46 protein-coding genes, 6 tRNA genes, 3 rRNA genes, 2 pseudogenes and 1 riboswitch (2 of these 58 only partly in view) are annotated in these 57,431 nt (G+C 58.5%); of the genes and pseudogenes, 19 read left to right on the forward strand and 38 right to left on the reverse strand.

The genetic code is table 11. The features are described from left to right. From flgE to C4J89_RS20030, 6 genes are all read right to left on the reverse strand, one after another. Positions 1-22, reverse strand: partial view of a flagellar hook protein FlgE gene (gene flgE, locus C4J89_RS20005; RefSeq protein WP_124364032.1) — the 5' end (the start) only. Its footprint begins 1,289 nt before the window's first position; only the first 22 of its 1,311 coding nucleotides appear in the window; it begins with the start codon at positions 20-22; its stop codon lies beyond the left edge, outside the window. A 31-nt stretch (positions 23-53) separates the two neighbouring features. Then, positions 54-773, reverse strand: a complete 720-nt coding sequence (gene flgD / locus C4J89_RS20010; protein WP_124368045.1) for a flagellar hook assembly protein FlgD — start codon at positions 771-773, stop codon at positions 54-56. A 16-nt stretch (positions 774-789) separates the two neighbouring features. Next, entirely contained in the window at positions 790-1,233 is a 444-nt protein-coding gene (flgC, locus tag C4J89_RS20015) for a flagellar basal body rod protein FlgC (RefSeq protein WP_024076985.1), read from the reverse strand. Positions 1,234-1,236: 3 nt separating this feature from the next. Continuing rightward, positions 1,237-1,644: a flagellar basal body rod protein FlgB gene (gene flgB, locus C4J89_RS20020; protein ID WP_057726450.1), complete on the reverse strand. Its 408-nt coding sequence runs from the start codon at positions 1,642-1,644 to the stop codon at positions 1,237-1,239. Between the two features lie 307 nt (positions 1,645-1,951). Continuing rightward, entirely contained in the window at positions 1,952-2,779 is an 828-nt protein-coding gene (gene cheR, locus C4J89_RS20025) for a protein-glutamate O-methyltransferase CheR (RefSeq protein ID WP_124364034.1), read from the reverse strand. Between the two features lie 43 nt (positions 2,780-2,822). After that, positions 2,823-3,755, reverse strand: coding sequence for a chemotaxis protein CheV (locus tag C4J89_RS20030; RefSeq protein WP_124364035.1), 933 nt, complete (start codon positions 3,753-3,755; stop codon positions 2,823-2,825). A 97-nt stretch (positions 3,756-3,852) separates the two neighbouring features. On the opposite strand from C4J89_RS20030, the gene flgA reads away from it, so the two are divergent. The 4 genes from flgA (at position 3,853) to C4J89_RS20050 (ending at position 6,434) form a co-directional block, all read left to right on the forward strand. Beyond that, complete coding sequence (flgA, locus tag C4J89_RS20035) at positions 3,853-4,605, forward strand: flagellar basal body P-ring formation chaperone FlgA (RefSeq protein WP_177412834.1); 753 nt, start codon at positions 3,853-3,855, stop codon at positions 4,603-4,605. Positions 4,606-4,746: 141 nt separating this feature from the next. Next, the gene (gene flgM / locus C4J89_RS20040; protein ID WP_124364037.1) at positions 4,747-5,070 is read left to right on the forward strand and encodes a flagellar biosynthesis anti-sigma factor FlgM; all 324 of its coding nucleotides are present in this window, start codon (positions 4,747-4,749) and stop codon (positions 5,068-5,070) included. 47 nt (positions 5,071-5,117) lie between these two features. Continuing rightward, positions 5,118-5,588 carry a flagella synthesis protein FlgN gene (locus tag C4J89_RS20045; protein ID WP_124368049.1) on the forward strand — a complete coding sequence of 157 codons (471 nt, stop codon included), beginning with the start codon at positions 5,118-5,120 and terminating at the stop codon, positions 5,586-5,588. Positions 5,589-5,684: 96 nt separating this feature from the next. Continuing rightward, positions 5,685-6,434 carry a flagellar brake protein gene (locus C4J89_RS20050; RefSeq protein WP_124415405.1) on the forward strand — a complete coding sequence of 250 codons (750 nt, stop codon included), beginning with the start codon at positions 5,685-5,687 and terminating at the stop codon, positions 6,432-6,434. Between the two features lie 60 nt (positions 6,435-6,494). Here C4J89_RS20050 and C4J89_RS20055 read toward each other — a convergent pair whose 3' ends face one another. The 7 genes from C4J89_RS20055 to C4J89_RS20090 form a co-directional block, all read right to left on the reverse strand. Beyond that, on the reverse strand, positions 6,495-7,868 hold the full coding sequence (locus C4J89_RS20055) for an MFS transporter (RefSeq protein WP_124415406.1): 1,374 nt from the start codon (positions 7,866-7,868) through the stop codon (positions 6,495-6,497). Between the two features lie 391 nt (positions 7,869-8,259). Continuing rightward, positions 8,260-8,375: ribosomal RNA gene (rrf, locus tag C4J89_RS20060) — 5S ribosomal RNA — on the reverse strand. A 171-nt stretch (positions 8,376-8,546) separates the two neighbouring features. Beyond that, a 23S ribosomal RNA gene (locus tag C4J89_RS20065) occupies positions 8,547-11,438 on the reverse strand. 239 nt (positions 11,439-11,677) lie between these two features. After that, positions 11,678-11,753, reverse strand: a tRNA-Ala gene (locus C4J89_RS20070). Between the two features lie 10 nt (positions 11,754-11,763). After that, positions 11,764-11,840 (reverse strand) — tRNA-Ile (locus C4J89_RS20075). A gap of 122 nt (positions 11,841-11,962) precedes the next feature. Next, positions 11,963-13,499, reverse strand: a 16S ribosomal RNA gene (locus C4J89_RS20080). Together the 16S, 23S and 5S rRNA genes with 2 tRNA genes alongside form the textbook arrangement of a ribosomal RNA operon. A 541-nt stretch (positions 13,500-14,040) precedes the next feature. Beyond that, a tRNA-Arg gene (locus C4J89_RS20090) sits at positions 14,041-14,117 on the reverse strand. A 322-nt stretch (positions 14,118-14,439) separates the two neighbouring features. On the opposite strand from C4J89_RS20090, the gene C4J89_RS20095 reads away from it, so the two are divergent. From C4J89_RS20095 to C4J89_RS20105, 3 genes are all read left to right on the forward strand, one after another. After that, entirely contained in the window at positions 14,440-14,667 is a 228-nt protein-coding gene (locus tag C4J89_RS20095; RefSeq protein ID WP_124415407.1) for a hypothetical protein, read from the forward strand. Between the two features lie 11 nt (positions 14,668-14,678). Beyond that, positions 14,679-14,858, forward strand: a complete 180-nt coding sequence (locus C4J89_RS27230) for a PA3371 family protein (RefSeq protein WP_124415408.1) — start codon at positions 14,679-14,681, stop codon at positions 14,856-14,858. Positions 14,859-15,240: 382 nt separating this feature from the next. Beyond that, positions 15,241-15,567 (forward strand): Arc family DNA-binding protein, encoded by a 327-nt coding sequence (locus C4J89_RS20105; protein WP_003193592.1) that lies wholly within the window; start codon positions 15,241-15,243, stop codon positions 15,565-15,567. A 100-nt stretch (positions 15,568-15,667) separates the two neighbouring features. Here the strand turns inward: C4J89_RS20105 and mgtE are convergent, their stop codons facing one another. The 8 genes from mgtE to ltaE form a co-directional block, all read right to left on the reverse strand. After that, a complete protein-coding gene (gene mgtE, locus C4J89_RS20110) occupies positions 15,668-17,110 on the reverse strand; it encodes a magnesium transporter (protein ID WP_065892684.1) in 1,443 nt (480 codons plus the stop codon). A gap of 350 nt (positions 17,111-17,460) precedes the next feature. Further along, positions 17,461-17,537 (reverse strand) — tRNA-Arg (locus tag C4J89_RS20115). 73 nt (positions 17,538-17,610) lie between these two features. After that, positions 17,611-17,687 (reverse strand) — tRNA-Arg (locus tag C4J89_RS20120). A gap of 108 nt (positions 17,688-17,795) precedes the next feature. Beyond that, positions 17,796-17,886, reverse strand: a tRNA-Ser gene (locus C4J89_RS20125). Positions 17,887-17,948: 62 nt separating this feature from the next. Beyond that, entirely contained in the window at positions 17,949-18,137 is a 189-nt protein-coding gene (gene csrA, locus C4J89_RS20130; protein ID WP_003175645.1) for a carbon storage regulator CsrA, read from the reverse strand. Between the two features lie 174 nt (positions 18,138-18,311). Then, positions 18,312-19,553 (reverse strand): aspartate kinase, encoded by a 1,242-nt coding sequence (locus C4J89_RS20135; RefSeq protein ID WP_124368054.1) that lies wholly within the window; start codon positions 19,551-19,553, stop codon positions 18,312-18,314. A gap of 97 nt (positions 19,554-19,650) precedes the next feature. Next, positions 19,651-22,269 carry an alanine--tRNA ligase gene (gene alaS / locus C4J89_RS20140; RefSeq protein WP_124364043.1) on the reverse strand — a complete coding sequence of 873 codons (2,619 nt, stop codon included), beginning with the start codon at positions 22,267-22,269 and terminating at the stop codon, positions 19,651-19,653. 146 nt (positions 22,270-22,415) lie between these two features. Then, positions 22,416-23,420: a low-specificity L-threonine aldolase gene (ltaE, locus tag C4J89_RS20145; protein WP_124415409.1), complete on the reverse strand. Its 1,005-nt coding sequence runs from the start codon at positions 23,418-23,420 to the stop codon at positions 22,416-22,418. Positions 23,421-23,609: 189 nt separating this feature from the next. Continuing rightward, positions 23,610-23,779: riboswitch (FMN riboswitch) on the forward strand. Positions 23,780-23,893: 114 nt separating this feature from the next. On the opposite strand from ltaE, the gene C4J89_RS20150 reads away from it, so the two are divergent. Then, positions 23,894-24,403 (forward strand): 6,7-dimethyl-8-ribityllumazine synthase, encoded by a 510-nt coding sequence (locus C4J89_RS20150; RefSeq protein ID WP_057723717.1) that lies wholly within the window; start codon positions 23,894-23,896, stop codon positions 24,401-24,403. Between the two features lie 132 nt (positions 24,404-24,535). Here C4J89_RS20150 and astE read toward each other — a convergent pair whose 3' ends face one another. From astE to C4J89_RS20185, 7 genes are all read right to left on the reverse strand, one after another. Continuing rightward, positions 24,536-25,540: a succinylglutamate desuccinylase gene (gene astE / locus C4J89_RS20155; RefSeq protein WP_124415410.1), complete on the reverse strand. Its 1,005-nt coding sequence runs from the start codon at positions 25,538-25,540 to the stop codon at positions 24,536-24,538. Positions 25,541-25,551: 11 nt separating this feature from the next. Continuing rightward, a complete protein-coding gene (locus tag C4J89_RS20160) occupies positions 25,552-25,836 on the reverse strand; it encodes a topoisomerase II (protein ID WP_124364046.1) in 285 nt (94 codons plus the stop codon). Between the two features lie 26 nt (positions 25,837-25,862). Beyond that, complete coding sequence (astB, locus tag C4J89_RS20165; RefSeq protein ID WP_124415411.1) at positions 25,863-27,209, reverse strand: N-succinylarginine dihydrolase; 1,347 nt, start codon at positions 27,207-27,209, stop codon at positions 25,863-25,865. Between the two features lie 150 nt (positions 27,210-27,359). After that, the gene (gene astD, locus C4J89_RS20170; protein ID WP_164487617.1) at positions 27,360-28,829 is read right to left on the reverse strand and encodes a succinylglutamate-semialdehyde dehydrogenase; all 1,470 of its coding nucleotides are present in this window, start codon (positions 28,827-28,829) and stop codon (positions 27,360-27,362) included. Continuing rightward, positions 28,826-29,851, reverse strand: coding sequence for an arginine N-succinyltransferase (gene astA, locus C4J89_RS20175; protein ID WP_124364049.1), 1,026 nt, complete (start codon positions 29,849-29,851; stop codon positions 28,826-28,828). Before astA ends, astD begins: the two co-directional genes overlap by 4 nt. Before the next feature lie 60 nt (positions 29,852-29,911). Beyond that, positions 29,912-30,931, reverse strand: a complete 1,020-nt coding sequence (gene aruF / locus C4J89_RS20180; protein WP_124364050.1) for an arginine/ornithine succinyltransferase subunit alpha — start codon at positions 30,929-30,931, stop codon at positions 29,912-29,914. Between the two features lie 195 nt (positions 30,932-31,126). Beyond that, positions 31,127-32,347 (reverse strand): aspartate aminotransferase family protein, encoded by a 1,221-nt coding sequence (locus C4J89_RS20185; protein WP_124415413.1) that lies wholly within the window; start codon positions 32,345-32,347, stop codon positions 31,127-31,129. Positions 32,348-32,650: 303 nt separating this feature from the next. Between C4J89_RS20185 and C4J89_RS20190 the strand changes: the two genes are divergently transcribed. After that, positions 32,651-38,554 (forward strand): dermonecrotic toxin domain-containing protein, encoded by a 5,904-nt coding sequence (locus C4J89_RS20190; RefSeq protein ID WP_124415414.1) that lies wholly within the window; start codon positions 32,651-32,653, stop codon positions 38,552-38,554. A gap of 10 nt (positions 38,555-38,564) precedes the next feature. Here C4J89_RS20190 and C4J89_RS20195 read toward each other — a convergent pair whose 3' ends face one another. The 6 genes from C4J89_RS20195 to C4J89_RS20220 all read right to left on the reverse strand — a co-directional run bounded on the left by C4J89_RS20195 (position 38,565) and on the right by C4J89_RS20220 (position 43,920). Next, positions 38,565-39,545: a GlxA family transcriptional regulator gene (locus C4J89_RS20195; protein ID WP_124364053.1), complete on the reverse strand. Its 981-nt coding sequence runs from the start codon at positions 39,543-39,545 to the stop codon at positions 38,565-38,567. A gap of 207 nt (positions 39,546-39,752) precedes the next feature. Further along, a complete protein-coding gene (locus C4J89_RS20200) occupies positions 39,753-40,517 on the reverse strand; it encodes an ABC transporter ATP-binding protein (protein ID WP_046069190.1) in 765 nt (254 codons plus the stop codon). 27 nt (positions 40,518-40,544) lie between these two features. Then, positions 40,545-41,657 carry a succinylglutamate desuccinylase/aspartoacylase family protein gene (locus C4J89_RS20205; RefSeq protein ID WP_124415415.1) on the reverse strand — a complete coding sequence of 371 codons (1,113 nt, stop codon included), beginning with the start codon at positions 41,655-41,657 and terminating at the stop codon, positions 40,545-40,547. A gap of 1 nt (position 41,658) precedes the next feature. After that, entirely contained in the window at positions 41,659-42,357 is a 699-nt protein-coding gene (locus C4J89_RS20210; protein WP_124371614.1) for an ABC transporter permease, read from the reverse strand. Beyond that, positions 42,354-43,043: an ABC transporter permease gene (locus C4J89_RS20215; RefSeq protein ID WP_078738713.1), complete on the reverse strand. Its 690-nt coding sequence runs from the start codon at positions 43,041-43,043 to the stop codon at positions 42,354-42,356. Before C4J89_RS20215 ends, C4J89_RS20210 begins: the two co-directional genes overlap by 4 nt. 91 nt (positions 43,044-43,134) lie before the next feature. Continuing rightward, entirely contained in the window at positions 43,135-43,920 is a 786-nt protein-coding gene (locus C4J89_RS20220; RefSeq protein ID WP_124405049.1) for an ABC transporter substrate-binding protein, read from the reverse strand. 42 nt (positions 43,921-43,962) lie between these two features. On the opposite strand from C4J89_RS20220, the gene C4J89_RS20225 reads away from it, so the two are divergent. After that, a complete protein-coding gene (locus tag C4J89_RS20225) occupies positions 43,963-44,220 on the forward strand; it encodes a hypothetical protein (RefSeq protein ID WP_124415416.1) in 258 nt (85 codons plus the stop codon). 351 nt (positions 44,221-44,571) lie between these two features. Here the strand turns inward: C4J89_RS20225 and acs are convergent, their stop codons facing one another. Then, positions 44,572-46,527 (reverse strand): acetate--CoA ligase, encoded by a 1,956-nt coding sequence (gene acs / locus C4J89_RS20230; RefSeq protein WP_124415417.1) that lies wholly within the window; start codon positions 46,525-46,527, stop codon positions 44,572-44,574. Between the two features lie 398 nt (positions 46,528-46,925). On the opposite strand from acs, the gene C4J89_RS20235 reads away from it, so the two are divergent. The 7 genes and pseudogenes from C4J89_RS20235 (at position 46,926) to C4J89_RS20265 (ending at position 51,598) form a co-directional block, all read left to right on the forward strand. Further along, positions 46,926-47,195: a DUF2790 domain-containing protein gene (locus tag C4J89_RS20235; RefSeq protein WP_124415418.1), complete on the forward strand. Its 270-nt coding sequence runs from the start codon at positions 46,926-46,928 to the stop codon at positions 47,193-47,195. Positions 47,196-47,678: 483 nt separating this feature from the next. Beyond that, complete coding sequence (locus C4J89_RS20240; RefSeq protein ID WP_124415419.1) at positions 47,679-48,932, forward strand: ribonucleotide-diphosphate reductase subunit beta; 1,254 nt, start codon at positions 47,679-47,681, stop codon at positions 48,930-48,932. Between the two features lie 65 nt (positions 48,933-48,997). Continuing rightward, positions 48,998-49,168 (forward strand): annotated as a pseudogene (locus tag C4J89_RS20245) (HNH endonuclease); the annotation flags it as partial. Between the two features lie 73 nt (positions 49,169-49,241). Next, entirely contained in the window at positions 49,242-49,889 is a 648-nt protein-coding gene (locus tag C4J89_RS20250) for an HAD-IB family hydrolase (RefSeq protein ID WP_124365199.1), read from the forward strand. An 82-nt stretch (positions 49,890-49,971) separates the two neighbouring features. Beyond that, a pseudogene (locus C4J89_RS27315) lies at positions 49,972-50,106 on the forward strand (MFS transporter); the annotation flags it as partial. Between the two features lie 54 nt (positions 50,107-50,160). Continuing rightward, positions 50,161-51,108, forward strand: a complete 948-nt coding sequence (locus C4J89_RS20260; RefSeq protein ID WP_124415420.1) for a hypothetical protein — start codon at positions 50,161-50,163, stop codon at positions 51,106-51,108. Between the two features lie 109 nt (positions 51,109-51,217). Then, positions 51,218-51,598, forward strand: a complete 381-nt coding sequence (locus C4J89_RS20265; RefSeq protein ID WP_124415421.1) for a helix-turn-helix transcriptional regulator — start codon at positions 51,218-51,220, stop codon at positions 51,596-51,598. A 75-nt stretch (positions 51,599-51,673) separates the two neighbouring features. On the opposite strand, the gene C4J89_RS20270 is transcribed toward C4J89_RS20265, so the two are convergent. The 3 genes from C4J89_RS20270 to C4J89_RS20280 all read right to left on the reverse strand — a co-directional run bounded on the left by C4J89_RS20270 (position 51,674) and on the right by C4J89_RS20280 (position 55,227). Then, complete coding sequence (locus C4J89_RS20270; RefSeq protein ID WP_124416052.1) at positions 51,674-53,125, reverse strand: amidase family protein; 1,452 nt, start codon at positions 53,123-53,125, stop codon at positions 51,674-51,676. 198 nt (positions 53,126-53,323) lie between these two features. Beyond that, the gene (locus C4J89_RS20275) at positions 53,324-54,061 is read right to left on the reverse strand and encodes a hypothetical protein (RefSeq protein ID WP_177413015.1); all 738 of its coding nucleotides are present in this window, start codon (positions 54,059-54,061) and stop codon (positions 53,324-53,326) included. A gap of 107 nt (positions 54,062-54,168) precedes the next feature. Continuing rightward, positions 54,169-55,227: an MBL fold metallo-hydrolase gene (locus tag C4J89_RS20280; RefSeq protein ID WP_124415422.1), complete on the reverse strand. Its 1,059-nt coding sequence runs from the start codon at positions 55,225-55,227 to the stop codon at positions 54,169-54,171. Positions 55,228-55,347: 120 nt separating this feature from the next. Here C4J89_RS20280 and C4J89_RS20285 point away from each other — a divergent pair, with 120 nt between their 5' ends. Beyond that, positions 55,348-55,968 carry a TetR/AcrR family transcriptional regulator gene (locus C4J89_RS20285; RefSeq protein WP_124364072.1) on the forward strand — a complete coding sequence of 207 codons (621 nt, stop codon included), beginning with the start codon at positions 55,348-55,350 and terminating at the stop codon, positions 55,966-55,968. A gap of 211 nt (positions 55,969-56,179) precedes the next feature. Next, positions 56,180-57,431, forward strand: partial view of a PAS domain-containing methyl-accepting chemotaxis protein gene (locus C4J89_RS20290; protein WP_124416054.1) — the 5' portion only. The gene runs 68 nt beyond the window's last position; only the first 1,252 of its 1,320 coding nucleotides appear in the window; its start codon is at positions 56,180-56,182; its stop codon lies off the right edge, out of view.

The following is a 57,431-nucleotide window of genomic DNA, read 5'->3' on the forward strand; positions in this document are numbered from 1 at the left end:
TAAGGCCGATATTAAAAGACATGTTTCTCTCCCTCTGCCGTATTTAGCCGGCTCTATGTACCGATAGTCTGAATTTGTGACAGCTTGACGCTGCCCATGCCGCCTGCCAGGTTCAGCAGCATCTCGCCGCCGGTCTTGCTCAGCGTCACGCTGGTGACGGTTGCCGGCAGCGAAGTGGCCAGGGCAACCGCGTCGCCCTTGTCATTCTTGGTGGAGGCCGCGAAGGTGTAAGTACCGGCCGGGGCCACCTCACCCGCTTCGTTCTTGCCATCCCAGATAAAGTCCGAAGTCCCTGCGCTCTGGGCGCCCAGATCGAGGGTGCGCACCACGTTGCCGTCTTTATCGGTGATCTTGACCGAGACGTTGCCCGTCGCCGCTGTCACCGCCACCGAACCGGTCATGCTCTTGCTGGTATCGACCAGCGCCTTGTCGGTCTGGGTGATGATCGAGCGTCCGACCAGCGACGAAGCCTGCAGCGCCTGGGAAGAACTGAAGTTGCTCGAGATGTTATTCACCGAGTCATTCAGGGTGTTGATGCCTTCCAGGCTGCTGAACTGCGCCAGCTGGGCCACGAACGCACCGTTATCCTGTGGCGACAAGGGGTTCTGGTTTTTCAGCTGGGTCACCAGCAGTTGCAGGAATGCATCCTTGCCGAGGGCCTGGTCGCCGGTGGCGGCCTTGGAAACATTCGCTACATTGTTTGAAGCGTCCTTGACCTTGGAGTTGAAGAGGTCCTGGACTGCCGTATTGTTCGACGTATCAACGATGGCCATTATTTGGCGCCCCTTATCACTGACCCAGGGTCAGGACCTTCTGCATCATGGTTTTGGCGGTGTTCATCATTTCCGCGTTGGTCTGGAACGAGCGACTGGCGGAAATCATGTCGGCCATTTCCTCGACCACATTGACGTTGGGGTAATAGACGTAACCCTTTTCGTTCGCCGCCGGATGGTTGGGCTCGTAACGCGCTTCGAGGTTGCTCTGGTCTTCGACCACACCCAGCACCTGTACGCCTTGACCGGCGGCATCCTGGTTCTGGAACAACGAATCACTGCCACCGCTCTGGCCGCCTTGGAACATGGTGGCGAATACTGGATGCCGGGCGCGGTAAGTCTGGTCAATGCTTGAAGACACAGTCTCGGCGTTGGCGATGTTACTGGCGACGGTGTTCAAACGCGTGGTCTGCGCGCTCATGCCACTGCCGGCAATATTGAAAACACTGGACAGGGACATGGCTTATTCTCCACGCAGGGCTGACATCAGCCCTTTGAATTTGCTGTTGAGCAGGGTAAAGCTGGCCTGGAAATTCACCGAATTTTCGGCGTAGTTCGATTGTTCCAGCTGGGCATCGACGGTGTTCTGGTCGATCGATGGCTGCATTGGCGTGCGATACAGCAGCGACTCGTCACCACTGCTAAGGCCTTGCGCTTCGATATGACGGCTGTTGGTCATGTTCAAGGCGAAGGTGCCGTTCTTGGTCTTGTCCTGCTGCGCGGCGAGCACGGCGGAGAAGTCCAGATCCCGAGCCTTGTAGTTCGGGGTATCGGCGTTGGCAATGTTGTTGGCCAGGACTTCGGCACGCTGGGCGCGGAAGCCCAGGGCTTGTTCGTGGATACCGAGCGCTTTATCGAAGCTGATGCTCATGGCGGAAACCTTTAGGCTGACCTGCTATTCGTTAACAGGGCTATAGCAAGGTGCATGCCAATCTGCGAGGGTCCCGTATATCAAGGGCTGGCGGGGAGGTTGCCGGCGGCAATGCCAGAAAAGCGGCAAGTACTTTCCGCGTGGCGCCAGTAAAGCGGCAATACAATTTGCCGCTTCCGGTGGGATGGTGGCAAACAAATGTGGGAGGGGGCTTGCCCCCGATAGCGATGTGTCATGTCATGAATAGCTGACTGACCCACGCGATCGGGAGCAAGCCCCCTCCCACATTTTTACCGCGTAAACTGTGTTATTTGGCCTGGTAGATGATTCCCGGGCTGCACTGCACCATCTGGTAGTGATCCGGCAATCCGTTCAAGGCTTCCGAAGCGCCGAGGAACAGATACCCCCCACGCTTGAGCGTGCCATGGATGCGCAACAGGATGTCCTTCTTCACTTCGGCCGAGAAATAAATCAGCACGTTGCGGCAGAACACCATGTCGAACTTGCCCAGGCTGGCGTAGCTGTCGAGCAGGTTGAACGAGCGAAACTCCACGCGATTCTTGATCGGCGCCTTGATCGCCCAGCGCCCTGCCCCTTTCGGATCAAAGTAGCGCTGCAGACGCTCCGGAGACAAACCCCGGCCCAGGGCCAGGCTGTCGTATTCACCCGTCTTGCAGTTGGTGAGCATGGTGCCGGACAAGTCGGTCGCGACGATTTGCGCGCCGGCCTTCAACTGTCCCATGTTGGTCCGTTCGAACTCGTCGATGGACATCGAGATCGAATACGGTTCCTGTCCGGAAGAGCACGCCGCCGACCAGATACGCAGGCGCTGGCCCGGGCTGGCCTTGATGGCCGCCGGCAGCACTTTGTTCTTGAGCACCTCAAACGGGTAGGTATCGCGAAACCACAGGGTTTCGTTAGTGGTCATGGCATCGACCACCATCTCCTTGAGCCCGCTGCGCGGCTGCCCCTGGATCCGCTGGACCAACTCACCCAGGGACTTGATGCCCTGCTGTTCCATCAGTTTGTTGAGACGGCTGGATACCAGGTATTGCTTGTTTTCACCGAGCAATATGCCACAGGCTTTTTCCAGGAAGACCCGGAACTGTTCGAAATCCAAATTACCCGTAGACAATGATACCGCCTCTTAAATCGTGTGACCGCCAGGGGAAATCCCCCTAGCCGTGATCTGCTGCCTTGATCCGGTCGACTACCCGGGATGCGAGGTCATCAGGCCGGAATTTAGCCAGGAAGTCATCTGCGCCGACCTTCTTGACCATTGCCTGATTGAATACCCCCGACAACGAAGTATGCAGGATGATATGTAATTTTTGCATGCGTGGATCGTTGCGTATTTCAGCTGTAAGGGTATAGCCGTCCATTTCCGGCATTTCAATGTCGGAGATCATCATCAGAAATTCTTCTTCCGGCTTCTTGCCCTCATCGACCAACTTGCGCAGGTAATCCAAGGCTTGGCGCCCGTCATTGAGGGCCACCACATCGACGCCGATGGTTTGCAGGCAACGCGTGACCTGCTTGCGGGCGACAGAGGAGTCGTCCACGGTCAACACGCGCAGGGACACCGCCTTGTGCGCTGTCTCGGCATCCACCACACCGACCGAAATGGTCTCCGACGTGGGCGCGACTTCGGCGAGAATTTTCTCTACGTCGATGATTTCCACCAACTGGTTATCAACCCGCGTCACGGCCGTCAGGTAATGATCGCGCCCGGTGCCCTTGGGCGGCGGATGGATCTCTTCCCAGTTCATATTGACGATACGTTCCACCGAGCGCACCAGGAACCCCTGGGTCTTGGTGTTGTATTCGGTAATGATAACGAACGGGTTCTGACGGTCCTGCAAACCAGCGGAGCCGGTGGCCATTGCCAAATCAAGAATCGGAATGGTCGCGCCACGGATATTGGCTACGCCGCACACCACCGGGCTGGATTTAGGCATGATCGTCAGCTTGGGGCACTGCAACACTTCCCGCACCTTGAACACGTTAATGCCGTACAGCTGCTTGCCGTCCAGGCGAAATAGCAACAACTCCAGGCGATTCTGCCCTACCAGCTGTGTGCGCTGGTTTACTGAATCCATTACTCCTGCCATGCCCAGACTCCTAAATCCCAGAGGTACGATGCGTACCCAACACTAAACGGCACGAGCTTTGCTAAGTTTTGCTATTCGGTTGGCTTTGGATATTAAAATGACAGTTTCCCGACATCCCTGCCGCCCAAAGTACCGCAGACTGCTCTGCGCCGCGATGGCGCTGCTTGTCTGGGGCGTGGGCGTCGCGGCTCGTGCCGACAACGTCACCCTGCCTGATCTACTTATCGGCGTCACCCAGGGCTTTCTTGAATTCACTGTAGAAGATTATCTGGCAACCACCCAGACACCGGGCCGCTATGAAATTCAGGTCAACCCATTGGACCCGCGCCTGCGCCTGCCAATGTGCGACAAGGAATTGACAGCCACCCTGGAAAGTCCCGCCCAGCCCATCGGTCGGGTAACCGTTAAAGTCCGCTGTGAGAGCGCCTCCCCCTGGACGGTGTTTGTGCCGGCCCAGGTCAAATTGTTCCGCGACGTGGTCGTGGTAGCGCGCCCTTTGAAGCGCACCGGCATTATTGGCTATGACGATGTTGTGCTGCGTGAGCGGGATATCAGCCTGATCAATCAGGGTTACCTGACCTCCCTGGACCAGGCTATCGGGCAGCGACTCACCCGACCAATGGTCACCGATCAGGTGATCACGCTGGTGCATCTGGAGCAGGCGGAAGTGATTCGCAAGGGTGACCAAGTGGTGATTTCCGCCAGCAGCGGCGGGTTGAACGTAAGAATGCCGGGGGAAGCGCTCTCCAATGGTGGCATGAGCGAACAGATCCGGGTCAAGAACCTCAACTCCAACCGTGTGATCAAGGCGCGGGTGACGGCCCCCGGCCAAGTCGAGGTGGCGCTATAGATGACTGGAATCAATTGCCCGCTTTTCCTACACTGTGGGTTGGATGCCGCGCCGTACAGGTTTATTGTCACTAAAGCCTAAAGTTTGTTTGGGTATGGCCGAAAACATGGCAAGCGTCCACTACCCAGAGGTTTTTTTATCATGGTCATTGATTTCAATCGTTTGAACAGCACTCAGCCCTTACCAGGCAACACGCGCACCAACGGTACCAAGGACAGCGTAGAAGCCAAGTCTCAGCCCCTGCCCGCCAAGGCAGAGCAAGCGGGCGCGAGCCAAAGTGGGGAATCGGTACACCTGAGCAATGAGGCTCAACAGTTGCAGAAGGTCACTGACTCGCTGCGCGATCAACCGATTGTCAATAAAGCCCGTGTGGCCGAGTTGAAACAGGCAATCGCCGATGGCACTTATACGGTCGACAGCAACCGTGTAGCCAGCAAGCTGCTTAACTTCGAAGCCGAGCGCTAGGCAAAGGCCTGCGCTGGGCTTCTGGACGCTTAAAACCAAGGCCAGCCATGCACCACGACGAACATTTGCTTCAACTGATCATTGATGATCTGGCGCCGACGCAGCAATTGCTCGAGCTGCTCAAAGAGGAATCCCTGGCCCTGTATGGCCGGGATATGCCTTTGCTCGAAGAAATACTGGCGCGCAAACAGTCGCTGATTGTGCTGCTCGAACAGCACGGCAAGAAGCGCAGCGAAATCCTCACCAGCCTGGGCCTGCCCGCCGATCACGACGGCCTGGCACAGCTGGCGAGTCATTCTTCGGTCGGCGATCAATTGCTGGCGCAAAGCAAAGAACTCAATCAGTTGCTCGCCCAGTGCCAGGAAGCCAATCTGCTCAACGGCCAGTCGATCCAGCTTCAGCAAGCCACTACCGCCAACCAGTTACGCATCCTTCACGGCGGCGAGCCACCGGCCCTGTATAACGCCCAAGGTTCCACTTCACGCCTGGTCAAGCCAAGCACCCGCAGCCAAGCCTGACGCCGGTTTACAGCGCGAGCTATCCAAGCTGCGCTACATACTGGCAAAATGCCGGTTCTTGCGTGTAGTCGTATTTTGCCTGGAGATGGAACAACTGTGTTCAACGCCCTTAATGCGGAAGATGCACCGCAGCCACCGAAGGTCCTCACCACGCCTCTGGAAATCGCCAGCACTTTGCGAATGCTCCAGGAAAGCCAAGATCCATTGATCATCACTTTCCACGAACGCAGCCAACGCTTCCAAAGCTATCTGGTGGATATCGATCGGGATAAGAAAACGCTGGCACTGGACGAAATGATCCCGCGCGATGGTGAACGTTACCTGGAAAATGGCGAGCCCTTCCGCATCGAGGGTTTCCATGATGGCGTGCGGGTCGCCTGGGAAAGTAACGGCACGCTGAGCGTCAGCGAAAAAGACGGCCACCGCATTTACACTGGCGGCATGCCCGGCGAGGTGGTTTACCATCAACGTCGTAACGCATTTCGCGCTGCATTGAAGCTGGCGCAATTGGTGAACATCGAACTGGGTGGCGAGAAGCTCAAGGCACCGTTCAATGGCAAGCTGCTGGATATCTCGGCCACCGGATGCAAATTGCGCTTTGAAGGCGACATTTCCGACCGCTTGCAGCTGGGCCAAGTCTATGACCGCTTTGTCGCCGCGCTGCCGTTCGGCAACATGACCACCGCTGTCGAGCTGCGTTACCTGCATTTCGAAGACAAGATCAACACCACCTTCGCGGGTGTGCGTTTCCATAACATGAGCGGCCTGGTGCAGCGCCAGGTGGAGCGTTTTGTGTATCAACTGCAGCGCGAAGCTCGACGCTTCGACAAGGATGACGATTTTTAAGCCTTGGACGCAGCTGTAAAAAAACGGGCAGATCCTGATAGGATCTGCCCGTTTTTTCGTTCAGGGGCGTGCCCTGCTCAAATCATGGGGATGATCGTCCGGGTCAGTTGACTCCGGTGGCGTCTGCGCAGCCGGCTCGTCCACCGTGGGTTCGGGCTCTGGCTCAGGAACAGTGGCCTGCATCTGCTCCTGTACCACCTGCTCATCTACCCGTGGGTCAAGGGCGGCCACCAACGGCGAACTGGACATGCTGTCAGGCATCGCCACGTGATGCAGCGGCGCATCGTCTACCTGGTGCAGGTTAGTCACCGCCTTCGGCCGAATACGCCATACCAGGATCAACGCACACAAACTGAAGAAGGCGTACAGCATCTGGCTGCCGAACAGCTTCATCAGCACGCCCGCCAGAAGCGGCCCGATACTGGCCCCAATGCCGTAAGTCACCAGCAACATAGCGGTCAGCGACACCCTGCGATCACCTTCCACATGATCGTTGGAAAACGCCACTGCCAACGGGTAAAGACAAAACTGCACGAGTGAACATAGGAAGCCCGCCACGAACAGCATTTCCAGAGGGACCTGGGTCATGATCGCCAAGGGCAGCGCGGCTACGGCCAAGCACAAGGCAAAGCAGCGAATCAGCAGTGCGCGGTCATAGCGGTCCGACAACCAGCCCAGCGGCCACTGCACGAGCAGTCCCGCGAAAATACAGGAGCCCATGAACAAACCGACCTGTTCGGTCGTCAACCCCTGCTGGGAGGCATAGAGCGGTGCCAAGCCGTAGAACGAGCCGACGATCAGCCCTGCCCCCAGCACTGTGCTGAGCGACTGGGGCACACGCTTGATAAAGAAACGCGGCTCCATCGGCGCCGGATGCAACGGCGCCGGGTGAATGCGGCGGGTCATGGCTACCGGCACCAGGCAGAGGGCGAAGCACAGCGCCACCAGCATCAGCAGTTCAAGACCCAGGTGGGGATGCATGACCAGGATCAGCTGGCCCAGCACCAGACCGAGGTAAGAGGCGATCATGTAGCCGCTGAACACTACGCCGCGCTGCTTGGCATCGGCCTGCTCGTTGAGCCAGCTTTCGATGACCATGTACTGGCACATCATGCCCAGGCCCACGATCACCCGCAATACGATCCACGCCGGTAGCCAGTCGATCAAGCCATGACCCAGCACGGCCGCGCCGACGATACCGGCGCAGGTCGCGTAGGCGCGTATATGGCCGACACGCGCAATCAAACGGTGCCCGATCTTGCCACCCAGCACCAGGCCAAAGTAGTTGGCCGCCATCAGCGCACCGACCCACAGGCTATCGACGTTATCCGCCGCCAAACGCAAGGCCAGATAAGTACTGAGCAGGCCGGAGCCGATCAGCATCATCAGGGAGGCGAAATAGAGGGCTCGAAAAGATTTCCAGATTTGGCGCATCGGCGTTCCGAGCGGCTCCTTGCAGTGAGGGGACAGGGCTATCGGCATGATAGTCCGCAGTGGTCGGGTCCGGACAGGCGGCATGAGCCGTTTCCGGGATTATTTTGCTTACCCGTTCAGACGCTGTATGCGCGTCTGCGAGATACATGAAGTGGAGATAAATATACAACGCACCACCTGTGAACCCTGATCATAGGCAAGGTTCGACTGGTCTTTGGGTAAATGCCATAAAAGGCCCGAATAGAGCGTTCTATAGGATATAGAGCCTTCCTGGTACGTTCGCGTCGGGGTTGGAGTTATCGCGAGCAGGCTTGTGTCTGCAAGAGATGTGGGTTTCGACCGCGCAAAACAAAACCCCATCTGCTTTCGCAAATGGGGTTTCGGAATTTAATCTTGACGATGACCTACTCTCACATGGGGAAACCCCACACTACCATCGGCGATGCATCGTTTCACTACTGAGTTCGGGATGGGATCAGGTGGTTCCAATGCTCTATGGTCGTCAAGAAATTCGGGTACTGAGTCGTGGCCAGATGGCCTCGCTTCAGCAAATTGGGTATGCGATAGAAGTCGGTGTTTTGTGAGCCTCGAACTTTCGGTTCATTGCGTCTTCACACACCGCAATCTGATGCTTCTGCTTTTTTAAAGTCAGGAGTAGTCAAATTGCTTGGGTGTTATATGGTCAAGCCTCACGGGCAATTAGTATTGGTTAGCTCAACGCCTCACAGCGCTTACACACCCAACCTATCAACGTCGTAGTCTTCGACGGCCCTTCAGGGGACTCAAGGTCCCAGTGAGATCTCATCTTGAGGCTAGTTTCCCGCTTAGATGCTTTCAGCGGTTATCTATTCCGAACATAGCTACCCGGCAATGCCACTGGCGTGACAACCGGAACACCAGAGGTTCGTCCACTCCGGTCCTCTCGTACTAGGAGCAGCCCCTCTCAAATCTCAAACGTCCACGGCAGATAGGGACCGAACTGTCTCACGACGTTCTAAACCCAGCTCGCGTACCACTTTAAATGGCGAACAGCCATACCCTTGGGACCGGCTTCAGCCCCAGGATGTGATGAGCCGACATCGAGGTGCCAAACACCGCCGTCGATATGAACTCTTGGGCGGTATCAGCCTGTTATCCCCGGAGTACCTTTTATCCGTTGAGCGATGGCCCTTCCATACAGAACCACCGGATCACTAAGACCTACTTTCGTACCTGCTCGACGTGTCTGTCTCGCAGTCAAGCGCGCTTTTGCCTTTATACTCTACGACCGATTTCCGACCGGTCTGAGCGCACCTTCGTACTCCTCCGTTACTCTTTAGGAGGAGACCGCCCCAGTCAAACTACCCACCATACACTGTCCTCGATCCGGATAACGGACCTGAGTTAGAACCTCAAAGTTGCCAGGGTGGTATTTCAAGGTTGGCTCCACGCGAACTGGCGTCCACGCTTCAAAGCCTCCCACCTATCCTACACAAGCAAATTCAAAGTCCAGTGCAAAGCTATAGTAAAGGTTCACGGGGTCTTTCCGTCTAGCCGCGGATACACTGCATCTTCACAGCGATTTCAATTTCACTGAGTCTCGGGTGGAGACAGCGCCGCCATCGTTACGCCATTCGTGCAGGTCGGAACTTACCCGACAAGGAATTTCGCTACCTTAGGACCGTTATAGTTACGGCCGCCGTTTACCGGGGCTTCGATCAAGAGCTTCGCGTTAGCTAACCCCATCAATTAACCTTCCGGCACCGGGCAGGCGTCACACCCTATACGTCCACTTTCGTGTTTGCAGAGTGCTGTGTTTTTAATAAACAGTCGCAGCGGCCTGGTATCTTCGACCGGCATGAGCTTACGGAGCAAGTCCTTCACCCTCACCGGCGCACCTTCTCCCGAAGTTACGGTGCCATTTTGCCTAGTTCCTTCACCCGAGTTCTCTCAAGCGCCTTGGTATTCTCTACCCAACCACCTGTGTCGGTTTGGGGTACGGTTCCTGGTTACCTGAAGCTTAGAAGCTTTTCTTGGAAGCATGGCATCAACCACTTCGTCGTCTAAAAGACAACTCGTCATCAGCTCTCGGCCTTAGAATCCCGGATTTACCTAAGATTCCAGCCTACCACCTTAAACTTGGACAACCAACGCCAAGCTGGCCTAGCCTTCTCCGTCCCTCCATCGCAATAACCAGAAGTACAGGAATATTAACCTGTTTTCCATCGACTACGCTTTTCAGCCTCGCCTTAGGGACCGACTAACCCTGCGTCGATTAACGTTGCGCAGGAAACCTTGGTCTTTCGGCGTGGGTGTTTTTCACACCCATTGTCGTTACTCATGTCAGCATTCGCACTTCTGATACCTCCAGCAAGCTTCTCAACTCACCTTCACAGGCTTACAGAACGCTCCTCTACCGCATCACTTACGTGATACCCGTAGCTTCGGTGTATGGTTTGAGCCCCGTTACATCTTCCGCGCAGGCCGACTCGACTAGTGAGCTATTACGCTTTCTTTAAAGGGTGGCTGCTTCTAAGCCAACCTCCTAGCTGTCTAAGCCTTCCCACATCGTTTCCCACTTAACCATAACTTTGGGACCTTAGCTGACGGTCTGGGTTGTTTCCCTTTTCACGACGGACGTTAGCACCCGCCGTGTGTCTCCCATGCTCGGCACTTGTAGGTATTCGGAGTTTGCATCGGTTTGGTAAGTCGGGATGACCCCCTAGCCGAAACAGTGCTCTACCCCCTACAGTGATACATGAGGCGCTACCTAAATAGCTTTCGAGGAGAACCAGCTATCTCCGAGCTTGATTAGCCTTTCACTCCGATCCACAGGTCATCCGCTAACTTTTCAACGGTAGTCGGTTCGGTCCTCCAGTTAGTGTTACCCAACCTTCAACCTGCCCATGGATAGATCGCCCGGTTTCGGGTCTATTCCCAGCGACTAGACGCCCTATTAAGACTCGCTTTCGCTACGCCTCCCCTATTCGGTTAAGCTCGCCACTGAAAATAAGTCGCTGACCCATTATACAAAAGGTACGCAGTCACCTAACAAAGTAGGCTCCCACTGCTTGTACGCATACGGTTTCAGGATCTATTTCACTCCCCTCTCCGGGGTTCTTTTCGCCTTTCCCTCACGGTACTAGTTCACTATCGGTCAGTCAGTAGTATTTAGCCTTGGAGGATGGTCCCCCCATATTCAGACAAAGTTTCTCGTGCTCCGTCCTACTCGATTTCATGACTAAGAGATTTTCGCGTACAGGGCTATCACCCACTATGGCCGCACTTTCCAGAGCGTTCCGCTAATCTCAAAGCCACTTAAGGGCTAGTCCCCGTTCGCTCGCCACTACTAAGGGAATCTCGGTTGATTTCTTTTCCTCAGGGTACTTAGATGTTTCAGTTCCCCTGGTTCGCTCCATACACCTATGTATTCAGTGTAAGGTAACCATCTTATGATGGCTGGGTTCCCCCATTCAGACATCTCCGGATCAAAGTCTGTTTGCCGACTCCCCGAAGCTTTTCGCAGGCTACCACGTCTTTCATCGCCTCTGACTGCCAAGGCATCCACCGTATGCGCTTCTTCACTTGACCATATAACCCCAAGCAATCTGGTTATACTGTGAAGACAACATTCGCCGAAAATTCGATCATACTCAATTAAGAGCGACTCACAAATTTTACCTTAGCCTGAGCCGTTACCAGTGAAAGTAACGTTCAGTCTATCTTTCTATCACATACCCAAATTTTTAAAGAACGATCTAATCAAAGACTAGAAATCAATATTCACAGCGAAATACTCATTTCTAAACTCTAACAGCAGAAACAGTTAATGGTGGAGCCAAACGGGATCGAACCGTTGACCTCCTGCGTGCAAGGCAGGCGCTCTCCCAGCTGAGCTATGGCCCCATAACAAAATTGGTGGGTCTGGGCAGATTCGAACTGCCGACCTCACCCTTATCAGGGGTGCGCTCTAACCAACTGAGCTACAGACCCAATTTCGAGCGCAACTGATTAGCTAAGAGCTATCAGCCTGGAGCTTAAAGCTGCTTCTATCGTCTTCTTCAATGAATCAAGCAATTCGTGTGGGAGCTCATGGAGCAGCTGATGTCGTCGATTAAGGAGGTGATCCAGCCGCAGGTTCCCCTACGGCTACCTTGTTACGACTTCACCCCAGTCATGAATCACACCGTGGTAACCGTCCTCCCGAAGGTTAGACTAGCTACTTCTGGTGCAACCCACTCCCATGGTGTGACGGGCGGTGTGTACAAGGCCCGGGAACGTATTCACCGCGACATTCTGATTCGCGATTACTAGCGATTCCGACTTCACGCAGTCGAGTTGCAGACTGCGATCCGGACTACGATCGGTTTTCTGGGATTAGCTCCACCTCGCGGCTTGGCAACCCTCTGTACCGACCATTGTAGCACGTGTGTAGCCCAGGCCGTAAGGGCCATGATGACTTGACGTCATCCCCACCTTCCTCCGGTTTGTCACCGGCAGTCTCCTTAGAGTGCCCACCATAACGTGCTGGTAACTAAGGACAAGGGTTGCGCTCGTTACGGGACTTAACCCAACATCTCACGACACGAGCTGACGACAGCCATGCAGCACCTGTCTCAATGTTCCCGAAGGCACCAATCTATCTCTAGAAAGTTCATTGGATGTCAAGGCCTGGTAAGGTTCTTCGCGTTGCTTCGAATTAAACCACATGCTCCACCGCTTGTGCGGGCCCCCGTCAATTCATTTGAGTTTTAACCTTGCGGCCGTACTCCCCAGGCGGTCAACTTAATGCGTTAGCTGCGCCACTAAGAGCTCAAGGCTCCCAACGGCTAGTTGACATCGTTTACGGCGTGGACTACCAGGGTATCTAATCCTGTTTGCTCCCCACGCTTTCGCACCTCAGTGTCAGTGTTGGTCCAGGTGGTCGCCTTCGCCACTGGTGTTCCTTCCTATATCTACGCATTTCACCGCTACACAGGAAATTCCACCACCCTCTACCACACTCTAGTCAGTCAGTTTTGAATGCAGTTCCCAGGTTGAGCCCGGGGATTTCACATCCAACTTAACAAACCACCTACGCGCGCTTTACGCCCAGTAATTCCGATTAACGCTTGCACCCTCTGTATTACCGCGGCTGCTGGCACAGAGTTAGCCGGTGCTTATTCTGTCGGTAACGTCAAAACAATCACGTATTAGGTAACTGCCCTTCCTCCCAACTTAAAGTGCTTTACAATCCGAAGACCTTCTTCACACACGCGGCATGGCTGGATCAGGCTTTCGCCCATTGTCCAATATTCCCCACTGCTGCCTCCCGTAGGAGTCTGGACCGTGTCTCAGTTCCAGTGTGACTGATCATCCTCTCAGACCAGTTACGGATCGTCGCCTTGGTGAGCCATTACCTCACCAACTAGCTAATCCGACCTAGGCTCATCTGATAGCGCAAGGCCCGAAGGTCCCCTGCTTTCTCCCGTAGGACGTATGCGGTATTAGCGTCCGTTTCCGAACGTTATCCCCCACTACCAGGCAGATTCCTAGGCATTACTCACCCGTCCGCCGCTCTCAAGAGAAGCAAGCTTCTCTCTACCGCTCGACTTGCATGTGTTAGGCCTGCCGCCAGCGTTCAATCTGAGCCATGATCAAACTCTTCAGTTCAAACATCTTTGGGTTTTTAAGAAACCCTAAACTTGGCTCAGCAATCGTTGGTTACATCTTTGATTTCTCGCGGAGTAACTTGTGATGCTGATAATCTTGTTGACTATCAGTCTGACTCCACAAGCACCCACACGAATTGCTTGATTCAGTTGTTAAAGAGCGGTTGGTTAAGAGCTATTCGTCTCAACCGAGGCGCGCATTCTACAGCAGCCTCATTTGCTGTCAAGTGGTTATTTTCAGAAGTTTTCGAAGATTTCTTCAACAACTTCAACCACTTGCGCTTGCGATCTCTCGTAAGCGGGAGGCGAATTCTACAGTTTTAAGCAGCAGCGTCAAGCAGTTAAATCAAAAACCTGGGAATTCTTTTCCATCCCTCCGCCCTTCTATATAGAGCAAACAAAAGCTCGACCCAGGGACCATCGCGATTCGATTGCCCACCGAACAGCAACTGAATACCGCCGCACTTCTCACGGCTACAGTCAGGAAGCTAAGGAAGCGATGGTTTTGATATGACGAACGCAACAAGACAACAACTGAGGGATGGTGTCCCAGGGCCGGTTCGAACGGCCAACCTTCCCCTTAGGAGGGGGATGCTCTATCCAATTGAGCTACTGGGACAAATCGCAATCAACAAGCCAAAGGCTCAACGACGGACGGCGTGCATGTTAACGGGCAAGGTAGTTTTTGTCATGTCATCCCTTGGCTTTTTGATCGTAAGCCAACGCTTGCAAGCATGCGGTAGCGCAGCCCAATACAATCCGGGCGACCTATGCTGTCGTGCAAAATGCACTCTCCCAAAGTGCCATCATTGCAAATTGCACTACACGACACGCCATAAAACAAGATAACTAATTGATTATATTGAATAAATCAGTTGGCACGCGACCTGCAACACTTCTCCCACAACCCCATTTGGCCAAGGCATACGGAGAAGAAGACCATGAACAGCGCCCTACTACTCGCCCTCAACACAATGGCACTGGCTGCGCTGGTAACTTTTCATTTCTTCCCAGCCAAATTGCAAGACCCAGCTCAAATCACCCAGGCCGTACCGCACCACCTGCAGCAAAGACCACAGCTGGCGGTGATGACAGCCGACCCTCAATCCCCTATTCGTTTGACCCAAGGCACCCAAGCCACCCCAACATCCGAACACTGGGTTTTCTGAGAGCGCTACTCATGTCCAAACCTGCATGGCTTTTTCTGTGCCTGACGCTCGCGACCGCCCTACTGGGCTTTAGTAATGCTATGCAAGACACTCGCACCCTGACGTTCATCGCCAGTGCTGTTTTTGGATGCCTCTTGGTCCTGACGCTCGCCCTCGGGCGGCGGATAAAATTCGACCCCATACTGCGTTAACCCCCCTCCAGCCGACCTTATGTCGCTTTGCGCTAGCAAATCAGCAAACTGCCACTACCCTTACAGATGAGGGCAAAAGGCCATGTTGCTTAAGGCGTGCGCTCTTCAACCCGATTTCGGATAAGGCTTGCGTGAAGATCAGGAATACCCGATCCAACGCGAAAACTTTTCCAACCAGTCCGCAAAAATGCAAATCAGTGCTGGCATAAAGCCTTTAGGCGGTTCAATATTTGTCACAGAATTGACGCCAAGGAAATGTCAAATCTGAGGCATGATGCGGCCTCTTTGCAATTCGGGTTGAACTTTGGTCGTGAGCCTTGTCTTAACACTCATCTTGCGGCCAATTCCAAAAACCGCTCCCCTGAACTAACCGGTTAAATATATGCGCCCATTGAAACAGGCAATTTATTCCAGCCGTACGGCTGACAAGTTCGTCGTACGTCTGCCAGACGGAATGCGGGAACGCATTGCCGAGGTGGCTCGCAATCATCATCGCAGCATGAACTCCGAAATCATCGCTCGCCTGGAACAGAGCCTTATTCAGGAAGGTGCCTTGGGTGAAGAGTTGAGCATGCGCCTGGACAGCCCAGAGCTGTCACTGCACGAACGCGAACTGCTGCAGCGTTTTCGTCAGCTTTCCCACCGCCAGCAAAATGCTCTCGTCTCGCTGATCGCGCACGACGTAGAGGCGGCCGCAGAAGCCAATTGATTTGCAGCTGAAAGCCGAAGCCAGCCATGTGCTGGCTTTTTTTTGCGTGGGATTTGAGCAAGAAAGCAATGCGAGGGCAGATTTGCCCCCGCAGGAAAGGTCAGAGCAGGAAGATCGTAGCCAAGCCCAGGAAGATGAAAAAGCCACCACTGTCAGTCATTGCCGTGATCATCACGCTCGCCCCCATGGCAGGATCGCGCCCCAGACGCGCCAGGGTCATAGGGATCAAAACCCCCATCAAGGCAGCCAAAAGCAAATTGAGGGTCATGGCAGCGGTCATCACCACACCCAGCGACCAACTGCCATATAGCAAGTAAGCCACCACGCCGATTACGCCTCCCCACACCAGGCCGTTGATGAGGCCCACAGCCAGCTCCTTGCGCAGCAGGCGCGAAGAGTTGGCGGTACTGACCTGATCCAGCGCCATGGCGCGTACGATCATGGTGATGGTCTGATTACCGGAGTTACCGCCGATGCCGGCCACAATCGGCATCAACGCCGCCAGGGCCACCAACTTTTCGATGGAGCCTTCAAACAGCCCGATCACGCGGGACGCGATAAATGCAGTAATCAGGTTGACGGCCAGCCAAGCCCAACGGTTGTGCAGCGAACGCCAGACTGACGCAAAAATATCTTCCTCTTCACGCAAGCCCGCCATGTTGAGGACTTCGGTTTCACTCTCTTCGCGAATAAGGTCAACGATTTCGTCAATCGTCAGACGGCCGATCAACTTGCCGTTCTTGTCCACCACCGGGGCAGAGATCAAGTCGTAACGCTCAAAAGCTTGGGCTGCGTCGTAGGCATCTTCATCCGGATGAAAGCTCACGGTATCGCTGGCCATCAGGTCAGCAACTCTCTTCTCCGGATCATTTACCAGCAGGCGCTTGATGGGCAATACGCCCTTGAGAATGCCTTCGTAGTCGACCACAAACAGCTTGTCGGTATGCCCCGGCAGCTCTTTGAGACGGCGCAGGTAGCGCAGTACCACTTCCAGGCTGACGTCTTCGCGGATGGTGACCATCTCGAAGTCCATCAATGCGCCGACCTGGTCTTCATCATAAGACAGTGCGGAACGCACACGCTCACGCTGCTGAGTATCCAACGCCTCCATCAGCTCATGAACAACATCGCGCGGCAATTCAGGCGCCAGGTCGGCCAGCTCGTCCGCATCCATCTCCTTGGCCGCAGCCAGGAGCTCATGATCGTCCATGTCGGCGATCAGGGTTTCACGGACCGAATCGGATACTTCGAGGAGAATGTCGCCGTCGCGATCAGCCTTGACCAACTGCCAGAGCGTCAGGCGATCATCCAGCGGCAAGGCTTCGAGAATATAAGCAACGTCGGCGGAGTGCAGGTCATCGAGTTTGCGTTGCAGCTCGACGAGATTTTGCCGGTGAACCAGGTTTTCGACGCGGTCGTGGTGCGGTCCTTCCTGGCGGTGCGTGAGGTCTTCGACCACGCGCTGGCGCTGCAGCAGCTCGATAACTTGAGCCAGGCGATCCTGCAGGCTTTCTTGTGTTTTCTTTACTTCTACTTCGGTCATAGGCGAACTCCACTCCCAGCAGCGGAGCGCGCCGGAAGAATCAATCAGTCAATTCATGATTGGTAAAGCGGGATACTGAGTAACTACTGGGTAAGTCCATGGAGGCATTCCACAAGCCCCGGCGGGGCTGACCGGCGCATGATACACCGCTCGGCCGCTTTTAACGTCAAAAAAAACTGGAAAGAACAAGCGCTTGCAAGCCAAAGCTGAGTGTTGGCTACATCTATGAACTGCGACGACGCAGCGGGAAGGGAAAACACAAGGGAAACAGAAAAAGACGTACGCCAGGATAAAACCTACACAAACCCCAGACGGCAAAAAGCCCGCACTAGGCGGGCTTTTTGTTTGTATGGTGCACTCGACAGGATTCGAACCTGTGACCGCTCGGTTCGTAGCCGAGTACTCTATCCAGCTGAGCTACGAGTGCAGAGTGTGTTTTTTATACCAGATCACAACTGGTTGAAACCAAGCCATCTGCATCGCTGCAACTGACTCTTAAATGGTGCACTCGACAGGATTCGAACCTGTGACCGCTCGGTTCGTAGCCGAGTACTCTATCCAGCTGAGCTACGAGTGCATTTGTTGCCGCGCATTATAGGCCGTTCAATCTCTATGTAAAGCTATTTTTTCGATCAATTTCAACAACTTACCGAAAAAACCAGATTGCAACGAACTAAGCAAATAATGGCGGAGAACGGGGGATTCGAACCCCCGACACCCTTTTGAGGTGTACTCCCTTAGCAGGGGAGCGCCTTCGGCCACTCGGCCAGCTCTCCGCAACACGGGGCGTATATTAACCACGTTCCTCCCCGTTTGCAAACATAAAAAACGATAAAAATTAAAGGCTTGGTTCTTCGTCCTTCTCTTTCTTGATCCGCAGGTAGATTTCCTCGCGATGGACCGCTACCTCTTTCGGAGCGTTAACCCCGATACGCACTTGATTGCCTTTGACGCCGAGCACGGTCACGGTGATTTCGCCATCACCGATAATCAGGCTTTCTGCGCAACGACGAGTCAGAATCAACATACCTTTCACCTCACGCAATTCATTTCAGGAACAACAGTCTGCAAAAAAAAGGCATTCGACCTACAACCAAAAGGCCGTAGCCCTACCGCCTAAGTATTGTCGAGCCCACGCAAAAGAACATGCGCCCTACAAAAAAATGAAAGGCGCGGTAAGCCGCGCCTTCCTGGCATCGCATCACTCGCCCTGTCGGGCCGGAGCGTCCAGCTCAAAAGCGGTATGCAGCGCGCGCACGGCCAGTTCCAGGTACTTTTCTTCAATCACTACCGAGACTTTGATTTCCGACGTGGAGATCATCTGGATGTTGATGCTTTCCTTGGCCAGCGCCTCGAACATGCGGCTGGCAACACCGGCATGGGAGCGCATGCCCACACCCACGATCGACACCTTGGCAATTTTGGTATCGCCGATCACTTCACGGGCGCCGATCTCGCTTGCAGTGTTCTGCAGGATACGCTCGGCCGCATCGTACTCGTTGCGGTGCACGGTGAAGGTGAAATCGGTGGTGTTATCGTGCGAAACGTTCTGCACGATCATGTCGACTTCGATATTCGCGCCGCTGATAGGACCGAGGATCTTGAAGGCCACACCCGGAGTGTCTGGCACGCCACGGATCGTCAGCTTGGCTTCATCGCGGTTGAAAGCGATGCCGGAAATGATCGGCTGTTCCATGGATTCCTCTTCATCAATAGTAATGAGGGTGCCCGGACCCTCTTTGAAGCTGTGCAATACGCGCAGCGGAACGTTGTACTTGCCGGCGAATTCCACCGCACGAATCTGCAGCACCTTGGAACCGAGGCTGGCCATTTCCAGCATCTCCTCAAAGGTGATCTTGTCCAGGCGCTGGGCCACGGACACGACGCGCGGGTCGGTGGTGTAGACGCCATCCACATCAGTATAGATCTGGCATTCGTCAGCCTTGAGAGCCGCTGCCAGCGCCACGCCCGTGGTGTCCGAACCGCCACGCCCAAGCGTGGTGATATTGCCCTGCTCGTCAACACCCTGGAAACCCGCTACCACGACCACGCGCCCAGCTTTCAGATCAGCACGAATCTTCTGATCGTCGATCTGCAGGATGCGCGCCTTGGTATGTGCGCTGTCGGTAAGAATGCGCACCTGACTGCCAGTGTAGGACACCGCTGGCACACCACGCTTGTTCAGAGCCATGGCCAGCAGCGCAATGGTTACCTGCTCACCGGTGGACACAATCACATCCAGCTCACGCGGGAGCGGTTGTTGATCACCGCTGATGGCCTTGGCCAGGTCGATCAGGCGATTGGTCTCGCCGCTCATGGCCGACAACACCACCACCAGGTCGTCGCCAGCATCACGGAACTTCTTAACCTTGTCGGCCACCTGCTCGATTCTTTCGACAGAACCGACCGAGGTGCCTCCGAATTTCTGTACGATCAAAGCCATTTCTAAGCCGCCTCAGCCCGTAAAGGGGCGCCCAATAAACGAATCTTCCAGCAACCGAGCGAGCCCACGACTAGACCATGGGCTCATTAACAGCGCCTTAAATACCTGCCTCGACAAACGGCACGGTCAAGGCCAGCGCCGCGTCCAGGGCGCCGGCATCTACACCACCGCCTTGCGCCATGTCCGGACGACCACCGCCCTTGCCGCCCACTGCCGCAGCGGCTTGCTTCATCAAATCACCGGCTTTGAGTTGGCCAGTCAGGTCCTTGGTTACACCGGCAACCAGCACGACCTTATCCTCATGGACACTGCCGAGCAGGATCACTGCGCGGCCGAGCTTGTTCTTCAACTGATCGACCAACGCCAGTAACGCCTTGCCGTCCTGCCCGTCCAGGCGCGCCGCCAGGACTTTTACGTCCTTGACGTCAACCGCCGAGGCCGACAGATCGTCGCCCGCAGCACTGGCCGCCTTGGCTTGCAACTGCTCCAGCTGTTTCTCCAGCGCACGGTTGCGCTCAAGCACGGCGGACAGCTTGTCGATCAGATTGTCGCGGCTACCCTTGACCAGGCCGGCCGCTTCCTTGAGTTGTTCTTCGGCTGCATTGAGGTACGCCAGCGCCGCGGCACCGGTGACTGCCTCGATACGACGCACACCGGAGGCCACACCGCCTTCGCTGATGATTTTCAACAGGCCGATGTCACCGGTGCGGTTGGCGTGGATACCGCCACACAGCTCCACCGAGAAACTGCCGCCCATGCTCAGTACGCGTACTTCATCGCCATACTTCTCGCCAAACAGCGCCATGGCGCCCTTGTTCCTGGCGGTTTCGATATCCGTTTCCTCGGTTTCAACCGGGGTGTTCTTACGGATTTCGGCGTTGACGATATCTTCCAGCGCCTTGATCTGATCAGGCTTGATCGCTTCGAAGTGGCTGAAGTCGAAACGCAGGCGCTGGCTGTCGACCAACGAGCCCTTCTGCTGCACATGCTCGCCCAGCACCTGACGCAATGCAGCGTGCAGCAAGTGAGTGGCCGAGTGGTTCAACGCGGTCGCATGCCGTACATCGGCATCGACCTGAGTCTCGACTGGCGCGCCGACGACCAGGTTGCCCAGCACCAACACACCATGGTGCAGGAACGCGCCACCGGTCTTGGTGGTGTCGCGCACGTCGAAACGACCGGACGTCGAACTGAGGAAACCACAGTCACCGATTTGCCCGCCCGACTCCGCGTAGAACGGCGTCTGGTCCAGGACCACCACCGCTTCATCGCCCTCGTTCAGCACATCGACTGACTTGCCGTCTTTATAAATGGCAACGATTTTGGCCGCGCCGGCGGTAGCCTTGTAGCCGATGAACTCGGTAGGCACATCAACCTTGACCAGGGTGTTGTAGTCCAGGCCAAACGAGCTGGCGGAACGCGCACGCACACGCTGGGCTTCCATCTCACGCTCGAAACCGGCCTCATCGACGGTCAGCTCACGCTCACGGGCGATGTCGGCGGTCAGGTCCATCGGGAAACCATAGGTGTCGTAGAGCTTGAACACCACATCGCCCGGCACCACGGTGCCTTTGAGTTCAGCCAGGTCCTGCTCGAGAATTTTCAGGCCGTGCTCCAGGGTCTTGGAGAACTGCTCTTCCTCAGCCTTGAGCACCCGCTCGATGTTGGCTTGTTGCTGCTTCAATTCCGGGAAGGCATCGCCCATCTCGGCTACCAGCGCAGCCACGATCTTGTAGAAGAAGCTGCCGGTAGCGCCCAGTTTGTTACCGTGACGGCAGGCGCGACGGATAATGCGGCGCAGCACATAGCCACGGCCTTCGTTGGACGGCAGCACCCCATCGGCAATCAGGAAACCGCAGGAGCGGATGTGGTCCGATACGACCTTGAGCGAAGACTGGCCTTCATTGGCGCAGCCAATGGCCGCAGCCGATGCACTCAACAGGTTGGTGAACAGGTCGATTTCATAGTTGGAATGAACGTGCTGCATGACCGCACTGATCCGTTCCAGCCCCATGCCGGTGTCCACCGACGGTGCCGGCAACGGATGCAACACGCCATCAGCGGTGCGGTTGAACTGCATGAACACGTTGTTCCAGATTTCGATGTAGCGGTCGCCGTCTTCATCCGGCGAACCCGGTGGGCCACCCCAGATGTCGGCACCGTGATCGTAGAAAATCTCGGTGCAGGGGCCGCAAGGGCCGGTGTCGCCCATGGTCCAGAAGTTATCGGAGGCATACGGCGCACCTTTGTTGTCGCCGATGCGGATCATGCGCTCGGCGGGCACGCCGATTTGCTGGGTCCAGATGTCATACGCTTCGTCATCCGTGGCATAGACGGTTACCCAGAGCTTTTCCTTGGGCAGCTTCAGCACGCCGGTCAGGAAGGTCCAGGCGAAGGTGATCGCGTCTTTCTTGAAATAATCGCCGAAGCTGAAGTTACCCAGCATTTCGAAGAAGGTATGGTGGCGCGCGGTGTAACCCACGTTTTCCAGGTCACTGTTCTTGCCGCCGGCGCGTACGCACTTCTGACTGCTGGTGGCGCGGGTGTAGGCGCGTTTTTCCTGGCCCAGGAAACAGTCCTTGAACTGGTTCATCCCCGCGTTAGTGAACAGCAGGGTGGGGTCATTGCCTGGGATCAAGGAGCTTGAGGCTACACGGGTGTGGCCTTGCTCTTCGAAGAAGCGAAGGAAGGCTTCACGGATTTCTGCGCTTTTCATTAGGTTCTTCCACGGAGGCTGCGGCCAAAGGCCAGTGCGCAACATCATCAGACGAAGCGACGGCAAAGGGCCGCATTATATCGGCCCTTTGCCGGTGGTACAGCGTGTTTATGTGATAGAAGCAGTCAATTAGACGGCCTGCACTGTCATTTCTGCGAAAATGCGACGAATGTCTGCACGACTTGCTCAATCTGCGCCCGGCTGACGTCCAGGTGCGTCACCATGCGCAGGCGCGGAGCGGCGCTCAACTTGATCCCGCGCTCGGCGGCAAACGCCTTTAACGCCTGGGCCCGGTCACCGATCTGCACATAGACCATGTTGGTTTGTACCGGCTCCACGCTGTAACCGGCCTTTTGTAACTCATCCCCCAGCCATTGCGCGTTAGCGTGATCTTCAGCCAGGCGCTGCACCTGATGATCCAGGGCATACAGGCCTGCCGCCGCCAGTGAGCCGGCCTGGCGCATGCCGCCGCCGACCATCTTGCGCAGACGCCGCGCCTTGGCGATCAATGCCGTGGAACCGCACAGTACCGAGCCGACCGGCGCGCCGAGCCCCTTGGACAGGCACACCGACACCGAGTCGAAATGCCCGGCAATTTCACGCGCGTCCACGCCCAGCTTGACCGCTGCGTTGTAGAGCCGCGCGCCATCCAGATGCAACGCCAGGCCATGTTCACGGGTAAACGCCCGCGCCTTTGTCAGGTATGCCAATGGCAGCACCTTGCCTTGCATGGTGTTTTCCAGCGCCAGCAAGCGCGTGCGGGCGAAGTGGAAATCATCGGGTTTGATCGCCGCCAGCACCTGGTCGAGGTCCAGGGACCCGTCTGGCTGCACCTCCAGCGGCTGCGGCTGGATCGAACCCAGCACGGCCGCCCCGCCCCCTTCGTATTTGTAGGTGTGGGCTTGTTGCCCGACGATGTATTCCTCACCGCGCTCACAGTGAGCCATCAACGCCAGCAGGTTACTCATGGTGCCAGTAGGCACGAACAAAGCGGCCGGAAAGCCCAGGCGCCTGGCCAACTCAGCCTCCAGTCGGTTGACGCTGGGGTCTTCGCCGTAGACGTCATCACCGCTGACGGCGCTGGCCATCGCATCGAGCATACCGGGGGTAGGTTGGGTCACGGTGTCGCTGCGCAGGTCGATCACGGTCATGAAGGGGGCCTCTAACGGAATGGATAAGTCCTTTTGTGAGTGATTACTGCGGGCAAAGCCACGCAATATCAAGTCCCACCGCATTCAATCGCATACCCACCAAACAAACCGATATAGCTTATCGATACGGCAACCGTGCAGTTTTTGAAAAAGCATGTTAAAAACTCTCCGCCGCCAGGGTTCTGGCGGCAACGTTCTCAGGGCGGGGTGCAATTCCCCACCGGCGGTAATTGCGCGCAATGTGCATAGCCCGCGAGCGCTTGGCGCCTCGAACTGCTCAGGCAGGACGGCGACAAGGTCAGCAGACCCGGTGTGATCCCGGGGCCGACGGTCATAGTCCGGATGAAGAGAGAACGGGATTGGCACCTAAGGGCCGCACGTTGAATTCATGCCTGCATGAAAACAGCGGTGCGTACCCTTAAATCCCATTCGATTCATAACGCCCTGTTTTTTTCTTAAACAGGAGTCAGAACATGCAACCCACCGCAATCGACAGCAAAAGCAAAAACCACCACGGCGAGCGCGTCGCATTTATCCAGGCCTGCTGGCACAAGGATATTGTCGATCAGTCGCGCAAAGGTTTCCTCGCCGAAATGATCGCCCAGGGCTACCAGGAATCGGATATCGACTTCTTCGAAGTCGGCGGCGCCTTTGAAATGCCCCTGCACGCCAAGCTGCTGGCCAAGACCGGACGTTACGCCGGTATCGTCGCCGCCGCGCTGGTGGTGGATGGCGGCATCTACCGTCACGAATTCGTCGCCCAATCGGTGGTCAGCGGCCTGATGCAGGTGCAGCTCGAAACCGAAGTGCCAGTATTTTCGGTATCGCTGACCCCACACCACTTCCACGGCGGCAGCGAACACACCACGTTCTTCTACGAGCACTTCGTGCACAAGGGCCAGGAAGCTGCGCGTACGTGTGCCGACACGCTGCACAAGGTCCGTGCGATCCGCCGCAGCGAGCCACGCGCTGTAGCGGTGTAAGCCACCCTGAAAAACCAATGTGGGAGGGGGCTTGCTCCCGATTACAGTGTGTCAGTCAGCTCATCTGTAACTGATACACCGCTATCGGGAGCAAGCCCCCTCCCACATTTGCATAGGGTCAGGCCTTGAAAACTACACTAGGTCGGCGTCCGTGGTCGGCACGATCAATATCCCCGCGCGCAAACCATTCTTCACCTTCGGGTTGGGGAAGATGATGCGTGCGCCCTCTTCCTCGATCACCCAGCGGGTCTTGGCTACGTCTTCGGCCAGCAGGTAGCCTTTTTCCAACTCCGAAAAGTTTTCCACATCCGCCGGCAGGTGCAGCAGGAAGGCGTCACTGTGCTTGATCACTTCACGCGCAACGGCGAACAGCTGCATACCGTCGAGGCTGTCCGTAGCAGGCTCGGTGCCCTCGATGATCTGCTTGAGGCGCAGCTCCAGGCGGGAAACATCCACGCCCTCGTTATGCCCGAACGGCCGCGCCTTGCCCAATTCCAGGGTGAAGGCTTCGGCGTCCAGTTGCTCGTAGGTAAACGCAGTGAAGGTGATCGAGGTTTTGTTTTGGAGCAGCACGGCCTGCATGCCGGCAGCGCAAAGGCGGGCCAGTTCGTGGCGTGAATGCTGGCGCCCTTCCTTCCATGGGTACAACGCAAACTGCTCGATCTTCGAGCCACGAATCGCGGTGTGCAGGTCGTAATGCAGGCGCGAACGGCCAGGCTGGCTGAAAAAGCTGCGGGCCAGCTGTTCCAGTTCGGCGGCGCGCATGGCTTCGGGGCCGATGTTGCTTTCATGCCGGCCGTTGAACAGCCGGTTGACGTCCAGTTCAAGGTAACGCTCGCCGCGACGCATGGCCTCGGGGTTGCCGAACAGGAACAGAATACGGGTGCGGGGTTTGATTTCCCCACGGGCGATGCCATGCAACAGACGGTCGAGCAACTCGATCGGCGCGGTTTCGTTGCCATGGATGCCGGACGACAACAGCAGGTCGCTGCCATTGTCCCGTGCTTCAGGAGGACGCACTTCAAGCGCGCCCTCACTGAGCCAGCGCATCTGCACGCCGTCGACAGTCAGTTGAATTTTTTGCGCCGGTTCACGACCGGCGAGGGTCAGTTCAAGCAGTTTGCCGAGGGCGAGCATAAGCAGCTTCCTTAGTGGTTGCAGCCAGGGCCATGGACGTGATCGTCGTCGCCTTCAACCTCGGCCGGTTCCATTTCCAGTTGCAGGCTCATCAGGTTGGTCGCCAATGGGCGCATCAGCAGGTTGGCGTACTCGGCATCACCCTCCTCCACATCCACGCCAATCAGCAGTTGGCCACGGCCGTCGTGCTGGATCCAGATCTCCTTGCCCTGCCAGACCACGGCAACGCGGGTGCAGGAGGTTTCCAGCTGGGTGCCGTCGGTGTCTTCAAGGATCAGCTTAAGGGTGTCGGTCATAAATAAAATATCTCAGCCGTAGGGCGTTAATGGGTCTGGAAAGGATAAACCGAGCCCAGTTTAAGGATTTGCGTCAGTTCATCCAGTGCCGTCCGGCACTCAAGCAGCAGTTGCGGGTCAGCCAGGTCGGTTTCGCGCAGGCTGTCGCGGTAGTGCTTGTTGACCCACTGGGTCAGGGTGTCGTACAGCGGCGCGGTCATGATAACGCCTGGATTCACCGCCGCCAGTTCGGTTTCGTTCAGCGCCACACGCAAACGCAGGCATGCCGGGCCGCCGCCGTTCTGCATGCTTTGCTTGAGGTCGAATACGTTCACTTCGCGGATCAAGCCGCCAGAGGCCGTGAGCTGTTGCAGGTACTGCCAGACGCGCTCGTTGGCGCGGCATTCTTCCGGCACGATCAGCAGCATCGAGCCGTCAGGACGGGTCAGCAACTGGCTGTTGAACAGGTAGGAGCGCACCGCGTCCTCCACACTGACCTGGGCACGCGGCACGCAGACCGACTGGAAGTTTGCGCCCAACTTGCCCAGTTTGCCCTGCAACTCAGCGAGCATCTGTTCGGTATGGAGGAACGCGTCCTCGTGGTAGAACAGCACTTCGCCGTTACCTACCGCGATCACGTCGTTGTGGAACACACCGGCATCAATCACCGCCGGGTTTTGCTGGGCGTAGACCACGCCTTCATCCTTCAGGCCGTGCAAACGCGCAACCGCCTGGGACGCCTCGAGCGTCTGGCGTGCCGGGTATTTCTGCGGCGCCGGGTAACGAGCGTCGAACGCACTGCGGCCGAAGACAAAAAACTCTACGCCCGCCTCGCCATAGTCACGGCAAAAACGCGTGTGGTTCGCCGCGCCTTCATCACCGAACTGCGCCACTGCCGGTAACGCGGCGTGGTGCGCGAAGTGCTGCTGATCGGCAAACATCGCCCCCAGCACGCGGCTGGTGGTCGGGTGTTCGATGCTGCGGTGGTATTTGCAGTTGAGGTTGGCCGCGGTGAAGTGCACGCGGCCGTCCGCCGTATCGGCGCTGGGGCTGACCGTGGCCGCGTTGGCCACCCACATGCTCGACGCCGAGCAGCTCGCCACCAGCAATGGCATGGCCTGCTTGGCCGCCTGCTGAATGACCTGCGCGTCGGTGCCGCTGAAACCGAGGCTGCGCAAGGCGGCCACGTCCGGGCGTTCCTGGGGGGCAAGCACGCCTTGCACAAAGCCCATGTCCATCAGCGCTTTCATTTTCTGCAGCCCCTGCAACGCCGCTTCCTTGGGGTTGGAGTGTTGCTGGCTGTTGCTCTGGGACGCGACGTTGCCGAAGGACAAACCACCGTAGTTATGGGTCGGCCCCACTAGACCGTCAAAATTGACTTCATAGGATTTCATCGGCGAGGCTCCACGAACATCTGTTTTTATAAGCAATCTTCAACACATCACAGATTCAGTGTGGGAGGGGGCTTGCTCCCAATAGCTGTCTGTCTGTTGATAAATCAGGTGACTGGTCCACCGCTATCGGGGGCAAGCCCCCTCCCACATTTAGACCAGTGTTATGCCCGGGGTCAGAGTGGCTGGAACCACCAGGCTCGGGGTTTCCAGCGACGCCACCGGATACGCGCAATAATCCGCCGCGTAATACGCACTGGCGCGGTGGTTGCCCGAAGCCCCTACCCCGCCGAACGGTGCGGTGCTGGCGGCGCCGGTCAGCTGTTTGTTCCAGTTGACGATGCCGGCACGGCTTTCCAGCCAGAACTGCTGGTAACGCTCCTCGGAATCCGAGAGCAAACCAGCGGCCAGGCCGTACTGGGTGTTATTGGCCTCAGTGATTGCCGCAGCAAAATCTGCGTAGCGAATCACCTGCAACAGCGGGCCGAACAGTTCTTCGTCTTCGCGCTCGGCCACCGCCGTCACGTCGATGATGCCTGGGGTCAACAAGGCGGCCTGATCTCGCGGCCGGGTCATTTCCAGCAGTGCCACGGCGCCATTGGCCAACATCAGCTCCTGGGCTTCCATCAAGGCTTTGGCGGCCGCCAGGGAAATCACCGAGCCCATGAACGGCGCGGGTTGCTGGTCGAACGCGCCCACTTCAATGGCCGCGCTGACCGCCACCAGACGCGCCAGCAACGCATCACCCCAGGCGCCTTGTGGCACCAGCAAGCGACGGGCGCAGGTGCAGCGTTGGCCGGCGGAGATAAACGCCGACTGGATGATGGTGTACACCGCCGCATCCATGTCGGCCACTTCGTCCACTACCAGCGGGTTGTTGCCGCCCATCTCCAGGGCCAGGATCTTGTCCGGACGCCCGGAAAACTGCTGGTGCAGATGGTTGCCGGTGCGGCTGGAACCGGTGAAGAACAACCCGTCGATGCCTGTGTTGGCCGCTAACGCGATGCCGGTTTCCCGCGCACCTTGCAGCAGGTTCAACACGCCCGCTGGTAAACCCGCTTCGACCCAGCACTGCACGGTCAACTCGGCCACTTTCGGCGTGAGCTCGCTCGGCTTGAACAGTACGGTGTTGCCCGCCAGCAGCGCCGGGACGATATGCCCGTTCGGCAAGTGGCCAGGAAAGTTGTAAGGGCCGAACACCGCCACCACGCCGTGGGGCTTGTGACGCAGCACAGCGGTGGCGTCGCCCAGGGGGCCGCTCTTCTCGCCGGTACGCTCGCGATAACTTTGCACGGAGATCGCGATCTTGTTGGCCATGCTGGTGACTTCGGTGGCCGATTCCCACAGCGGCTTACCAGTTTCCTCACCGATGCAGCGGGCGATTTCATCGGCGCGGCTTTTCAGGGTACTGGCGAAGGTTTCGAGCACACTGATGCGCTCTTCCAACGAGCGCCGCGCCCAGCCTGGAAATGCCTGGCGTGCGGCCTGCACGGCGGACTCGACCTGCTCGGCCGTCGCACCGTTGCCGCTCCACAGCACCTGCTGGGTCACCGGGTTACGCGATTCAAACAGTTCACCCTGGCCGGCCAGCCAGCTACCTGCGATATACAACGAATTCATTATTTCGACTCCCGGGCTGCGGACAACGGTACGGCACGCACTTGATCACCGACCACAAGCTGCAGACGCTTGGCGGTCAGCGGATCGACCACCAACGTGCCCGCCGCCAAGCGAGCCGGGGCAGCAGTGATGCGGCAGTCTTCGCGTTTGCGGTTATGGATCAGGAACGGCGTGGCGTCGTCCCCCGGCGTGCCGATGGCCAGCACCAGCGCCTGGCTGTCGCGCACCGCACGAATCTTGCTGGTTTCACACTCAACCGCCGGGCCGGCATCGAAGATATCCACATAGCCCTGGTAGCTGAAGCCTTCGCTCTTGAGCATGCTCAGCGCCGGCTCGGTATCCGGATGGACCTTGCCGATCACGTTGCGCGCGTCTTCGGAAAGAAAGCAGCTGTACAGCGGAAACTTGGGCATCAGCTCAGCGATAAACGCTTTGTTGCCGACACCGGTGAGGTAGTCGGCCTGGCTGAATTCCATTTTGAAGAAGTGCCGGCCCAGGCTTTCCCAGAACGGCGAGCGCCCCGCGTCGTTGGACACGCCGCGCATCTCGGCGATGATCTTGTTGCCGAACAGTTGCGGGAATTCGGCAATGAACAGCATGCGCGCCTTGGCCAGCATGCGGCCGTTGAGGCCGTTGCGGTAATCGGCGTGCAGGAACAACGAACACAGCTCGGAGTTGCCGGTGAGGTCGTTGGCCAGGAACAGCGTCGGAATTTCGCGGTAGATGTTCAGTTCCTGGGAGGCGCTGACCGTCAGGCCGACCCGGAAGTTGTACCACGGCTCGCGCAGGCCGACGGCGCCGGCGATGGCCGAGATGCCCACCACGCGGCCTTCGTCGTTCTCCAGCACGAACAGGTAGTCGGCATCGCCGCGCCCGGCTTCGCCGCGAAAGGTTTTCTCGGCCCAGCCCACGCGGTGGGTCAGGCGCTCTTCGTTGGCCGGCAAGGTGGTGAGGCCGGTGCCGGTGCTGCGCGCCAGATCAATCAGGGCCGGTAAATCGCTGCTGCGTACGGGACGAACGATCATGCTATCTCCTCGAACGGGCCGCTTTGCAGCCACCCGCGAAACTCTGTTTTATACCGGCTCTCAAACTGCAACAAGACGCACGCTCGCGCCTTCGCCAACGCCCAGGGCTTCGGCGGCTGCCAGATCCAGGGTCACCGGTTTGCCGGGCGCGTAGTCCAGCTCCAGCATCACCGCACGGTAATCCTGCAACTGCGCGTTGCTGACCAGGTACTGGCGGCCGACACCCTTGAGCATCTCGCCGATCTTCACCGGCACCACGCGGCTCTGGGCGATCGAGCGGATGCCCGAAACCCGCGCGTGCAGCGTAGGGCCGCCGTCGAAGATGTCGATGTAATGGTCGGTTTCGAAGCCCTCGCGCATGAGGATATCGAAGGTGATCTGCGCACGCGGGTGCACCTGGCCCATGGCTTCCTGGGCTTCGTCCGGCAACAGCGGCACGTAGATCGGGTAATGCGGCATCAGCTCGGCGAGGAACGTACGGCTTTTCAGCCCGCACAGGCGCTCGGCGGCAGCGTAATTGAGGTCGAAGAAGTTGCGACCGATGGCGTCCCAGAACGGCGAATCACCGTTCTCGTCGCTGTAGCCGACAATCTCGGTCACCACTGAATCGGCAAAGCGCTCGGGATGGCTGGCGACGAACAACAGGCGGCCACGGGAGTTGAGCTCCGACCACGGCGAACCGACCAGCTCAGGCACCACGTAGAAACTGGTGAGCAGGCTGTTACCGGTGAGGTCGTGGCACTGGGACAACACGTGGATCTTGTTGTGGATCTTCAGCTCGCGGGAGGCGTGCACGAAGGTTTCATTACGGAAACTGTAGAAGGGCTCCGAGTAGCCGGCCGACGCGACGATGGCTGAGCAGCCCGCGAGCTTGCCCGTCTCGGTGTCTTCGAGCACGAAGAAATAGCTTTCTTCACCGTTGAAACTCACCTCGGCCGCGAAGGACGCTTCGCTGGCCGCGATCTTGTCGCTCAGGCGTTCCACATCATCCGGCAAGGAGGTGACACCAATCGGGCTGTCCGCAGCCAGACGCTGTACCTCGCCCAGATCAGCCATTTGCGCGGGGCGCATCACCAGCATGGTGTCACTCCTTAACTCGAAAAAATCATAGGGAAAAAATACCGCAAGGCCAGGCACACCATAGTTCCCAATGTGGGAGGGGGCTTGCCCCCGATGGGGGTGGGTCAGCTACAGATAACCTGGCTGATACACCGCAATCGGGGGCAAGCCCCCTCCCACATTTGACCCGGGTCCAGCCGGCAGAGGGTGTAGTTATCAGGCTTGGGTCAGCATTTTTACGGCACGTTCGAAGCGATCCAGACCTTCGTTGATGTCCGCCTCTTCCACCACCAGGCTCGGCGCGAAACGCACCACGTCCGGGCCGGCTTGCAGGATCATCAGGTTTTCTTTCTCGGCGGCGTTGAACACGTCCTTGGCCTTGCCCTTGAACGCATCGCTCAACACGCAACCGATCAGCAGGCCCATGCCACGCACTTGGGTGAAGATGCCGTACTGCTCGCCGATCTGCTCCAGGCGCGCCTTGAACAGGTCGTGCTTGGCATTCACGCCGGCCAGCACCTCGGGAGTGTTGATCACGTCGATCACCGCTTCAGCCACCGCGCACGCCAGCGGGTTGCCGCCGTAGGTGGTGCCGTGGGTGCCGACCACCAGGTGCTTGGCCAGGTCTTCACGGGTGAGCATCGCGGCAATCGGAAAACCGCCGCCCAGGCTCTTGGCGCTGGTGAGGATGTCTGGCACCACGCCGTAGTGTTGGTAGGCGAACAGGTGGCCGCTGCGGCCCATGCCGGTTTGCACTTCGTCGAACACCAGCAGCGCGTTATTGGCGTCGCACAATTCGCGAGCACCTTGCAGATAAGCCAGCTCGGCCGGCAGTACGCCGCCTTCGCCCTGGATCGGCTCCAGCACCACGGCGCAGGTCTTGTCCGACACGGCGGCTTTCAAAGCCTCCAGGTCGTTATAAGGAACGTGGGTGATGCCGGTGATTTTAGGCCCGAAACCATCGGAGTACTTGGACTGACCACCGACGTTGACGGTGAACAAGGTACGGCCGTGGAAGCTGTTCAGCGCGGCGATGATCTCGTACTTCTCGCTGCCGAAACGGTCGAACGCCACGCGACGGGCCAGCTTGAAGGCGGCCTCGTTGGCTTCGGCGCCGGAGTTGCAGAAGAACACACGCTCGGCAAACGTGGCGTCGATCAGCTTGTGCGCCAGGCGCAGCGCCGGCTCATTGGTGAACACGTTGGAGACATGCCACAGCTTGTTGGCCTGTTCGGTCAGTGCGCCGACCAGCGCCGGGTGGGCGTGGCCCAATACGTTGACCGCGATACCGCCGGCAAAGTCGATCAGCTCGCGACCCGCCTGGTCCCACACGCGGGAACCTGCGCCACGCACGGGAATGAACGCGGCAGGTGCGTAGTTAGGCACCATGACCTGGTCGAAATCGGCACGTTGCACCGGGGCTTGCTCAACGGACATCGGAGTCTCCTGAAGAGGAACGCCTGCCTGGAACTGGCGGGCGATGCAGGGATTGTAAGGACAGTTTTCAGTGCGGCCTTGCCGCCAAGCGACAACTTCTTATAGCGCCAACCCGCGTTTTACGCGGGTTTACGCCAATGCGACAAATAGCGTCGCAATGGCGCAGTTTAAACCGTGCGCCCGCTCCATGGGCAGGTGATCTTCGCAAATTGGCCGAAGCACACCGCGCCAACTATCTACCGCCGTTAATCGAGCCTCGACTGGTCTGCTGGAAACAAACCAACACCGTCAAGGATCGATCCCATGCCGCACCGCGCCACCCCCGACGCCCACCTCGCCATCCTCATGCAGGCCGTTCCCCCGTGGCTGGGCGACGCCTCGCCAGCCCGGCGCACCGCCCTGGGCGAGCATTCGCCGAACTTTCCCGACTGGTACACGCACGCCAGCGCGGCCCAGCACAAAGAACTCAAGCGCCTCAACGGTGAGACCTGGACCCATCAGAATCGCCTGGACAAAGCCCTGGCCGGGCTCAAAAGCGCGGAAACCTTTGGCGCCGAGTTGCTGCAAACGGCGCTCAAGCGCCAATACGGTCTTGACTTGGATGTGCGCAGCACCTGGCTGCAGCTTTACGTGCCCTTGACCGTCGCCGGGTTTCGCGTGAAAGCCGGGGCTTCGCGCACCTGGAGCGTGTCCCTGCTCAACGCCGCCCTGCACAACTTCGAACCGGATGAGGCGAAACCCAATGCCTATGAACGCAATTCCGGCTTCAGCACCCAGCCCAATGCCGTGGGGCAGTTCCAGACACTGCCGGCGATTGCCGAAAAAATCAGCACCGCGCAATTCGCCACGCTGTGCCGCGACCTCGATATCGGTGGCCGCTACCAGCGCTACCTCGAAGATTACCTGGGGATGACCAACCCAGTGGCCAAGGCCGTCCTGCAAACCCGCGTGGAACAGACCCAGGCCAGCGCGCTCAAGCTGTCGTTGTACATGGCGCTCCTCAAGAGTGATATCACGCAAGCCGGGTATGACGCGGTCCATGGCCTGATCGATCGCGGCAATAACCTCTCGACCCTGGTCGCCCATGAACTGGTGATCATGTCCAGCCGCCTGACCGGCATCGTGCTGTTTGCGCAGAATCTGGAGGCAAGCCGTGAAGCCGTACCGGTGATCGCCTATATCCCCGATGACCCGCAACATCCGATCAAGCAATACGCCAGCGCCCAGGCCTTTATTCAGGCGCTCACCACGCGGCTGCGCTCCACGGATTTCCAGCACTTCTTCAGCCGTTTCGTCAGCCACGCCGACCTGGGACGTTTTTTCGCCGACCTCACCGGCCGCTTGAGCGAAGTGACCTGGCATCCGCATACACCGGGCGACCCCTTGCCCAGCTGGCGCAAAACCGACGTCGAACGGCCCGATCTGCAATGTCGCGGCATCGCCATCCAGCAGCCCCTGTTCCAGCACCTGCACCAGATGAAGTTGAGCAAGCTGCTCGACGACGCAGGCAGCCAAGCCGTGTCCACCGCAAGCGTCAACCGCAAGGCCCGCTGGGAGCGCTGGGACCTGGTGAAGAAAATCGCCTCGGTGGTCCTGCAAGTGGCAGCCTTGATTGCCACCCCCTTTGTCCTGCCCCTGGGCCTGCTGACGCTCGGCTATACCGCCTATCAACTGTTGGACGAAGCCTTTGAAGGGGTTATCGACTGGGCTGAAGGCCTGACGCGCGAAGCCTTCGGGCACACGCTGGCGTTCGTCGAGCAACTGGTGCAATTGGGGTTGTTTGCCAAGGGAATCCCCATCGCCCAAGACCTCCTGCGCAAAGCATTGCCCGCCGCCAGCCAGCGTTTTATCGACGGCCTTATACCGGTGACGACGCCCGACGCAAACCAGCGCCTGTGGAAGCCGGACCTGGCGCCCTATCGCCATACATTGACGCTGCCCAAGACGGTGCGCCCCGACCCGCAAGGCCTGTACCGCTACAACGCCAAGTGCGTATTGCCCCTGGGCGAGCACCTTTATAACGTCGGGCAGGACCCCGCCAGCCAGCGTTATTTCCTGCTCCATCCCACACGGCCGTCCGCCTACCAGCCCCGGGCCATGACCAACGGCCAGGGTGCATGGCTCACCGAAGTCGAACACCCCCTGAGCTGGGACAGCGCCACCTTGATGCGCCGCCTCGGCTACCCGGCCGAGGGCCTGAGCCCCGCTCGGCTGCAACAGGCACGCAGCGCCAGCGGCACCCACGACAACGCCTTGCGCAAGATGCACCTGGGCCAGCAAACACCACCGCCCCTGCTGGCCGATACGCTCAAGCGCTTCCAGATCGACCAGGCCCTGCAAGACTTCATCGCCCAGATGAACAGCGACGATCCGACGGTTTTCAGCCAGGCGGATACCCAGACCCAGCTGCAGGTCTTGACCTATCACGAGCTGTGGCCAGCCTCCAGGACCTTGCGTTTTCTGGACGACAGCGGCAATACCCAATGGGAATTTGCCGGCCAACCCGGCGCCAGCGTGGTGCAGGTCCACGAAGCCCAACTGGAAAAGGGCGATTTATTGCACATTCTGCTGGAAAGCCTGACCGAACCTGAACGCAAGTTACTGCTGGAAGAACCCGCCGACCAACCAGCACCTCACACCCACCTGCGCGTTGCGGCCTTGCGCAAAAAAATCGCGCGCCAGGCCTACGACAAACGCTTCTCCCTGTTCGACTCGCACTACCGCACGGCAGAACGCGTCCATAGCCCGTCACTGCAAAAGATCATCGATGCCGCGCCAGAACCCGGCCTCCCCACCGCTGTAGCCGAGGAGCTGCTGGCCAATGCCAGCGGGGAGGAGTGGCGGGCCATCGACCAGGGCAAGGTACCGGCACAGATTGTCGCGCAGGCCGCCGCGGCCCAGTTGGATGTGCGCACCACCCGCGCCTATGAAGGCTTGTACCTGGACGCCGTCGACAACCCGGACACACACCTGCTCACCCTGTTGTCGCTGGAACGCCTGCCCGGATGGTTGGGCAACCTACGCCTGGAAGTGCGCCAATACCGGGTCGACGGCCCACTGCTGGAGGCCGTCGGGGCCGAGGATGCGCCCCTCAAACGAACCATCATCCATACAGAAACAGGCCGCTACACCCCTGTCGATGAAAAAGGCCCGGTATTTGGCGACGGCGATTTCTACACCGCCATTCTCCAGGCCATCCCGGACAACCAGCGCGACGCCCTGAATATCCACATCGCTCAAGGCGAACGCCTGCGCCAGGCCGTAGGTGAACATGTAATAGGGCGCGACCGCTTGCGCGCATTGCTGGGTAAGGACACTTACCGCAAGCCCACCTATGACCCCAAGGTCATGCGCTTGCGCGGCGGTATGGAAGGCTATCGCGCAGGGCCATCAGCTGCGCCGGAACCGACCCTGGAACAGCGCGCTCACCATCTACTTCCCAGCCTCAACCGGGAGCAGATCAGCGAACTGATACAAACCCTGGAAGGTCGGCCAGATGGCGCCCTGTCAAGCCTGATCACGCTGCAAGCCGAATACAACAAACTGGACACCGACCTGGCCGTCTGGGAGCACACCACGTCGCCCTTCCACCCCGTAACAGAGATACTGCTCACGCCCCAGGAGTATCAATACGCCCGGCGCAATCGCGCGCTATGGGCTCAGGAGATCAGGCGCGGCTGGCGTCAGGAAACCGATATCGATCCGTATCATGAGCAGCTCGCCCTCAATGGCCATACATTGCAATTGACGATGCCCATCTACGGCGAGCTGCCCTTGCTCACCGCGCGCTTCGAGCACATCACTCTGTTGGAAATGAGGGGCGAAGGCACCGCATTGGAGATCAACGATTTTGTGCAGTTGTTCCCTCGGTTGCGCCACCTGAACGTCAGCCGTTTTTCCCTGGGGCGCCTTGCCCCGAGCATTCCGCAACTGCGCCACCTCAACGCACTGATATTAATTGTCTGCAACATCACGCTGACCGAAGAAAGCCAGGCAGCCCTGGGCGGTATGACCCGGTTGGTGGCCCTGGACCTGTACAACAACCCCCTGGGCCTCACCCCCAGCGTCGCCAACATGCCCCAGTTGCAAGACCTGGACCTGAGCCGTACCGGCATCAGCGAGCTCCCAGCGGGCATACTCAATCGGCCCGAGCTGGAGCTGGCGGTGCTTTCCAATAACCAGATCCACGAGCTGCCGGCAGCGCTGTTTGATTTGCCGGTTGCCACCAGCCGCAAATTCGACCTCTCCAGCAACCCGCTATCGCGAATGACCCTGCAACGGGTCAAGGCCTACCACCAAAGGACCGGCGGCCGCTGGGAGATTGACGCCCCCCGCGCAGACATCGAGCAGGCCAGACGCCTGTTACCCACCCTGAGCGACGATGACATCAACCAGCTCATCTTCGAGCTGCCGGGGGACCTGGATGCTGGCCGCGCCGCGCTGGCGCAACTGGAAGTCGACTATCTCAGGATTCGCCAAGACCTGCTGCCGTGGGCTGAAGACCCGCAAGCCTCCGCCCGGGAGCGCACTTATCGCTCACTCTTCGTGGACATGCTTGAGGCGGCCTGGCGCCGGGAAACTGAACTGGATGAACATGCCCATGGGAACCACCCGTGCTACAACCTCAGGCTGCCATACCCCATCAACGGCGATATCCCCACCCTGCGCACGCCGCTCACCCACATCTCATCACTGGCAATGACCGGCAATGGCGCCACCGTGCAACTGGGGAACTTCCTGCGCAGTTTCCCTCGGCTGGAGCGGCTGTCCATCGAACGCTACGCCCTGGGTCATCTGCCCAAGTCCCTGCCCCAACTGGCGCAGTTAACCCATCTGCGCCTGGACCGCTGCGGCCTTACACTCAACCCCGTCAGCGCCCAGGTGCTGTCCGGCATGACCCAACTCAAACACCTGGATCTGGCGAACAATCGGCTGAGCTGGCTGCCGGACTTTAATCGCCTGACAAACCTGGGCAGCCTGTCGCTCAGCAACACCGGCCTGCGGGAGATCCCGTTGGCGCTGCTCTCCCGCACCGTCGTGCGGACACGGGTGGATCTGAGCCTCAATGCCGTCGAGCACATCCCCGCACAAGGCTTCGGGCTGCCCGCCACCCTCAGCGCCGCCTTTGACCTATCCGGTAACCCACTGTCCCGACAAACACTGGAACGTCTGAAAGCCTACTGCCAAGTCACCGCCGAACACTGGAATGTCCAGGCACCTCAACCACAGCTGCAGCAGTTACAGGCGCTGTATCCGACGCTCGACACGCGCGAAGCCAGCCGTCTGTACTTCCAACTGCCCGGCGACCTGAACGCCGCCGCCCCCGAAATCGCGCGCCTGGGCGACGAATATCAGCAGATGCAAACCCGGTTGCAGGCCTGGGCCCTGGACGTTCCGCAAAGGGATCCTTTGCTCGATACTCCGCTGGACGAAGACACCCGAGCGCAAGAGCAGATCCGTCGCCTGCACTTCAAAGACCTGCTCGAACGCTGTTGGCGCCGCGAGGGCGAACTGGATGACTCCAACGGCGTTACCCGCCGCCGCTACAAGCTGGTGTTTCACGGGCAATTATTGGGGGATCTGCCGGCGCTGACCGCGCGCTTCAACCATGTCAGCCTGCTGGAGATCATCGGCGACGGTACCAATCAACAGGTCGATGGCTTGCTCAGGTGCTTTCCCAACCTGATCAGCCTGACCCTGGAGCGCCACACACTAAGAGACATCCCCGCCACAGTGTTCCAACTCGGGCGCCTGCGCGACCTCAAGCTGGCAGAAAACCATATTCGCATGACGCCCGAGAGCAAGGAGCAGCTCTCACGCCTGGTCCACCTGGAGTACCTGGACATGAGTGACAACCCGCTGAGCCTGACACCTGATGTTCGCAACCTAGGACGACTGACGTCGGTCTACCTGCATCGCTGCGGGCTGACACTGGTGCCTGAAGGGCTCTTCAGCCTCGACCGCCTGCGCGTCGTGGACCTGAGTGATAACGAAATCGTGGAATTACCCAGCGATCTGCTGGAAATGCCCCTGCCGCTCGATGACGATTCCGACTTGAGCGGCAACCCGTTGTCCGAGCAAAGCATCACGCTGCTGCGCAACTACTATCGCCAGACCGGTTACGAATTGGGCGTAGACGAAGCGATGTTCGACGAGTTCGGCGTGGCGCTGCAGGTTCCAGGTACACCGGTACCGATGGAGGAATAAACCGCGCGTCTCAGCCGCGCTCGGACGGCACGGACGAGAGTTCGAACGGGCTGCTGCTGCGCCGCTGGTTGCGGTCTTCACGCGGGGTGGCGCCAAAGAAGTTGCGGTAGGCGCTGGAGAAGTGCGGCCCCGAGGAGAAGCCGCAGGACAGGCCGATCTGGATGATCGACTTGCTGGTTTGCATGAGCATCTGGCGGGCTTTGTTCAGGCGCAGTTCCAGGTAGTACTGGCTGGGGACGCGATTGAGGTACTGCTTGAAGATCCGCTCCAGTTGTCGTCGCGACACGCACACGTGCTGGGCGATTTCATCGGTGGTCAGCGGTTCTTCGATGTTGGCTTCCATCAGCAACACCGCCTGGGTCAGCTTTGGATGGCTGGAGCCCAGGCGGTTTTGCAGCGGGATGCGCTGGCGCTCGCCGCCTTCGCGGATGCGCTCCACCACCAGTTCTTCGGAGACCGCACCGGCCAGTTCGGCGCCGTGGTCACGGGCCAGCACCGCCAGCATCAGGTCGAGTACCGACATGCCACCGCAGGCGGTCAGGCGATCACGGTCCCAGTCGAACAGATGGCTGGTGGCGATGACCTTGGGGAAACGCTCGGCAAAATCATCCTGCCAACGCCAGTGCACGGCGGCGCGGTAGCCGTCGAGCAGGCCGAGCTGGGCCAACGGGTACACACCGGCCGACAAACCGCCGATCACACAACCGGCGCGCACCAGCTGCTTGAGCGCCGAACTGAGCTGGGAAGCAATGACGGTCGGCGGCTCGTCGGCCAGCAGGAACAGTTTCTGGAAGCCTTCCAGCTTGCCGGCCCACGGTTCGCCCGGCAGTTGCCAGGCGCCTTCGGTGGCCGGCTCTGCGAGCAAAAACGACAGCTCGTAGACCACGTCCGGATGCACCCGCTGAGCAACGCGCAAGGCCTCCTCAGCCAGCGCAAGCGTGAGTGCTTTTGTGCTGGGCCAAATCAGGAAACCAATTTTGTGGGCGGTCATGGAAGGCTATCCGAAGCGAGTAACGGTAATGAAGACAAAGGCCAATGCTAGCCCGTAAACCAACACAAATCTCAAAAACCATGAAGATCCCATGTGGGAGGGGGCTTGCTCCCGATAGCGGCGGATCAGTCAGCAAATGTGTATCTGATGTACCGCTATCGGGAGCAAGCCCCCTCCCACAGGGTGCAGCGTCTCCAGTGAAGTGGGTTATTTCAAGCTGCCGGAGAGGAACTGCTGAAGGCGCACAGACTGCGGATTCACCAGCACTTCACGCGGGTTGCCGCGCTCTTCGACGATACCTTTGTGCAAAAACACCAGCTGGTTGGACACCTCACGGGCAAAGCCCATTTCGTGGGTTACCACCACCATGGTGCGGCCTTCCTGGGCCAGGTCCTGCATCACCTTAAGCACTTCGCCGACCAGCTCCGGGTCGAGGGCCGAGGTGGGTTCGTCGAACAGCATCACCTCCGGCTCCATCGCCAGGGCACGGGCGATCGCCACGCGCTGCTGCTCGCCGCCGGACATGTGGCCGGGGAACGCATCCTTGCGATGGCCCACGCCAACCTTGGCCAGATAGTGCTCGGCCTTTTCACGGGCGTCTTTTTTCGACATGCCCAGCACGTGCACCGGCGCTTCCATCACGTTTTCCAGCGCGGTCATGTGCGACCACAAGTTGAAATGCTGGAACACCATGGACAGGCGCGAACGCATGCGTTGCAGTTGTTTAGGGTCGGCGGCTTTCATGGCGCCGTCTTTGTTCGCGACCAGTTTCAGCTCTTCGTTATTGAGCAGAATCTTGCCGGCGTGAGGTTGCTCCAGCAGGTTGATGCAGCGCAAAAAGGTACTTTTGCCCGAACCACTGGAGCCGATGATGCTGATCACATCACCGGCAGCGGCGGCCAGGGACACGCCTTTGAGCACTTCATGACTGCCATAGCGTTTATGCAGGTCTTGGACTTCAAGTTTGTACATGCGGTCGGTTCTCACAAAAACAGGTGGTCAGTCGTTGAGCAAGCGCCCGTGACGCAGCGCTTCGCGCCCCGCCACCTTGGCCAGCCAGAAACCCGCTTGGGCATAACGCAGCCGTTCAACGGCGAACAACACCCCGGACGTGCCCGCGCAGACGATGCTGACGCGGTCGGTCAGAGGATCAATCACTTCAAAAATCGGTTCGCCGGTTTCAACCCAGTCACCGGCTTCACGCAGGTAACTGATCACGCCGGCGTGGGGTGCGAACAGCAACTCGGTGCCCTCGAAGGGCATGCCTTCACACGCCTCGTGCTGCGGCGAGGGCCACTCGCCCTTGATCAAGCCTTGTTCGGCGAGGAACGCCAGGATGCCCTCGGCATGAAAGATCGCCTCGTCGCGGCCGGTGTCGGCCTGGCCGCCCAACTCCAGGGTTGTCGCCAGACAGGCCAGCGGGATCTGCGCCTCGGGGAACGCCCGGGACAAGCGCAGCCACGGCAGCGAACACGCCTCGTCAAACGAACTGCCACCGGAATCTTCCGCCAGCAGGCCGACTTTTACATTCAAATGCGCCGACAGCGAACGCCACTGTGGCCAGTGCTGGGGCAGCGCGTACATGTGCAGCGCGGCTTCGGCGTCGCAGTGCAGGTCGAGGACGATGTCGGCGGTGCAGGCATGGCTCAGCAGAATGCGCTGCATGCCTTGCAACTGACTGCTCGGCGGCGCCAAGGCGCTGAGCACGTCGCTCATGGCCTGACGGATCAGGCGCACATTGGCGTGGGGGTCATCGCCCAGCTTGCCGTGCAGACGCTCGGCGACGGGCGCGCTCAACTCGACGAAATCGCGGTTGAAATTCTTGCCGCTGCCGACCTCGAAACGCCCCTGGTGGCTGCCCTGCAGCAATTGGCCCAGGCCCATCGGGTTGGCAACGGGCACCAACTCGATCACGCCATTGAGCGCCCCTTGGCGTTCCAGGTCGGTAAGGCGTTTTTTCAACTCCCAGGCGGCGCGCATGCCGGGTAACTCATCGGCGTGCAGGCTGGCCTGGATATAGGCCTTGCGCTCGCCACTGCCGAAACGGAACACGCTCAGCTGGCGCTCGCAACCCAGGTGGCCCCAGGGCAGCAGGTGATCGATACGTTCCATATCAATGCTTCCGTGGAGCCAGGTAGCTCAGCCAGCGGCGCTCGGCCAACTTGAACAGGCGCACCAGGATGAACGTCAGGCACAGGTAGAACGCGCCGGCGGTGATATAGGCTTCAAACGGCAGGTAGTACTGGGCATTCACCGTGCGCGCGGCGCCGGTGATGTCGATCAAGGTGACGATGGAGGCCAGGCTGGTGGTCTGCAGCATCATGATCACTTCGTTGCTGTACTGCGGCAGCGCGCGGCGCAGGGCCGACGGCAACAGGATGCGACGGTACAGCTTGTAGCGCGACATGCCCATGGCCTTGGCCGCTTCGATCTCGCCATTGGGCGTGGCCTTGAGGCTGCCGGCGATGATCTCGGCGGTGTAGGCGCTGGTGTTGATCGCGAACGCCAGGCACGCGCAAAACGTGGCGCTGGACAGCAACGGCCACAGGAAGCTTTCCCGCACGGCCTCGAACTGGGCCAGGCCGTAGTAGATCAGGAACAGTTGCACCAGCATTGGTGTGCCGCGGATCACATAGGTGTAGAGCCATGCCACGCCGTTGACGATCGGCTGCTTGGACACGCGCATCAAGCCCAGGGGCAAGGCGGCGAGCAAACCGAAGAACAGCGAAATGGCGAGCAGTTTCAGGGTAGTCAGCAAGCCGCCAAGGTACAGCGGCATGGCCTCCCAGATGACGTTGTAGTCGAAGATCATAGATCAGCCGCCCTTACGCCTACCGAGTAGCGCTTCTCAAGATAGCGCAGGGCCAGCAACGACACGCTGGTGATCACCAGGTACATCGCCGCCACTGCGAGGAAGAAGGTAAAAGGCTCGCGGGTGGCGTCGGCCGCCTGCTTGGCCTTGAACATCATGTCTTGCAGGCCCACCACTGAAATCAGCGCGGTGGCCTTGGTGAGTACCAGCCAGTTATTGGTGAAACCGGGGATCGCCAGCCGGATCATCTGCGGCACCATCACCCGGAAAAACACCTGGAAGCTGCTCATGCCATACGCCAGGCCGGCCTCGGCCTGCCCCTTGGGAATGGCCATGAAGGCGCCGCGGAAGGTTTCCGACAGGTACGCGCCAAAGATGAAACCCAAGGTGCCGATACCGGCGGCCAGGGGGTTCAGGTCAATATAGTCGTCAAAGCCGAGCATCGGCGCGACGCGGTTAAGCAAGTCCTGGCCACCGTAGAAAATCAGCAGGATCAGCACCAGGTCGGGGATCCCGCGGATCACCGTGGAATACAGGTCGCCCAGCCACGCCAGCCAGCGCACCGGCGACAGGCGCAACGCGACCCCGATCAGACCCAGAACAATGGCCAGGGCCATGGACGACAAGGCGAGCTGAAGCGTCAACCATGCGCCATCGAGGATGACGGCCCCGTAGCCTTTCAACATGATTCAGGTCCTCGAAAAGGGGGATGAAAAAATGGCGCAAACTTCAGAGTGTTCTGTTGCTTGCGCCATTCGGACAGACAGCTGCGACTATTTACTTGGCATCAGCGCCGTAAATATCGAAGTCGAAGTACTTGTCCTGGATCTTCTTGTATTCGCCATTGGCACGGATCGCGGCGATAGCGGCGTTGATGCGCTCCAGGTTTTCCTTGTCGCCTTTGCGAACCGCGATGCCTACGCCGTCGCCGAAGTATTTGACGTCGGTGAACGCGGGACCTGTGAACGCGTAGCCCTTGCCGGCGTCGGTTTTCAGGAAACCATCCTGCAGCAGGGTGGCGTCGGCCACGGTGCCGTCGAGGCGACCGGCTTGCACGTCCAGGTAGATTTCGTTCTGGGTGCCGTAGGGAACGATGGTGGCGCCCTTCGGTGCCAGGACTTCCTTGGCGAAACGGTCATGGATCGAACCACGCTGCACGCCGATCTTCTTGCCTTTCAATTCATCCAGGCTGTCGCTGACGGCAGTGCCTTCCTTCATCACCAGGCGAGCTGGGGTCAGGTAGTAGCGGGTGGTGAAGTCCACGGATTTCTTGCGGTCTTCAGTAATGGACATGGATGACAGGATCGCGTCGATCTTGCGCACTTTCAGCGCCGGGATCAGACCGTCGAATTCCTGCTCGACCCACGTGCACTTCACGTCCATCTGCTTGCACAGGGCGTTGCCGATGTCGTAGTCAAAACCGACGATGCTGCCATCCGGCGCCTTCGAGGCAAACGGAGGGTAAGCGGCTTCGATACCAATTTTCAGCGGTTTGCCTTCAGCGAAAGCCTGCATGGACAGCACGGACAGCGCCAGGGCGCCCAACAGCACGAGTTTCTTCATCTTGGGACTCCATCGGTATAGGGCAAAACAGCAGTATGAGCCATGGCCCACGATGCGGCGAAGGTGAAACCGAAAGCGGTGCAGCGTCCTGCGCCAGTGCGTGCCAGCGACGACGAGCGAGTGATCGGCATTCTAACGACAGGCTGGAAGCCGATATTTCCTCAATGCGACAACAATTTACAGAAGCACCGAGAAAGCGGTTCCTACTCATTGACAGCCTCTGAATTTTATGCAGAGACAAAAGATATTAAACCAGCTGATGCTGCAAATTGCGGGCCTATTATTCGCAAACCCTTCTAGCACGGCAAGGGTGGCGTTTAATCTTATTTCAAAGGGTGTCTGAAATGCGCTTTTCAGCGGGACAAGCGTAGCGCTTTGCCTCAGGTTTGGGTGATGGGTTACACATTCCGGGTTATCGGTAACATTCAGAAACGTCCTACGTAATAAACCGATATTTATTGGGCTGGCGAGGAACCAAATGTGGGAGGGGGCTTGCCCCCGATGGCGGTGAGTCAGCTACAGATAAGCTGACTGACACACTGTTATCGGGGGCAAGCCCCCTCCCACATGGGATTTTCAGTGGTTTTGAGAGATCACAAAAAAGCCCCACCCGGCCTGCGCCGAATGGGGCTCTTTCCCACCAACCCCGCCTTACGCGACGTTCATGGTCTTGTGCGTCTCGATCAAATGCGCCACCACCCCTGGGTCGGCCAGGGTGGAGATATCCCCCAACCCGTCATACTCCGCCGTGGCAATCTTGCGCAGAATCCGCCGCATGATTTTCCCCGAACGCGTCTTCGGCAAGCCTGGCGCCCACTGAATCACGTCCGGTGAGGCAATCGGGCCGATTTCCTTGCGCACCCAGTTTTTCAGCTCCAGGCGCAGTTGTTCGGTCGGCTCTTCGCCACCGATCAAAGTGACATAGACATAAATGCCCTGCCCCTTGATGTCATGCGGCACGCCGACCACCGCCGCTTCCGCGACTTTTGGGTGTGCCACCATGGCGCTTTCGATCTCGGCCGTGCCCATGCGGTGGCCGGACACGTTCAACACGTCGTCCACACGCCCGGTGATCCAGTAGTAGCCGTCCTCGTCGCGCCGCGCACCGTCGCCGGTGAAATACATGCCACGGAAGGTCTTGAAGTAGGTATCGACGAAACGGTCATGGTCGCCAAACAGCGTACGCGCCTGGCCCGGCCACGAATCGAGGATCACCAGGTTGCCTTCGGCAGCGCCTTCGATCAGGTTGCCGAGGTTATCCACCAGCGCCGGCACCACACCGAAGAACGGCCGCGCCGCCGAACCCGGCTTGAGCGCATGGGCGCCCGGCAGCGGGCTCATCATGTTGCCGCCGGTTTCGGTCTGCCACCAAGTGTCGACAATCGGGCAACGGGATTGGCCGACATTCTTGTAGTACCAGTCCCAGGCTTCCGGGTTGATCGGCTCGCCTACCGAGCCCAACAGGCGCAGGCTGCTGCCATCGGCGCCTTCAACGGCGGCGGTGCCCGATGCCATCATGGCGCGGATCGCGGTGGGCGCGGTGTAGAGGACATTGACCTTGTGCTTGTCGACGATCTTCGCCACCCGGGTGATGTCCGGATAGTTCGGCACACCTTCAAACAGCAAGGTGGTCGCGCCATTCGCCAGCGGGCCGTAGACAATATAGGTGTGGCCGGTGACCCAGCCGACGTCGGCGGTGCACCAGTAGATTTCGCCGGGGCGGTAGTCGAACACGCGCTCATGGGTCAGGGCTGCATACAGCAGGTAACCGCCGGTGGTGTGTTGCACACCCTTCGGCTTGCCGGTGGAGCCGGAGGTATAGAGGATGAACAGCGCTTCTTCGGCGCCCATCTCTTTGGGCGCACACACGGTGCCCGCCACTTTCATCAGGTCTTCGTACCAGATGTCGCGATGCTGGTTCCACTTGATCGTGCCATTGGTGCGCTTGCACACGATGACCTTCTGGATGCTGCTGGTTTCCGGGTTGGTCAGCGCGTCATCGACGTTGGCCTTCAGCGGAATCTTCTTACCGGCGCGGATGCCTTCGTCGGCAGTAATCACCACCTTCGACTTACAATCGATGATGCGACCGGCCAGGGCTTCCGGCGAGAAACCGCCGAACACCACGGAATGAATCGCACCGATGCGGGTGCAGGCGAGCATGGCGACCACAGCTTCGGGGATCATCGGCATATAGATAGTCACCACGTCACCGCGATGCACATCCTGGCCGCGCAGGGCGTTGGCGAATTTGCAAACTTGTTCATGCAGCTCGCGGTACGTGATGTTGCGGCTCTCGGCAGGGTCATCGCCCTCCCAGATGATCGCGATCTGGTCGCCACGCTCGACGAGGTGACGGTCCAGGCAGTTGTAGGAAACGTTCAGGGTGCCATCGGCGAACCACTTGATGTCGACATGGTGATCGTCGAACGACGTCTGCTTCACCGTGGTGAAAGGCTTGATCCAGTCAAGACGCTTGGCTTGCTCGCGCCAGAAACCATCGGGATTGACCACCGATTGCTGGTACATCGCCTTGTAGGTCGCCTCGTCGGTCAGCGTGTTGGCTGCTACTTCGGGGCGAACGGGGTACAGGGAAGCCGCACTCATCTTTCTTACCTCGGTGACATAGTTGTTGTTGTATGGCCCCTGTTGTAGCCGGGGTGGGCCTATAGAACCATTCGACGATGGTAGTAACAAGACCCTACAAATTACCCAGCTATGCCCAGCTGCCGCTCTGGCCCGCGCCCCGTGGCGCTTCGCGGGTTTCTGAAAAAACCTTCATCGGGGGATTGTTACAAAAACTGCCAAAAGTGTTTATCAAAACCACGGGTATATGAATATAAGCCGCAGGCCTAGAATCAACCCCGTCAACACGACACCGAGATTAACACCGCAACAGCCCCCACGAAGGCAACGTTAATCCGAACTTCCCAACTCTCAAGTTACACACGCGGCCTCACAAGGGCCCCGTGACCCCTTTCGCCCTGAAGAAGGTAAATAGAGAAATGAAAGCGTTATTAGTTTTAGCCCTCAGCAGCCTGTGCGCCACCGCCGCCCTGGCCGACGAGGCCCCGACCGAGCTGGCTGGCCAGAACGCCCCGATTGTTGAGGACTATACCTACAGCACCCACTTGGACGTCGCTAAAGTAGTCTCCATGAGCAACATCCCGGAAGTATGCGAAGTTGTACCGGCGAAGATGGAATATGAAGATTCGCAAGGTCAACGTCATATTCTTAATTATCATGTAATGGGTAGCGGCTGCTCTAACGGCTGATTATTGGTTAGTGGATTCTTGTTCGCCGCAAGAAATCGTTCTTGCGGCAAAGAGCCGGTCCTTAATCCACCGCCCTCCCCTCCACAAAAAAACATCCCACCGCCCGTCAAAAACTTCCTACCCCGCCAACCCCCTGCAAACCCTCGCCCTGGCCCAAATAGCAGCCTTTTTGTCCGCTCACCGGGACAATCCGCCACAACACAAACCCGAATTTTTCCCTATAATGCGCGGGTAAATCGGGCCTGCAATATCCCTTTACACAGGGATGAAGAGCCAGACCTGAGGCCTCCGCTGGAGCAAGCCCCCGCCGCTCCGCACCTCAAGCCTCATGCAGAACCCGTAACCCAATTGCGTTTAATGCCTGCGCTAGCTGCTGCAACAAACGATTCCTTAAGATCCACCGCGGCCCGAGGGCCGTGTGAACACCCAACCATCCGGTTTCACACGGGCACCTTTGAGCCCTCACGCAGGAGACGACACGTCATGCTGAGCTGGGACGAATTCGACAAAGAAGAAGAAGAAGGCGAAGTAGCCACCAAAGGCGCCAACGCCGGCCACGCCACCGAAGCCAACATGGACCGCCTCGACGGTGCTGGCGCTGCTGCCGCCATCGAAGCCCGCGCCGTCACCGCCAATGACTCCGCCGCCATCGTGCGCGCCAAGGCCGCCCTGGACAAACTCGACGTCGCCGAAGGCCTCGCCGAGCTCGAAGGCGCCTCCGCCCGCGTCGCCGTTGACGAAAAACGCATGATCAACTGCCGCGCCGACCTCAACCAACTCGTGCCCTTCAAGTACGACTGGGCCTGGCAGAAATACCTCGACGGCTGCGCCAACCACTGGATGCCGCAAGAGGTCAACATGACCGCCGACATCGCCCTGTGGAAAGACCCCGAAGGCCTGACCGACGACGAACGCCGCATCGTCATGCGCAACCTCGGCTTCTTCTCCACTGCCGACTCCCTGGTTGCGAACAACCTGGTGCTGGCCGTGTACCGCCTGATCACCAACCCGGAGTGCCGCCAGTACATCCTGCGCCAGGCCTTCGAAGAAGCGATCCACACCCACGCCTACCAGTACTGCATCGAATCCCTGGCCATGGATGAAGGCGAGATCTTCAACATGTACCACGAGATTCCATCGGTCGCCAAGAAAGCGGCCTGGGGCCTGAAGTACACCCGTTCGATCTCCGATCCGAAGTTCGAAACCGGCACCGTCGACACCGACAAGGAACTGCTGCGCAACCTGGTCGCCTACTATTGCGTGCTGGAAGGCATCTTCTTCTATTGCGGCTTCACCCAGATCCTCTCCATGGGCCGCCGCAACAAAATGACCGGCGTGGCCGAGCAGTTCCAGTACATCCTGCGCGATGAGTCGATGCACCTTAACTTCGGTATCGATGTGATCAACCAGATCAAAATCGAAAACCCGCATTTGTGGGATGCCGAGATGAAGGAAGAAGCGACCCAGATGATCCTGCAAGGGACCCAGCTGGAGATCGAATATGCGCGCGACACCATGCCACGCGGCGTTCTCGGCATGAATGCAGCGATGATGGAGGACTATCTGAAGTTCATCGCGAATCGTCGGTTGTCGCAGATTGGGTTGAAGGAAGAGTACCCAGGCACGACCAACCCGTTCCCGTGGATGAGCGAGATTATGGACTTGAAGAAAGAGAAGAATTTCTTTGAGACCCGTGTGATCGAGTATCAGACCGGCGGCGCGCTGAGCTGGGATTGATTCCTGAGCCAAGCAACCTCATTAAGCCCTGACTTGTTCAGGGCTTTTTTATGCGCGGTGAACGGCCATTTCTTGAAGTACATCGCATTTCCCGCCTCGCCCAAAAGGGTTCGGATCGCATCACCAATGCTGTAGCCTTGTGCCCCAATTGCCATCAGCGTTGTCACCGGTCGAGTGACCGGGAGGCGTACACCGAAGGGCTTTACGCCAAGATCGGAAGATTGGCACGGGAGTAGACTCCTGCTGTCACACCTGATGCACATTCAAAAAAATACTAGATAGGACCGAGGCCAACCCGTGAACCCAGACATGCTCGAAGCCGGCCCCGTTGACGCCAAAGTACTTTCCGTCTTTGACTTCGACGGCACCCTCACCCACCACGACAGTTTCGTGCCCTTCCTCAAGTTTGCCTTCGGCACTGGCGCGTTTTATGGCCGGATGGTCAAGCTGGCGGTGCCGGGGCTGCGTTTTTTGGTGCGGCAGATCAGCCGAGATGAGTTGAAGGCGCAGTTGATTCGCACCTTTATGACCGGGGTGGAGAAGGCGTGGGTGCAGCGCAAGGCCGAGGAGTATTGCCAGCGCAATTGGGCGCGGTTGATGCGCCCGGCGGGTGTGTTGTCGGTGGAGCAGGAGTTGGGCTCGGGGGCGGTGGTGACGCTGTGTTCGGCGTCGCCGGCGCTGGTGTTGCAGCCGTTTGCCGATCGGCTGGGGATCCGCTTGATCGGGACTGAGCTTGAGGTGGTCGACGGGGTGTTGACCGGTAAGCTCACCGGGAATAATTGCCGCTGTGAAAATAAGGTGCTGCGGCTTGAGGCGGTGTATGGGGATTTGGGCGAGTATCGGCTGCGGGCCTGGGGCGATACGCGCGGAGATCGGGAGTTGCTGGCGGCGGCGCAGGATGCGCATTTTCGGCATTTTCATGCGAAGAAGAAAAGGCGGGCCCGGTTGCAGCGGTGATGCGGGCACAGGGGTGGCTGGGAGACTGAGGTGATCCCATCGGAGCCTCGCTAAAGCTCGACACCTCCCACATTTGATTGTCATCGGTCCGGTGATTTGCGGGTACCTGCTGATCAATGCCGCGCTGGCGAGCATGGTGTATGCCCTGGCGGCATTGACCGCAGCCGGGGGAACACTGTGCTTCCTGAGTGGACGATGGGTTGCAGGTTCTTGCTGATATTTGCGCAGGTTCTCGCTATTAATAGCCAAACCTCTCACGGACCCGAGCCCCATGAAATTCGACACGGCCTACAGCCTGAGTCTCGATGACAAACTGTCAATCTATGACGTACGAGACCTGAATTTCGACGAAACCGCCGATTTCGATTCCGACAAGGAGCGCTTTCTCTGCCCCAACGATGTGTGCCGTGCGGCGTTTGATGAGGGCAATACGCTGAGCACCTTCAACGCAAAAAACCTCAACTACCAGCGCACGCCCCATTTCAAGAACAAGACCAGCACCCTGCATATCGACGGTTGCCGCTACGCCAGCACGCATAAGAACGCGACCGGTGAAAATGATGACGAGCGCGAGGAAAATTTCCCTTCGGAGTTTGTGCTCACACCACGTCAATACGCACGTAGGAGCCCGCTGACAGGCGCCGAGAACGTCGCCCTGCAAGACCCAACGAAAGCCCCTGCAAATCAAGTCGCCACATCCCACGCCAACAACGACACCACCCCGGATAAAACCAGCGTATTCGCCCACCCGGTGGAATGCTACGTGTCGAATATCGACGACAAGGACAAGCTCAAATCAATGCCGTTGAAAATCGGCGAGCACACGGCGACGTACTGGACGTTTTTCAAGAAAATCGAATACCTGCAAGACAACCAGGGCCTGATCTATTGGGGCAAGATCAAAGCCATCAAGGACTACACCAACAGTGTTCGCATCGATTTCGAAAAGAAGGTATGGCTCGACAAGAAGCCCTACTCAGTCAATGTCTACCTGAGCAAGAAACTGCTCGATAGCTACCGCAAGCGCACGGCATTCCTGGCGCAGATCAAGGCTGCGGCGGGCAGCGAACGACCGTTGTATTGCTTTTTCTATGGCGTGACGCCGCAGCTCAAGCAGGTACCGAGCCAGAAGAACCCCGAACAGACGTTCGGGGTATTCAGCGCGAATATTGAAAACCTGGATCATTTGATCATCCGGGAGGCGCCGGGGATGGAGTAAACGCACACTGAAAAACACCACCCATTGCCCTGAGTTGATGAGCGGTACAAACAACTGTATAAAAACACAGTATAGTTGTGCCTCCCCTGTCGAACCTGGAGAAATCCCCATGTCCTCTCTGGCAATGAGCTCTTACGTAGAACAGCAGATCGTCCTTCATCAATTCACCGCCAAACACTGCGCCCAGGCGCGCATCATGTTGGGCTGGAGCCGAGAAGAGCTGGCGCGCGAGGCTGGCGTGGCGGTGCAAGCCATTCAACAATTGGAAAGCCACGGCGACGTGGATGATGACACTCGATTGGCCCTGGCATTTTGCCTGGAAGCGCAAGGGCTGGTGTTTTTCCCGGGGTTCGCACCGGGGTGGGGGATGAGTAAACGCCGGTTCGACAGCGCGTCGGCCGAACCGGCGGCGCCAGGCCTCCTCTCTCGGTTGCTGGGCTCACCCGCTGCATCAAATGAGTCACCCACTCCCCAACCGAATGGTGCGTAGAGTCCAGCCTGATCAGCGGCAACGCGATGGATTAACCCGCTTTCATGCTGCTTTCAAGCAGAAGCTGAATCATATTCAGACGTTGCCTGCAGGCTCCTCAACCGCGTTATCTGTCATTACGGGTGCTGGCGTAAAGGGCGCGCCAGGGCGGAATGCCGGCTGTTTAATCGCCTGTGTGCCTTGCTCATAAACATAGGCAGCCGACAGCACTGTGGCTTCGTTGTTAGCCGACCCGTAAAGGTAAAGCGCCGTGGGCATCCCTTCATCATCCATCCCGGACGGAATGGACATTCCCGGGTAACCCGCCGCAGCGCTGAAAAAATAGTTGTTTGAGAGGAAGTTCGACACCATCGCATCGAGCCTGTGTTTGTTCATCGGATCATCGATGGTTTTCTGGAAAACCGGAATGACGGCCGCCCACAGCTCATCGCGCTGGTCCTGAGTGCTCACCAGGCCATTGATAAGCTCCAGCAGGTTCTGGTCGGGCTCACCGGGCTGCTGGTGACGCTTATTGAAAGCAATCAGCTCCGAAAGCGATTTGACAGGCAAACCCTCGCGCCCGGCGAGATACTCTTCCAGTTGGTGCTTGACGTCTGAAAATAATGCCTCGTTGTAATCGGCGTAGGTTTGCTCAGCGACGCCATCCTCCAGCGTTCCCACGGGCACCAGGATCGCACCTTGAGACTTCAACACTTCAAGCGCATCCGCGTAATGCTTACGGTCCGCCCGCTTCGCGGGGTCTTTGGCCTCCTCTACGGACAATTCAGGCACAGGCGTGTAGCCAATTCGCTTGCCTTTCAAGGCATCGGAGCGCAGTCCCTCGGTGTAAAGCGTGGTCTCGGTCATGGCGTTGAGCGCTTCTGCCGCATCGCAGACATTGCGCGTGAACGTGCCAATCGAATCCATGCGTGAACTGGTCATGACACCCTCGGAACTCAGCAAGCCCACGGAGGTTTTCAAGCCAAAAACGCCGTTGTAGGCCGCGGGAGTAATGATCGATCCGCTGGTTTCCACCCCTAACGCCAGCGGCACATGCCCCTGGGCTACCGCCACGGCGGAACCTGAGCTCGATCCTGCTACCATCCCGCCCAGGCGATGCGGGTTCAGCGTCTGGCCCCCTCGGGAACTCCAGCCATCCACCGGTAATTCAGAGCGGAAGTTCGACAGCTCGCTCATGTTGGTTTTACCTACAACCACCACGCCGGCCTTCAGCAAGTTGTCCACGACCTTGGCATTTTGAGTGGCGGCCTTGCCCACCAGAGCCTTGGAACCGGCGCTTGTCTGCATCCGGTCCTTGGTTTCGAATACATCCTTGAGCGCGATCGGAACGCCGTGCAAATACCCGCGCACCTGGCCTTTTTCACGTTCAAGGTCCAGCGCCCTGGCTTGCTGGAGCGCATCCGGGTTGGTTTCTATGAACGCGTTACCGCCCTGCAGCCCATGATCAATATTGGCAATTTGTCGGAACGTGTCTTTCACCAGCGATTCTGAGGTGACCCCGCCGCGGCTGGCCATTTCCACAGACATTTGACATGCGCCCTTGAAGCCCTGCGGCGGATTTGAAAGCGCTTGCAACAGGCCTGTCGCCCACCCACCTGCCGAAACTGGTCCGATCATGGAAATACCCCTAATTGACTGAAAGAGAGCTATCGGCCGATAACCCAACACGAGTCTAAGAGGCTGTTCCGGCGTCGCTATCCAGGCGAATCCTGCTGCCCGGTATGATCATTCCGTACCCGGTGTAGGCGCGACAGTTGATAGAAGCTGGCGGTAAGTTCGCAGCAGGACCTGCACGCGATCAGCCGCCCAGCGGGCCCCGTAAAACCAGAGTTGGGTACCATCCTCCAGTGCCTGACAGGCGCTGGGGTATCCACTTCTGCGCGCTGCATGAAACGCCGCACTCTGATCGTCTGACACCAGGCCATCCAAACGATGACTGGCCACGAGCGCATCGATGGCCGTACCGGATTCGAGCGGGTCGTCCGTACGCTGCGCGTCCACTGCGACTAATTGCACACCCGCTTGGCCGAGGATAACGAAGGCACGGTGCAAGGTTGCACGCTGGTCCGTGGGTTCAACATGCCCACCGCGTACGTAGCGGATGGCATAGCCGATGCGCCACCCCGCCAGCACAGGAGAGGCAGTAAAAGCGCTGTTGTTTTGCACCAGGGGCACTTCAACCATCACGGGCCCAGTGGGGTCGACACCACTGAGGGCGACCAGTGATAACTCGGGGTCTCGCGTGGGCTTGATCATTGGAGGCAAGGCGTTATAGCCGGGTATGAGTACCGTCCCCTCAGCGCGTCCTGCACCGAAAACGATAGCACCGGGGCTGGCGTTATCGGTTCGCGCCTGGGTGACGGTTGAAGAACCAGGATCGGCATGCTCGCCTGATACGGCGAGCGACGATGCTGAGAGGCACGGCATGCCCAATCGCCAGAGTTTCTTGCAGTCCTCGTTCATTGCAACGCCCCTCGAAATTAACTTTCCGACGGATCATCGCACTCTCTTCTGACGTTTGTCGCAGAGTCGAAACACCCTGAAAAACACCTTTTTCACAGGCTCTTTAACTAACCCGCAGCCTGTTCTTTCACATCCTGAGTCTCTACCTCCAACCACCACGCATGCCCTCGTTCGGGCTGGTTGAGCCGGAACGCTTGCCCCATCGCCGGCGTAGTAATCGACACATTGCGCTCCCAGGCCAGCGCCATGATGCGGTCGAACGGCTCGTGCCAGGCATGAAACGCCAAGTCGAAGGTGCCGTTGTGAATCGGTAGCAACCAGCGGCCCCTGAGGTCGATATGCGCCTGTAACGTTTGCTCCGGCTGCATATGCACATGAGGCCAGTCGACGTTATAGGCGCCGGTTTCCATCAGGGTCAGGTCAAACGGTCCGTATTGCTCGCCGATCCGCTTGAAGCCGTCGAAATAACCCGTGTCGCCGCTGAAAAAGATCCGCCGCGCGTCATCGATCATCACCCAGGAACACCACAGGGTCTGGTTGCCGTCAAACAGGCCACGCCCGGAAAAATGCTGCGCCGGCGTGGCAACAAAACGAATGCCATCAACCTCGGTGCCCTGCCACCAATCCAGTTGCCGCACCTTGGCGGCGTCCACCCCCCATTTGACCAAGGTGTCTCCCACGCCTAAGGGCGCAAGAAAGTACCGCGTCTTGTCGGCCAATTGGATCACAGCTGTGCGGTCGAGATGATCGTAGTGATTGTGGGAAAGGATCACCGCTTCCAACGGCGGCAACTCTTCCAGGCTGATCGGGGGTTGGTGGAAGCGCTTGGGGCCGGCCCAACTGAACGGTGAGGCGCGCTCGGCGAACACGGGGTCGGTGATCCAGAATTTACCGCGCATTTTCAACAACACGGTTGAATGGCCCAGGCGGAACACGCTGTGATCAGGGGCTGCCGCCAAGTGTTCGCGGGTCAGGGGTTGTACCGGGATGTTGCCCACCGGCCTTGTGGTGCGCGGCTTGTTAAACAACATGTTCCAAAAAATACGCAAGGTCTTGCCAAAGCCACCGTGGGGCACCAGCGCGTCGTTGGTGAAATGCCCCTGGTCGCGCTCGGCAGGCCTGAGCGCAGTGGGTGTCGGGTCAACACGTGTTGAAATCGTAGCCATTACAGAGTGACTCCTGCGTCCGCTCATAATTACACTGCACAGTGTAGTTTCTACATTGCAACAAAACTCGAAGCAAGTAAACTGCCGAGTGTAATTTCATTTTTGAGCCGAACCTCCTCCATGACTGCCTCCCAACGCCTCACCGACCGTAAACGCGAAGCCATCGTGGCAGCGGCCATCGCCGAATTTCGCGAGCATGGCTTCGAGGTCACCAGCATGGACAGGATCGCCGCCACGGCCGGCGTTTCCAAGCGCACGGTCTACAACCATTTTCCCAGTAAAGAAGAGCTGTTCGCCGAAATACTGCACCAATTGTGGGCCAGCAGCGCCGCGCAACTGGATGTGGCGTACAGCCGCGACCAACCACTACGCAATCAACTGCGTGGGTTGCTGGAAGCGAAAATGAAGATGATGGCGGATGCCAACTTCCTCGACCTGGCACGCGTGGCCATCGCGGCCACCATTCATTCGCCGGAACGGGCCCAAGACATGGTCAACCGCTTGAGCGAGCGCGAAGAAGGCTTTACCCAATGGGTTCGTGCCGCCCAGGAAGACGGCCGCCTGAGTTGCAAAGACCCAGCGTTCGCAGCTCACCAGATACAAAGCCTGCTCAAAGCCTTTGCGTTCTGGCCGCAGATCACCCTTGGCCAGCCTACCCTCGACGCAACGTCCCAGGCTCATGTGATCGAATCGGCGATTGATCTGTTCCTTGCAGGCTATGAGGTCAGTCCGCCGCAGTAGCACAATGCCGCCATTGGTCGCCTCGCCAGAAATGTGCCGCCCCGAAGGCGAACTTCCTGGCAGGCCGATCACTCTGAACCCGTTGTTCCACCCCCCTCTGTCAGCACAAGGAGCTGACAATGAGCAAGTCAACCGTGAGGCCCAGGTGCCCTACGGGGTCAGGCGCATTTACATGGATCCCTCATACGCATGCCTGCTCGAGCTTCCGATCATGCTATTCAACGCTTACAAAAAAACCATCACCGCCTTGCAACACACCACTGCGCAACAGGCCAGCCTGCTGGACGCGATCGAGCGCTCGATGGCGGTTATCGAATTCGATGTGCAGGGCACCGTGCTGCGCGCCAATGACAATTTCTTCAAGACCCTGGGCTACCGCGCCGACCAGATCCTGGGCCAGCCCCACCGGATGTTCTGTACACCGGCGTTCGCGCGCAGCGCCGACTACAACCAGCTGTGGACACATCTGCGCAACGGCCAATTCCAGTCCGGCACCTTTGAACGGGTAGGCGCCAACGGCGCATCGGTGTGGCTGGAAGCCAGCTACAACCCGGTACGCGATGAAGCCGGTCGCGTGGTCAAAGTGGTGAAGTACGCCATGGACGTCACCCCCCGCCTGCAAGCCGAAAGTGAAGCCAATGCCAAGCTGCAAGCCATCGACCGCGCCATGGCGATGATCGAATTCAACCTCGATGGCACCATCATCACCGCCAATGCCAACTTCCTGCAGCGCATGGGTTACAGCCTGGCGCAGATCCAGGGCAAGCATCACCGCCTGTTCTGCACCCCGGCGCTGGCCAGCAGCTCAGCCTATAGCGAGTTCTGGAAGCGCCTGAACCAGGGTGAACTGTTCAGCGGCCAGTTCGAGCGGGTGGACAAGCACGGCAATACGCTGTGGCTGGAGGCCAACTACAACCCGGTGTACGACGCCAGCGGGCGCCTGTGCAAAGTGGTGAAGTTCGCTTCGGACGTTACGGCCCGTGTGCAACAGCATGCGGCCGACGCGCAAAGCGCTGCGCAGGCTTATCACCTGTCGCTGAACACCCAGGACATGGCCGAAAAAGGCGCCGAGGTGATTCAGAAAACCGCCACCGGCATGCGCGACATCGCCGTTGATATCGACGCTTCTTCGCAACTGATCGCCAAGCTGGGCGAGCGGTCGCAACAGATCACCACCATCGTCAACACCATTCGCGGCATCGCCGACCAGACCAACCTGCTGGCCCTCAACGCCGCAATTGAAGCGGCCCGCGCGGGCGAGCAAGGCCGCGGCTTTGCCGTGGTGGCCGATGAAGTACGCCAATTGGCGGCGCGTACCAGCGGCTCCACGGCGGAAATCTCCGGCATGATCGCCATGATCCAGGACGAAACCCGCCAGGCCATCGACAGCATGGACGCCACCCGCGACCGTGCGGCCCAAGGCGTGGAACTGGCCAACCAGGCCGGTACGGTGATCCTGCAGA

This window comes from Pseudomonas sp. R4-35-07 (assembly GCF_003852235.1).
GTDB lineage: Bacteria > Pseudomonadota > Gammaproteobacteria > Pseudomonadales > Pseudomonadaceae > Aquipseudomonas.

What these genes read in the sequence shown, in the direction of transcription:
- flgD (WP_124368045.1), bottom strand. Translation starts at nt 773, where the DNA reads ATGGCCATCGTTGATACGTCGAACAATACGGCAGTCCAGGACCTCTTC.
- flgC (WP_024076985.1), bottom strand. Translation starts at nt 1,233, where the DNA reads ATGTCCCTGTCCAGTGTTTTCAATATTGCCGGCAGTGGCATGAGCGCG.
- flgB (WP_057726450.1), bottom strand. Translation starts at nt 1,644, where the DNA reads ATGAGCATCAGCTTCGATAAAGCGCTCGGTATCCACGAACAAGCCCTG.
- C4J89_RS20030 (WP_124364035.1), bottom strand. Translation starts at nt 3,755, where the DNA reads ATGGCAGGAGTAATGGATTCAGTAAACCAGCGCACACAGCTGGTAGGG.
- flgA (WP_177412834.1), top strand. Translation starts at nt 3,853, where the DNA reads ATGACAGTTTCCCGACATCCCTGCCGCCCAAAGTACCGCAGACTGCTC.
- flgM (WP_124364037.1), top strand. Translation starts at nt 4,747, where the DNA reads ATGGTCATTGATTTCAATCGTTTGAACAGCACTCAGCCCTTACCAGGC.
- C4J89_RS20045 (WP_124368049.1), top strand. Translation starts at nt 5,118, where the DNA reads ATGCACCACGACGAACATTTGCTTCAACTGATCATTGATGATCTGGCG.
- C4J89_RS20055 (WP_124415406.1), bottom strand. Translation starts at nt 7,868, where the DNA reads ATGCGCCAAATCTGGAAATCTTTTCGAGCCCTCTATTTCGCCTCCCTG.
- C4J89_RS20095 (WP_124415407.1), top strand. Translation starts at nt 14,440, where the DNA reads ATGAACAGCGCCCTACTACTCGCCCTCAACACAATGGCACTGGCTGCG.
- C4J89_RS27230 (WP_124415408.1), top strand. Translation starts at nt 14,679, where the DNA reads ATGTCCAAACCTGCATGGCTTTTTCTGTGCCTGACGCTCGCGACCGCC.
- C4J89_RS20105 (WP_003193592.1), top strand. Translation starts at nt 15,241, where the DNA reads ATGCGCCCATTGAAACAGGCAATTTATTCCAGCCGTACGGCTGACAAG.
- mgtE (WP_065892684.1), bottom strand. Translation starts at nt 17,110, where the DNA reads ATGACCGAAGTAGAAGTAAAGAAAACACAAGAAAGCCTGCAGGATCGC.
- csrA (WP_003175645.1), bottom strand. Translation starts at nt 18,137, where the DNA reads ATGTTGATTCTGACTCGTCGTTGCGCAGAAAGCCTGATTATCGGTGAT.
- C4J89_RS20135 (WP_124368054.1), bottom strand. Translation starts at nt 19,553, where the DNA reads ATGGCTTTGATCGTACAGAAATTCGGAGGCACCTCGGTCGGTTCTGTC.
- alaS (WP_124364043.1), bottom strand. Translation starts at nt 22,269, where the DNA reads ATGAAAAGCGCAGAAATCCGTGAAGCCTTCCTTCGCTTCTTCGAAGAG.
- ltaE (WP_124415409.1), bottom strand. Translation starts at nt 23,420, where the DNA reads ATGACCGTGATCGACCTGCGCAGCGACACCGTGACCCAACCTACCCCC.
- C4J89_RS20150 (WP_057723717.1), top strand. Translation starts at nt 23,894, where the DNA reads ATGCAACCCACCGCAATCGACAGCAAAAGCAAAAACCACCACGGCGAG.
- astE (WP_124415410.1), bottom strand. Translation starts at nt 25,540, where the DNA reads ATGCTCGCCCTCGGCAAACTGCTTGAACTGACCCTCGCCGGTCGTGAA.
- C4J89_RS20160 (WP_124364046.1), bottom strand. Translation starts at nt 25,836, where the DNA reads ATGACCGACACCCTTAAGCTGATCCTTGAAGACACCGACGGCACCCAG.
- astB (WP_124415411.1), bottom strand. Translation starts at nt 27,209, where the DNA reads ATGAAATCCTATGAAGTCAATTTTGACGGTCTAGTGGGGCCGACCCAT.
- astA (WP_124364049.1), bottom strand. Translation starts at nt 29,851, where the DNA reads ATGATCGTTCGTCCCGTACGCAGCAGCGATTTACCGGCCCTGATTGAT.
- aruF (WP_124364050.1), bottom strand. Translation starts at nt 30,931, where the DNA reads ATGCTGGTGATGCGCCCCGCGCAAATGGCTGATCTGGGCGAGGTACAG.
- C4J89_RS20185 (WP_124415413.1), bottom strand. Translation starts at nt 32,347, where the DNA reads ATGTCCGTTGAGCAAGCCCCGGTGCAACGTGCCGATTTCGACCAGGTC.
- C4J89_RS20190 (WP_124415414.1), top strand. Translation starts at nt 32,651, where the DNA reads ATGCCGCACCGCGCCACCCCCGACGCCCACCTCGCCATCCTCATGCAG.
- C4J89_RS20195 (WP_124364053.1), bottom strand. Translation starts at nt 39,545, where the DNA reads ATGACCGCCCACAAAATTGGTTTCCTGATTTGGCCCAGCACAAAAGCA.
- C4J89_RS20200 (WP_046069190.1), bottom strand. Translation starts at nt 40,517, where the DNA reads ATGTACAAACTTGAAGTCCAAGACCTGCATAAACGCTATGGCAGTCAT.
- C4J89_RS20205 (WP_124415415.1), bottom strand. Translation starts at nt 41,657, where the DNA reads ATGGAACGTATCGATCACCTGCTGCCCTGGGGCCACCTGGGTTGCGAG.
- C4J89_RS20210 (WP_124371614.1), bottom strand. Translation starts at nt 42,357, where the DNA reads ATGATCTTCGACTACAACGTCATCTGGGAGGCCATGCCGCTGTACCTT.
- C4J89_RS20215 (WP_078738713.1), bottom strand. Translation starts at nt 43,043, where the DNA reads ATGTTGAAAGGCTACGGGGCCGTCATCCTCGATGGCGCATGGTTGACG.
- C4J89_RS20220 (WP_124405049.1), bottom strand. Translation starts at nt 43,920, where the DNA reads ATGAAGAAACTCGTGCTGTTGGGCGCCCTGGCGCTGTCCGTGCTGTCC.
- C4J89_RS20225 (WP_124415416.1), top strand. Translation starts at nt 43,963, where the DNA reads ATGGCCCACGATGCGGCGAAGGTGAAACCGAAAGCGGTGCAGCGTCCT.
- acs (WP_124415417.1), bottom strand. Translation starts at nt 46,527, where the DNA reads ATGAGTGCGGCTTCCCTGTACCCCGTTCGCCCCGAAGTAGCAGCCAAC.
- C4J89_RS20235 (WP_124415418.1), top strand. Translation starts at nt 46,926, where the DNA reads ATGAAAGCGTTATTAGTTTTAGCCCTCAGCAGCCTGTGCGCCACCGCC.
- C4J89_RS20240 (WP_124415419.1), top strand. Translation starts at nt 47,679, where the DNA reads ATGCTGAGCTGGGACGAATTCGACAAAGAAGAAGAAGAAGGCGAAGTA.
- C4J89_RS20250 (WP_124365199.1), top strand. Translation starts at nt 49,242, where the DNA reads ATGCTCGAAGCCGGCCCCGTTGACGCCAAAGTACTTTCCGTCTTTGAC.
- C4J89_RS20260 (WP_124415420.1), top strand. Translation starts at nt 50,161, where the DNA reads ATGAAATTCGACACGGCCTACAGCCTGAGTCTCGATGACAAACTGTCA.
- C4J89_RS20265 (WP_124415421.1), top strand. Translation starts at nt 51,218, where the DNA reads ATGTCCTCTCTGGCAATGAGCTCTTACGTAGAACAGCAGATCGTCCTT.
- C4J89_RS20270 (WP_124416052.1), bottom strand. Translation starts at nt 53,125, where the DNA reads ATGTCTGTGGAAATGGCCAGCCGCGGCGGGGTCACCTCAGAATCGCTG.
- C4J89_RS20275 (WP_177413015.1), bottom strand. Translation starts at nt 54,061, where the DNA reads ATGAACGAGGACTGCAAGAAACTCTGGCGATTGGGCATGCCGTGCCTC.
- C4J89_RS20280 (WP_124415422.1), bottom strand. Translation starts at nt 55,227, where the DNA reads ATGGCTACGATTTCAACACGTGTTGACCCGACACCCACTGCGCTCAGG.
- C4J89_RS20285 (WP_124364072.1), top strand. Translation starts at nt 55,348, where the DNA reads ATGACTGCCTCCCAACGCCTCACCGACCGTAAACGCGAAGCCATCGTG.